Source organism: Sphingomonas sp. (assembly GCF_035714405.1).
In the GTDB taxonomy this organism is placed as follows: Bacteria; Pseudomonadota; Alphaproteobacteria; order Sphingomonadales; family Sphingomonadaceae; genus Sphingomonas.
Window position 1 is genome coordinate 165848 of the sequence record NZ_DASTMA010000011.1, and the last position, 54453, is coordinate 220300.

Here is a 54453-nt window from a genome sequence, read left to right on the forward strand (position 1 = left end):
CGATACCGTCGTCGGTGAAGTCGATGCCGACGCCTTCGGTGCCGAGCAGCGCGCGATACTGGGTGAGCAGCGACGCCTTGGTGTCGGACAGGATCGCGACGAAGTCGGCCTCGGTAAGCCCCTTCAGCTCGACGCGGATCGGCAGGCGGCCCTGCAGCTCGGGCAGCAGGTCGCTGGGCTTGGCGACGTGGAACGCGCCGGACGCGATGAAGAGGATGTGGTCGGTCTTCATCGGCCCGTATTTGGTCGCGACCGTGGTGCCCTCGATCAGCGGCAGCAGGTCGCGCTGAACGCCCTCGCGGCTGATCGAGCCGCCACCGCGCTGTTCGGACATGGCGATCTTGTCGATCTCGTCGAGGAAGACGATGCCGTTCGCCTCCGCGTCGGCCAACGCCACGCGGTTGACATCGTCGCTGTCGAGCCGCTTGTCGGCCTCCTCCTCGAGCAGCTTGTCCCAGGCGGCGCGGACGGTCAGCTTGCGACGCTTCAGGTTCTGGCCGCCGCCGAACGCCTTGCCCATCATCTCGCTGAGGTTGATCATGCCCATTTGCGGGGCGCCAGGGATCTCGAAGGGGAGCTGCGAGGCCGGCTCCAGCTCGATCTCGATCTCGGTCGCGTCGAGGTGACCGTCCCGAAAGCGCTGTTCGAACGCGGCGCGGGTCGCCTCGCTGGCGCCCTTGCCGGTCAGCGCGTCGAGCAGGCGGCCGAGTGCCGCGGCCTCCGCCTTGTCCTTGACCGCGGCGCGGCGGCGTTCGCGCTCGAGCCGGATCGCCTCTTCGACCAGGTCGCGCGCGATCTGTTCGACGTCGCGGCCGACATAGCCGACCTCGGTAAACTTGGTCGCCTCAACCTTCACGAACGGTGCGTCGGCGAGCTTTGCCAGGCGGCGGCTGATCTCGGTCTTGCCGCAGCCGGTCGGGCCGATCATAAGAATGTTCTTGGGCGTCACCTCGTCGCGAAGATCGGCGCTGAGCTGCTGACGGCGCCAGCGGTTGCGCAGCGCCACGGCGACGGCGCGCTTGGCGTCGGCCTGGCCGATGATGTGCGCGTCGAGCGCGGCGACGATCGCCTTGGGGGTAAGGGTGTTCTGCATCTTCTTCTCATCTCCCCTCCCGCTCGCGGGAGGGTTGGGGGAGGGCTTTCCGAGAGCGGTATGGAAGGAACATCCCCTCCCCTAGCCCCTCCCGCAAGCGGGAGGGGGATCAAGCAGTGTCGAGGGCTTCCACGGTGAGCCGGTCGTTGGTGTAGACGCAGACCTCGGCGGCGATCGCCATCGCCTTGCGCGCGATCGTCTCCGCGTCCTGTTCATAGTCGACGAGCGCGCGGGCGGCGGCGAGCGCGTAATTGCCACCCGAGCCGATCGCGGCGATGCCGCCTTCGGGTTCCAGCACGTCGCCGTTGCCGGTCAGGATCAGGCTGACGTCGCGGTCGGCGACGATCATCATCGCCTCCAGGTTGCGGAGGTATTTGTCGGTCCGCCAGTCCTTGGCGAGCTCGACCGCGGCGCGCATCAGGTGATTGCCGTGCTTCTCCAGCTTCGTCTCCAGCCGCTCGAACAGCGTGAAGGCGTCGGCCGTCGCGCCCGCAAAGCCGCCGATCACCTTGCCTTCGGCGCCTAGCGTGCGAACCTTGCGCGCGTTGGGCTTCATCACCGTCTGGCCCTGCGTCACCTGGCCATCGCCGGCGATGACCACTCGGCCGTTACGCCGGACGGAAACGATCGTGGTGCCGTGCCAGACCGGCGCGGCGTGGGGGTTCCCGCTCATGGAGCGGATATGGGGTGCCGGACGACGGGTGCAATTACTTACCCAGCACGACCTCCACCCGCCGGTTGCGCGCCCTGCCCGCTTCGTCGTCCTTGCCGTCGGGCGCCATGTTGGGGGCGACCGGCTTCAGCTCGCCGATGCCCTTGGTGGTCAGCTTCGTGCCGTCGACGGTGCGGACGGAGATCAGATAGTCGCGCACCGCCGTTGCGCGCGCCTCCGACAGACGTTGGTTGTAGGCGTCGTTGCCCTTGCTGTCGGTGTGCCCCTCGATCGCGACCGCGCCGGCATTCTGCGCCTTGATCAGGTCGGCGAGCTTGTCGAGCGTGGGCCGCGCATCGGCACGGATGGTCGCCTTGTTGAAGTCGAAGGTGACGTCGCCCGCGAGTGACACCAGCGTGCCGCGATCGGTTTCGGTCGCCTTGAGCTCGGACTTGAGCGTCTCGACCGGGGTCAGCGACGACGTCCCCGGTCCACCCGTGGCCGACAAGGAGCTCGCCGACCCGTTCTCCGCGGTCAGGCTGCTCGCCGAGCCCGCCACCGCGGCCAACCGGCTGCGCGGCAGGTCACCCGCGAAGCTCAGGCTGCTGAGTTTTTTTTTGAGCCGTCGTCCGACCAGGCGGCGCTGGTCACCGGGAGCGGGATCGAGATACCGGGATCGCCGCTATACTGGCTGTCGGACATGCCGTCATTGATGACCAACGCGACCTGGCCGGTCTCCGGCAGCGTGCCGAGGAACACCAGCTCGCCCTGCATGGTCGAGCCCTCCGTCACCTTCAGGTCCTTGTTCTCGAGCGGTGGCGAGAGGAAGAACTTCTGCCCGCCGGCGACCAGGAAGGTCTTCTGGTCGGACCAGTCGAGCCGGATATCGCGCTCCGCCCCGTTGACGACCTTGACCGTCAGCACCGTTTCGGTCGGCTTGGCCTGGATGGAGGTGATGTAGAGGATCGCGCCATTGGCGAACTGCTGCTGGATCTGCAGCGGTTGGGGCTTGCCGCCACCGAACAGACGGGCGGTGAGGCCCGGCCCCTCAGGCGTCAGGTCGGCGGCGTTGGCGTCCGCGACGGCCGCGGTATTGGCGCCGTCCTGAGCCCCACCCGAGCAGCCCGCCAACGCGAGTGCCACGCCGAGGATGATCGCCTGCCGCATTCCCTGACCCCTCCATCGTTATGGCCGCACAACGCATCCGCCGCCGGCTGGTTGCTCGAGATCAATCTTCAGCGCGCCTCACCGCTCCACGCCCTTCGCCTTGCCCCAGCTCCTTGCCACGGTGTAGCCGAGATAGCCGGTGCCGAAGAGCGCGTAGAGCGGTTCCGGGATGCCGTTGAGATACGCGGTCATGCCGGCCGCAATGTCCTTCGCCATGCCCGGCTGCGCGGCAGCGATCAGGCCCATCGGGATCGCCCAGAGCAGCAGCGCGTACATGACGTAGAGGAAGCCGGGGCGCGCGCGGCTGGTCCATGGGTCGGTCGATTGCGCTTCTGCGAGCAGCGCGGAAAGCTGTTGCTTGACCTCGTTGAGCGACTGGTCGCCCTGAAGCCGCAGCAGCTCCAGCTTGGCGGCGTCGCGGGCCTTGGGATCGGGAATGATCTTGTCGAGCAGCCCCGCGACGGGGCCGATGACGCCATTGATTATGCTCATGTTTTCCTCGGAAGTTTAGGGAAAGTTGAGGCTCGCGCACGGACGTCGCGGGCCGGAAGTTGAGGGGAAGTTGAGGCTTGCGCGCTAACCGATCCGGTTTGCCAGCCAACCGTAGAGGAAGGCTTCGGCGGCGGGGCGACGCTCGGCGAGGCTGAGATAGCGTTCGCCCTGCAACGCCTCGACCGCCTTCAGCAGCACCACCTCACCGCTGCGGCCGCGCCGCTGCAGGAAGGCGTCAAGCGCGGCGAGCGTCGCGGGGCCGATGGCGCCGTCGGGTACGATGTCAGGATAGTCGGACGCGCCGCGATTGAGGGCGTTGAGGGCACGCTGGAGGAAGCCGCAGGCGACCGGCGGCCCCATGTTGACGCCGGTGTCGAACAGCTCCGCCGCCAGCAGTGGCGCGCGTTCGGCGACGCGGTCGAACCAGGGCCGCAGCCAATAGGCACGACAATAGATCGCGACGGCGCGCGCGCGACTCAGCAGGCGCATGTCGCCGGTGTAGCCGTTGGCGCGGGCGACCGCGTCGGTGATTCCCCAGCGGGTGGCGCCGCCCGGGTCGGCGGGATGGTCGACGAAGCCGCCCTCGCGGTCGATGACGGCGTCGATGAGGTCGATAGGGTTCATCGGTCTTACTCCTGTGTTGGAGTGGATGATGAACCATATGGGTTTGATTGTAGGACAGCGGAAAGTTTGGGGGTGTGAGCAGAAGCCAGCCTGCCGGTGTTGGCTCACCTCCCTCTCCGGCGAAAGCCGAGGCACAGTTGCGGTATCCGACGACGCACGTTTCTCCTGGCCGGCGCGGCCGACTGGGCCCCGGCTTCCGCCGGGGAGGTCGTTCGCCTCGGCTGAAGCGGACCAAAAAGGTCGCGTCCCGGCCGCCCTCTTTGCCCCTCCCCTCCACCTCCCCCGGTGAATCAGCTATTTCGATCCACCGGAGCTCCCGCCGCCGCTGTTGCCGCCGCCGCCGCTCTTCGAGCCGCCCGAGCGGCCGCCGCCGCCCTTGCCCCCGGTGGTCTTGCTCTTCGCGCCCGATCCGGGATCGCCACCCTTCTCGGTGATCGCGCCCGGGTTACCGCCTGCACCTTTCTGCGCCATGTCGCATGCCTTTCGATGGGAGGCACAGGCAACGGGCCGACGCCCGATGCGGTTCCCGGCCGCCTTCGCACTTTTTGCCCGAGTTTTGAGAGTGCTTCGCAAGCGGAACAGGAGGGGCGGTCGCGTGGTTGCAGCACCAACAACAGGAGCTTCGATCATGACCACCCAGACCAACGACAAGCCCGAGTCCTACACCGGCACCGCCGTCGCGATCGGCGCCGGCGTCGGGCTCGCCACCGGGCTGCTCGCGAACTTCGTGCGCAAGGCGGTGGTGCAGGCGCCGACGGTGCTGGCGGGCAACTGGGACGAGGCGCTGGCGGCGGAGCACAAGGCGACGCTGGCGATCTTCGACCTGATCCAGGCGACCACGGAGAAGCAGGAAGGGCGACGCTCGTTCCTGCTGATGCAGTTGAAGCACGCGCTCGGCAAGCATGCGCTGCAGGAGGAGAACGCGGTCTATGCGATGATGCGCGACCAGGGCTCCAAGGAAGCGGCCGACCACCTCAACCACGATCACGGTTACGTGAAGCAGTACCTGTTCGACCTGACCGAGCTGGAGCGGAGCGACCCCGCCTGGCTGCCCAAGGTCATCGAGTTCCGGGCGATGATCGAGGAGCATATGCGCGAGGAGGAGAACGATCTGTTCCCGCGCATGAAGGCGATGCTGTCGGACGAGCAGAACAAGCACCTGACGGTGCAGATGCACAAGGAAGGGCTGAAGCTGGCTTGATGGGCCGCATGGTTGACCTCCCCTCCCTTCAAGGGAGGGGTCAGGGGTGGGTCCGGTCTGGGCGAGACGGGTGCGTCGGCGTCCGCGGCGCCATCGGTGCGAGCACGCCACCCATCCCCAGCCCCTCCCTTGCAGGGAGGAGAGTGTAATGCCCGCGCAACGCTGGCCTGCGCGCCTGTGGCTGGTTCGGCATGGCCAGAGCGCGGGCAATGTCGCGCGCGACGCGGCGGACGCGGTCGGGGCGCAGCGGATCGAGCTGTCCGGGCGTGATGTCGATGTGCCGCTATCGCCCTTCGGCGAGGAGCAGGCGCGCGGGCTCGGCCGCTGGTTCGCAGGTGACGCGGTGGAGGCGCGGCCGGAGGTGGTGCTCGTCTCCCCCTATCTGCGCGCTCGGCAGACCGCCGAGCTGTTCCGGGGTAGCGGCGGCTGCGCGGCCGACCTGCCGTTGTGCCTCGACGAGCGGCTGCGCGAGAAGGAGTTCGGCATCCTCGACGGGCTGACCACCGCCGGCATCCGCGCGCTGCAGGCGGAACAAGCGGAGTTCCGGCGGCTGCTCGGCAAATTCTACCACCGCCCACCCGGCGGCGAGAGCTGGTGCGACGTCATCTTCCGGCTGCGGTCGTGCATGGACACGATCGCGCTGCATCATGGCGGCAAGCGGGTGATGATCGTCGCGCATCAGGTCGTGGTGCTGTGCATGCGCTATGTCATCGAGGGCATGAGCGAGGACGAGATCCTGGCGATCGACAAGGCGGGCGACGTGGCGAACTGCTCGGTCACCGAATACGCGTTCGAGCCGTCCGAGACCGGTGACGGCAAGCTGTCCCTGGTCCGCTACAATGCCGTCGCCGCCGTCGAGGAGAGTGCGGCGCCGGTCACCTCCGCGCCTGACGCCGCCGTGGCGGCGCGCGGATGACGGAGCTCGACCCCGCCTGGCGCGCCGCGCATCCGGTCGCGCTGCCGACCGGCGACACCAGCAAGGACGGACGCGGGCGGCTGTTGATCGTCGGCGGCTCGCAGGGTGTGCCCGGCGCGCTGCTGCTGACCGGCGAGGCGGCGCTGCGGGTCGGCGCCGGCAAGGTCAAGCTGGCGACAATCGCCGGCGCCGCGACGGGGCTGGGCCTGCGCTTCCCGGAAGCCGCCGTCCTGGCGCTGCCGGAGGCGGACGGCGAGATCGCGGGCGGGGCGGTCGAGGTCTTGATGCCGCTGCTGGAGCGCATCGACGCGCTGGTGCTCGGTCCCGGTATCGTCGACGCGGGCGCGGCGGCCGGGCTGGTGCGCGGGCTGGCCGGGGCGGACGCGCCCGACTGTTCGCTGGTGCTCGATGCCGCGGCGGTGGCGTGCGCGGGACCGTTGTGTGAACTACTCGGCGGTTGGGGTGGCCGGATCGTTATGACGCCGCATCATGGCGAGATGGCGGCCCTGCTCGACTGCGACAAGGATGCGGTCGCGGCGGACCCGGTCAAGGTGGCGGTCGAGGTTGCGCGGCGTTTCCAGGCCGTCGTGGTGCTCAAGGACTCGGCGACGGTGATCGCCGCCCCCGACGGCGCCGTGCTGCACTATGCGGGCGGCGGCGTTGGGCTGGGCACCGGCGGATCGGGCGACGTGCTCGCCGGAGTGATCGGCGGGCTGCTCGCGCGCGGACTGCCGCCGTTGGTCGCGGCCGGCTGGGGGGTGTGGCTGCACGGCGAGGCGGGGCGCGCGCTGACGGGGCGGATCGGGCCGGTGGGGTTCCTGGCGCGGGAGCTGTTGCCGGAACTGCCGGGCCTCCTGCCCCGCTAGCGCTTCGTCACCGTCAGCCCGATGGCGGCGATCCGCTCCACCTCGCGATAGGGCGGGCGATCCAGCTCGTCGCCAAAGATGTCGGGATCGAGCAGGTGATAGTCCCAGTCGAACTTGGCCGGCATCTGCCGCGTGAGCGCATCGTGCAGGACGTCGCGGCCGCCGACGATCGACACGCCGGTGTGCAGGATCAGCCGACCGCCCGGCGCCAGCAGCCCCAGCGCCGCCAGCGACCAGTCGAGCGACAGCTGGCCGCCATACAGCTCGCCGCCGTTGCGATAGGCGCGTTGCTCCTCGTCCATCATGAAGGGCGGATGGGTGACGATCAGGTCGAACGGGCCGGTGACGCCGGCAGGGCTGTGCGCCTCGACCGCGCGATGGTCGATGCCGGCGTGCTCGGCATTGATCGAGGCGAGGAACAGCGCCTTGGGGTTGATGTCCGCCAGCGTCAGGCGGGCAGCCTCGACCTGCCGCGCGGCGGTAATGCCGCCGACGCCGGCGCCCGCGCCGTAATCCAGAATGCGCGCGCCGGGGCCGCGGCCATGCTCGCGCATGATGAGGTCGGCGAAGCGGTAGCTGTCGGGCCCGAGGAACACCGAATCCACATCGGTGGTGGGGTAGGCGGAATGGAGGAACAGCGCGCCATACACGCGCGAGACGCGCACGGTGGCGGCGACCAGTCCGTCCGATCGGCGGGTGAGCCGGTCGGATTCCTCCAGCAGGTCGATGACTGCGGTCGGGATGGCGTCGGGCGAGACCGGCAGGCTCCAGCCGAGCAGGTCGGTCAGCGTCTCGCCGGTCTGCCGGTCCGGGCGGGCGACGACCCGGGCATGGGTGCCGGGGGTCGGTGCGACGAAGTCGTAGCCTTCGCTATCGAGGAAGCGCAGCAGCTCCAGCAGCGCATCGCGTTCGGGATCGGTGTGAACGAGGCGGGCGGCGGACAAGGGCATCGAGGGCTCCGGCTATGAAGCCAGCCAAGCGCGTCAGCGGGGCGCGCCGTTCCCGGAAAACTCGGTAACGTGGATCAACGTCAGCGTGCGAACCAGATGACGTGGCGCGGCCCCTTGCCATTGCTGCGGGCGCGGACGGCGACCTCCTCGACCGCGAAACCCGCAAGCTTGAGGCGGCGGACGAAGGCGGCGTCGGCGCCTGCGGACCAGATCGCGAGCACGCCGCCCGGCCGCAGCGCCGCCCGCGCGGCGGCGAGCCCGGGCGCGGCGTAGAGGCGATCGTTGCCGGCGCGGGTCAGGCCGTCGGGACCATTGTCAACGTCGAGCAGGATCGCGTCCCAGTCCCCCGCCGCGATCGACGCGGCGACGTCGCCGATCACCACCTCGACCCTGGCGTCGTCGAGGCAGCCGGCGGTCAGTCCTGCCATCGGCCCCCTCGCCCAGGCGACGATCTCGGGCACCAACTCGGCGACCGTGAAGCGGGCTTGCGGGCCGAAGGCGGCGAGGGCCGCGCGCAGGGTGAAGCCCATGCCATAACCGCCGATCAGCACCCGCGCTGCCGGACGAGCCTGCAGCCGCTCGGCGGTGAGCGTCGCCAGCGCCTCCTCCGAGCCGCTCATCCGACTGCTCATCAGCTCGTTGCGGTCGAGCACGACCATGAAGTCGCCGCCCCGGCGGAACAGCCGCATCTCCGCGCCGCCCGGAATCGCGGCGGTGGCGATCAGTTCGCGCGGCGTCATGAGGAACCCATTCGACGGAGAGGAGGACGGCGCCGGATGATCGCGGCGCCGGTCGATCTCTTACCGCAAAGCGCCGGAACGGGTACTGCCCGCCGCCGAACCCGTTGCGGCGTAGGACACCCGCCACACCGTGTTTCCGACATCGTCCGCGATCAGCATCCTGCCCCTGTCATCCACCGCCACACCGACCGGTCGCCCACGCGCCTTGCCGTCCTTGAGAAAGCCGGTGACGAAATCCTGCGGGACACCGACGGGCCGGCCGCCGCGAAAGCCGATGAACACCACCTTGTAGCCGTGCGGATCGGTGCGGTTCCAGCTGCCATGCTCGCCGATGAAGGCGCCGCCGCGCAACGCCGGCGGAAAGCTCGAACCCGTGTAGAATGCCAGACCCAGTGGTGCGACATGAGAGCCGAGCGAATAATCCGGCGGGATCGCCTTGGCGACCAGGTCGGCGCGCTGCGGACGCACCCGCGGGTCGAGGTGCTGCCCGTAATAGCTGTACGGCCAGCCATAAAAGCCGCCGGGCCGCACCGACGTCATGTAATCCGGCACCAGGTCCGGCCCGAGCTCGTCGCGCTCGTTGATCACCGCCCAGAGTGTGTTCGTGCCGGGGTAGAAGGTGAGCCCGTTGGGATTGCGCAGGCCGCTTGCGAACAGTCTCGACCGGCCGGTGCGCGGATCGACCTCCAGGATCGCGGCGCGGTTGATCTCCGCATCGGCCCCCCGCTCCATCGCGTTGCTGTTCGACCCGACGCTGACGTAGAGGCGCGACCCGTCGGGGCTGGCCGTCAGGCTCTTGGTCCAATGGTGGTTGATCGCGCCCGCGGGCAGATCGGTAAGCTTGACGCCAGGCCCCCCGACCCGTGTCTGGCCGGGCGCGAACGGGTAGCGCACGATCGCATCGGTATTCGCGACATAGAGCGAACCATCGAGCACGGCGATGCCGAACGGCGCGTTGAGGCGGTCGACCAGCACCGCGCGACCATCGGGCCGGCCGTCCCGGTCGGCATCGCGGATCAGCGTGATGCGGTTGCTCGGCCCCGGCGCCTCGCCGCTCTTGGTCTGCGAGTGCGCGCGCGACATGAACCAGTCGCGTACCGGATCCTTTGGCCGCTGAACCGGCTCGCCGCCTTCCTTGCGCGACTCGACGATCAACACGTCGCCGTTGGGCAGCGCCAGCACGTTGCGCGGATTGGAAAGGCCGGTCGCTAGCGCCTCGATGCGAAAGCCCGCGGGCACGGTCGGCATCTCGCCGTTGGCCCAGCCGGTGGTCGGGAAGACGCCAACGTCGGCGATCAGCTGCTCGTGCGGTTCCGGAAGGAACGGACGCGCGCCATATTGCGTGTTCGGATCGACCCTGCTGCCCTCGCCGCAAGCGGCGAGCGGGAGCAGGGTAAGCGCAACGGCGAGCCTGCGATTCATGACGTTGCTCCGTTCCGGCGATGTTGGGCGGACTGCCAGAACCATCCCGCCAGCAAGCTGAGCACGACGGCGACCAGCGACAACGTCAGCCCCGTCGGCACGACCGCCGTCCAGCCGTCCCGCGCGTGAACGAAGGAGTTGAACACCTCGACGATCCAGGCGCTCAGCAAAAGGACGAAATGCGCGCTCAGCGCTCCTGTCCGTCCGCGTCGCGCTCGGACGAGTTCCGCGATCAGGAACACACCGACGATCCCGCCGCCGATCAATCCGGCCAGCAGCAACCAGGTCGAGAAATCCAGCCACATCATGTCGGCGCTGCCGATATAAGCCAGGTCGGTGATCAGCACGCCGACGAAGCAGACGATCGGGATGGGCAGCAAGGCGGGATAGACCGCGTGGCCGGCGACCGCGAGGAGGCCGGGACCGCTTCGGCCGATGGTTGAGGCCATGATCACGTCCTTTCGCTGCCGCGTGGGTTACGAGCGGATGCGGTGGGAGTTCCGGCCCGTGGTGGCTTTGCTCCCGCAGCGGCGGTGGACCTGATCTCGATCATGCAAAAAGCTCGGCAAAGGGGTTCATCGGCTCCTGACCGGTCGAAAGAGCTTGCTGATCGGAGTCAGCCTGACAGCGGGGCGAACTTATACCTGCGTTAACCGCGCGCCCGTAACACTCGGAGCGAAGCCATCACGGGCGAAGGTGCATGTCGACTATCCTGATCGCCGATGACGATGAATTGCTGGGGGCACTGGTCCAGTTCAAGCTGGAAGCCGCGGGGCACCGGGTGGTGATCGCGGCGAACGGCGCGCTGGCGCTGGACGCCGTCGCGCGCGAGCGGCCGGACCTGGTCGTGCTCGATGCGATGATGCCGGTGCTGACCGGCCACGAGGTGCTGGCCCGGCTGAAGGCGAACCTCGACAGCGCCGACCTGCCTGTCATCATGCTGACCGCGCGCCGAGGGCAGGAAGATGTCGTCGCGGCGTTGCGGGGTGGTGCCGCCGACTATCTTACCAAGCCGTTCATCCCCGAGGAGCTGCTGGTCCGGGTCGAGACCGCCCTCGCCCAGTCGCGTGCGGGCGAAACCGTTGCCCGGCACGCCTAGCGTCGTCGCGGCGCTGGCGTGGGTGCTGGCCCTGACCGCTCCGGCCAGGGCGCAGGTGCCGGTACAGGGTTGCGCGGCCGATCGGTATCAGTGTGCGTCGACCGCCTATCGCGCGGGCGAGCTTGCCGCCGCGCGGACCGCGGTGGACGTGCTACTCGTCGAACGCCCAGACGACGCGGACGCTCTGCTCCTGTCGGGGCTGATCGCGCTTCGCCAGAACGACCCGAAGCGCGCGCGTATGGCGCTCGACCGGGCTGCGATCGTGGCCCCTGCTTATGCCGACGTGTTCGTGGCGCGCGCGCGGCTCCACCTGCGGGAGGGACGCACACGCGACGCGCGACGCGATAGCGACCGTGCCCTGACGCTCCGCCGCGACCATCCCGATGCGCTCGCCCTGCGCGCGCAGCTGGCGGGCCTTGAAGGGTCTCGCCAACGACTTTGGACGATCGCTCTCGACCAAAGCGTCAGCCGGATCTCGCGGCGCACAGCCGACGCCTGGTACGAGACCCAGGCCACGCTCGCGCGCCGGTCCGGGCGGGGCAGCGTCGCGGTGGAGGTCGAACATGCCCGCCGTTTAGGGCGCAGCGACCTGCGCGTTCAGCTGCGCGCAGACCGCGCGATCGGCAGCGGGACGGTCTATGGCGCAGCAGTAGTGACCGCCGATCCGGACTTTCGCGAGAGCTGGGGGCTGCGCGCGGGCGGGCAACATGCCGCGACACCCCGGATCGACCTGCTGATCGACGGCCGCTTCTCCAACTATGGCGCGATCAACAGCGGCTCGGTCACGACAGGCCTGCGCGGATGGAGCGCCGACCGTGGCACCGCGATCAAGGTGGGCGTCATCCACTTCATCGACGAGGCGGGCACCTATCGCGTCGGCGGTGCGGCGGATGTGACCCGGCGCCTGTCATCGCGGCTGAGGGTACAGGGCGGGTATGCCCGTTATCCGGAGACCGAGGCCGGCGTGACGCGGCAGCTGGCAAGCGGCTTTGCGCTCGCAACCTATCAGGTGCGCGAGGCGCTCGACCTGCGCGTCGGCTTCGACCGCGAGACCCGGCGGGGGCTGTACCGCCGCGACAGCGTCAAGCTCGGCCTGTCGGCCGGGTTCTAGACGCGGATGGCCTTTGCCCAACTCCTGTTTGCAATCGCGACCACGGGCTCGCTGCTCTTGCTGGCGGCGCTGACCGGCGTGGTGATCCGACGCGGCTTCCAGGAGCGGCGTGTCGGGAGAATGGTGCGGCGCGCGGGAGAGTTCCGCAAGGCGGTGCTGCCGCTGATGGCTCGCCGCGACAGGGATGCCGCAGCCGCGCTGGCTGCCTGGCGCGGCGATCCGGTCGCGCTGGAGGTGGCGGGCCAGTTGCTTCAACTGCTGCGCGGCGCCGAGCGCGAACGGCTCCTGGACTTCGTCCGCGAACTCGACCTTCTCGATCTCGAACGCGAGCTGATCCGCCTGCGCGCGCGCAACATCGCGCGTCGGACCGCGACCGTCCGCAAGCTCGGCGGCTTTCCGCTGTCCGAGGTGATCGAGGCCCTCGCGCAATGCTTCCGTACCGACCCTGCGTTCGGGGTCCGGTTGGAGGCGGGGCTCGCATTGGTACGGCTGGGGGCGCTGCCCTCTGTGGACGAGGCGCTCGCCGCGCTGGACGACGACGGCTTCCGCTCGCCGGCCCACCGCATCATCTTCCGCGCGCTCGCAGGCGATCGTCCGGCCGAAGTCGTCGCGGCCTGGGATCGCCACGCCACCGGGGCGCCACGGTTCGCGCTCGCCGACGCGCTGGGTGACGTGTTCGATCCCAAGGCGGTTGCCGCGCTGCGCATGGCGATCATGGATGCCGATCCGCAGATGCGGTGCGAAGGGCTGCGCTCCGCCCGCCGGCTCGGCCATCCTACGCTGGCGCCGGCGGTGCTGGCGGCGCTCGCCGACCCGGAGTGGATCGTCCGCGTCCAGGCCGCGTCGGCGGTCGGCGTCATGCGACTGGAGGCGGCGCGGCCGCAGCTGGAGGCGTTGATGTCCGACGCGCAATGGTGGGTCCGTTATCGTGCGGGCGAGGCGCTGACCGCCTTGCAGCGTTCGGTCCCGGCCAAAGCGGCGGCGGCATGAACACGGACGACCTGCTGCGGCTGGACCAGCTGAGCGGGCTCGGCCCGGCGGCCATCCTGCTCGTTACCCTCGTCATCACGGTCGTGGTGGGCTCGCAGAACCTGATCTACCTACTGCAGCTGGCGACGAGTTCGTTCACTCTGTGGCGGCGGCCGGCGGCGACCGGCACGGCGCTGGACCTGTGGACGCGGCAGGCGGACTATTCTTATCCGGTGACGATCCTGGCGCCGGCGTTCAATGAGGAGCTGTCGATCTCCGACAGCGTCCGGTCGCTGCTGGCGCTCAACTATCCCGATTTCCGGCTGTTCATCATCAACGACGGCTCGACCGATAACACGATGGCGGTGCTGCACCGCGAGTTCGCGCTGGAACCGACCACGGTCGATGCCGACGTCGTCCTGCACGTCACCAAGACGCTCGGCATGTACCGGTCGCGGAGCAACCCCGGCCTGTTTGTCATCGACAAGGAGAACGGCCGCAAGGCGGATGCGATCAATTGCGGGCTCAGCTACGCGCAGACGCCGCTGGTCTGCGTCACCGACGCGGATTCGATGATCGAGCCCGACGGGCTGCTGCGCGCGGCCGAGCCGTTCATGACCGACGATGGCGCGCTGGTGGCGGTGGGCGGCGCGATCCGGATCGCCAACGGCAGCCAGGTCGCCAACGGGCAGGTGCTGACCGTCCGCATCCCGCGCGGCTGGATCCCGCGCTTCCAGACGATCGAGTATCTGCGCGCGTTCCTGGTCGCGCGGATCGCCGCCTCGGGCTGGTCGACGCTGACGCTGGTGTCCGGCGCGTTCGGGGTCTTCCGCCGCTCGACGCTGGTGGAGATCGGCGGCTATCGCCACGACACCGTCGGCGAGGACCTGGAGGTGATGGTGCGGCTCCATCGCTTCTGCCGCGACCAGAAGCGGCGCTATCGCGTCACCTTCGTCCCCGAGATCGTCTGCTGGACGGAGGCGCCGGCAACGATCGGCGGCCTGCGCAATCAGCGCGCGCGATGGGAACAGGGCGCGCTGGAGACGATCATCCGGCATCGCGGCATGATCGGCCGGCGGCGCTATGGCCGGATCGGGATGGTGGCGCTGCCGATGATGATCCTGGAGGACGTGATCTGCCCGCCGCTCGAGGTGCTGGGCTATATCCTGATCCCGACGCTGTACGCGCTCGGCCTGCTGGCGCCGGCCCTGGCGCTGAGTTTCCTCGCGTTGAGCGTGCTGTTCGGCATCTTCCTCAGCCTCGGCGCGCTGATCCACGAGGAGCTGCAGGTGCGGCGGACACCGAGTGCCAAGGGCCTGGCGACGCTGGCGGTGACCGCGATCGTCGAGAACCTGGGCTATCGCCAGTTGAACAGCGCGTTTCGGATCATCGGCATGTACCGCCACTTGCGCAAGCGCACCGGCTGGGCGGCGGTGCCGCGGGCGGGGTTCCAGGCGGGATAAGGGCTTCGTCGCGACTTCCAACGGGTCGCGCCGCGGCAAAGCCGCGTCGTCGGACGGGCGCTTCGCCCCGCCGGCCGCGCTCGCGCGACTTGGTCGCAGCTTGCGCTGCGGACATGCGCGCGACGCGTTGGTCGGGGCGACAGGATTCGAACCTGCGACCCCCACACCCCCAGTGTGATGCGCTACCAGGCTGCGCTACGCCCCGACCGGCCGGTTCCGCCTATGGGCGGAACCGGAGGCGGGCGTTTAGGCTTCGCTCCGACGCGATGCAAGCGCGTCGTCAGCCGCCGATCAGCGTCCGCCAGAACTCGCCGTTCCAGGCATCGACGCGGATGTTCTCCATCGTGAACGCGCGCAGCGCGCGGCCGAACTCGCGCTGGTGCGGTGCCGCGCCGTGCGCCGCCAGCGCGTCGGCCGAGGTCCAGCGCTCGGCGATGCGGACGAGATCGGGATCGCCGGCGTCAAAGGCGAAGCTGTAAGTCTCGCAACCCTCTTCCTGCATCACCGCCTCGGCATGGGCGGCGAGCAGCGGCGCGACCTTCGCGCCCTCGCCGATAGCGAATTTCATGTGACCCATGACGATGATCATGCCTTGTCCTCTCCTCGTTTGCGCCAACCCTATCGGCGGCGGCGATTGCGCGATAGCCCGGGCGATGCTAGCGGGCGGCGCTTGTACGCGGCAGGGCCGTTCGGCCCCTTTACCCGCCCTTTTCGCAGACGGAACCGATGTTCATCACCCCCGCACATGCCCAAACCGCCGCCGGCGCTTCGCAGGGAGGTGCCGCCGCATTCTTCGTGCAGATGGCGCCGCTGTTCCTGCTCTTCATCGCCGGCTGGTTCCTGTTGATCCGCCCGCAGCAGAAGCGCGCCCGCGCGCTGCAGGCGATGATCGCCGCCACCAAGAAGAACGACCAGGTCATCACCGCGGGCGGTATCGTCGGCAAGGTGACCAAGGTCGAGGATCGCTTCGTCGAGGTCGAGATTGCGCCCAATACGCGCATCAGGGTGGTCAAGGCGACGCTGGCGGAAGTGACCAGCAATACCGCCAAACCCGCCAACGACTGAGCCCAAGTCGATGCTCGATTTCCCGCGCTGGAAGGTCTGGCTGACCTGGCTGACGATAGCGTTCTGTGCACTCGCCGCGGTGCCGACCTTCGTGCCCGAAAGCGCCCGTGCGAACTGGCCGTCCTGGGTGCCGCAGCCGGTGGTTAACCTCGGCCTCGACCTCGCCGGTGGCAGCTATATCCTGCTGGAGGCGAAGACCGACGATCTGGAAGAGACCCGGTTGGAGGCGATGCGCGAGCAGGTCCGCGTCGCGATGCGCCGTTCGCCCGCGATCGGCGTCGGCGATATCTCCGTCCGCGACGGGCAGCTGTCGTTCATGGTCCGCGACGCGGCGCAGGTCGATGCGGCGCGCGAGCGGGTACTGCCGATGACCCAGGGCGCGGGGCTGACCGGGCAGCGCGACTGGGACATCTCCGTCATCGACTCCACGCGCTTCGTGCTGAAGCCGACCGCCGCCGGCACCAGCCAGGCATTCGAGACCGCGATGAACGACGCAACCGAGATCGTGCGCACCCGCGTCGACGAGCTCGGCACCCGCGAGCCGACGATCATCCGCCAGGGCTCGAACCGCATCTCGGTCGAGGTGCCGGGGCTAAAGGATCCGGAGGCACTGAAGGCGCTGCTCGGCCGCACCGCCAGGCTGGAGTTCAAGCTGGTCGACGTCGCCGCCGATCCGGTCGCGGTCGCGCGCGGCCAGGCGCCGGCGGGCAGCGAGATCCTGCGCTTCCGAGAGGGCAAGCAGCCGATCGCGCTGAAGCGCGGCGTCATCATCGCCGGCGACCAGCTGTCCGATGCGCGCCAGGCCTACGATCAGACCGATAACAGCCCGATCGTCACCATTACCTTCGACGGCGCCGGCAGCCGCCGCTTCGCGCGCGTGACGCAGGAGAATACCGGCAAGCCGTTCGCGATCATCGTCGATGACGAGGTGATCTCCGCCCCCAACATCAACGAACCGATCCTGGGCGGCACCGCGCAGATTTCGGGCGGATTTACGGTCAAATCGGCCAACGAACTGGCCATCGCGCTGCGCTCGGGCAAGCTGCCGGTGGCGTTGTCGGTGATCCAAGAATCCAGCGTGTCCGCCGAGCTGGGGCAGGATTCGATCAACAAGGGCGTGCTGGCGGGGATCGTCGGCAGCCTGGCGCTGATCGGGTTCATGATCCTGACCTATGCCCGGTTCGGCGTGTACACCACGGCGGCGCTGCTGGTGAATGCGGTCATGATCCTTGGCATCATGGCGCTGTTCGGCGCGACGCTGACGCTGCCCGGCATCGCCGGCTTCGTGCTGACGATCGGCGCGGCGGTCGACGCCAACGTGCTGATCAACGAACGCATCCGCGAGGAGCTGCGCCGGCCGCGCTCCGTCGTCCCCGCGATCGAGTTCGGCTACAAGGAAGCGTCCACCGCGATCTTCGACGCCAACATCACCAACGTCATCTCGGCGGCGATCATGTTCATCTTCGGCTCCGGTCCGATCCGCGGTTTCGCGGTGGTGCTGGCGATCGGCATCGTCACATCGGTGTTCACCGGCGTCACCTTCACCCGCCTGCTGGTGTCGCGCTGGCTGACGCGCAATCGTCCCAAGACGATCAACATCTGAGGCCCGAAGATGCGCCCGCTGAAACTCGTCCCCGACAACACCAACATCGCGTTCATGCGCTATCGCAACGTCGCGATGGGGTTGTCGCTGCTCCTCATCGCCGCGTCGATCGCAATGTGCTTCATCAAGGGCTTCAACCTCGGCATCGACTTTATCGGCGGTCAGATGGTGCGGACCAGCTTCGCGCAGCCGGTCCAGATCGAGGATCTGCGCGCCCGCATCGGCGCGCTGGGATTGGGCGAGCCGACCATCCAGCGCATCGGCGGCGGCAACGAGGTTTCGATCCGCACCCCCCTGCCCGAGGGCGGCGAGGCGGCGGCGGATCTGGCCGCCAGCCGTGTCCGCGCAGCCATCGAGCAAGGCTATCCCGGCGCCAAGGTCGGCGCGGTCGAGAGCGTGTCCGGCAAGGTCAGTCAGGAGCTGTTCCGCACCGGCGCGATCAGCCTGGCGCTCGCGATGTTCGCGATTACGCTCTACGTCTGGTTCCGATTCGAGTGGCATTTCGGCATCGGCGCGCTGTTCGCGCTGTTCCACGACGTGGCGCTGACGCTCGGCTTCTTCGCGCTGACGCAACTGGAGTTCGACCTCAACATCGTCGCCGCGATCCTGACCATCATCGGCTATTCGCTGAACGATACCATCGTCGTTTACGACCGCATCCGCGAGAACCTGCGCCGTTATCGCAAGATGGCGATCGAGCCGCTGCTCGACCTGTCGATCAACGAGACGCTGAGCCGCACCGTCGTCACCTCGCTGTCGATCGGCATCGTGCTGACCATCCTGCTGGTGCTGGGACCGGAGGTGATCTTCGGCTTCACCGCCGCGATGCTGCTCGGCATCGTCATCGGCACCTTTTCGTCGGTCTATGTCTCGGCCGCGATCTTGTTGTGGCTGCGCTTGAAGCCCGACAGCTTCGTCGCTGACAAGGCGAGAGAAGGCATCAAGGGCGCCGAGCGGGTCGCACCGCGTACGCCGTGAAGATGGAGCGCTCGGCCGCCGCGCCCGGGCCGATGGTGCAGGGCTTCGGGGCGAACGGTTTCCGGATCGACGGCGCGTATTTCCGTGCCGCCCTGCTGACGGTGACCACCGCCACCGCCTGGTCACCGCCGCCGCTGGAAGCCCTGACGACCGAGACGCTGACGCTGCTGCTGGCGGAGCGCCCGGAGTTCATCCTGCTCGGCACCGGCCCGACGCTGCGCCGTCCGCCGCTCCCGCTTATCGCGGCGTTAGATGCCGCCGGGATCGGGCTGGAGCCGATGGACAGCCGCGCCGCCGCGCGGGCGTGGGGCATATTGCGTGTCGAGGGGCGGCAGGTCGCGGCGGCACTCTACCCGCTGGACTAGCGCGCGGGCGCTGATACTCTGCCCCCAAAATCGGGAGAGATCGATGAAGCTGATTGTCGCCGCAGCCCTTGCTTCCGCCGCGCCCGCGGTGGCCCAGATGCCCGCAGCTCCGCCTGCCACACCGGCGCCCGCATCCCAGCCCGTATCGGCGGCCCCCGCCCCCGACTATGCGCAGGACGCGAATTGGCTGTGCCGCCCGGGTCGGGCGGACGCGTGTGCCGGCAACCTCGACGTCACCGTTGTGCAGGGCAACGGCCGCACCAAGGTCGAGAAGTTCCGCGCGGACAAGGCGCCGGCGTTCGACTGCTTCTATGTCTATCCGACCGTGTCCAACGATCCGACGCCCAATAGCGACATGAATGCAGGGCCGGAGGAGCGGCAGGTCGCGATTGCGCAGGCGGCCCGGTTTGCCGCGAAGTGCCGGGTCTTCGCGCCGCTGTACCGGCAGGTGACGTTGACCGCGCTGCGCCAGGTCATGACCGGCGGCACCCCGGCGGTCGACCGGGTGCTGCCGCTGCGTGACGTGTACGAGGCGTGGAACGACTATCTGAAGCGCGACAACAAGGGCCGTGGCGTCGTGCTGATCGGGCACAGCCAGGGTTCGGGCGTGCTCAAGGAGCTGCTCGCGCGCTACATCGAGGGCTATCCGATCCGGCGCAACATCGTCTCTGCCATGTTGATCGGGACCAACGTCGCGGTGCCTGCGGGCGGGGTGGTCGGCGGCGACCTGAAGCGGCTGCCGCTGTGCACCGCGCCGGGACAGTTCGGCTGCGTCGTCAGCTACGTCACGTTCCGCAGCGACTCGCCGCCGCCTCAGGGCAGCCGCTTCGGCAAGGTGGCCCAGCCGGGCATGATCGCGGCCTGCACCAACCCGGTGACGTTGCTCGGCGGCAAGGCGGTGCCCGATCCGATCTTCACCACCGCCGGCGCGGGCTCGTCCGGCGTCGCGCAGCCGAGCTGGACCAGCACCGGTGCGGTGACCACGCCCTTCGTCAAGGTGCCCGGACTGATCTCGACCGATTGCGTCAACGCCAACGGCTTCAGCTATCTGTCGGTGACGGTGAACGCCAACCCCGCCGACCCGCGCACCGACACCATCGCGGGCGACGTGGTGGCGAACGGCGCGATCCTGGAGGATTGGGGCCTGCACCTGGTCGACATGCCGGTAGCCATGGGCAATCTGGTCGAGCTGGCGGATGCGCAGGCCAAGGCGTGGCGCGGCGTCGGCCTACCGGTGAAGCCGCAGCGTTAGCGGCGTCGGGGTTGGCTGACCGTCAGCCAACTCCGTTCGCCCTGAGCCCTTCGACTGCCTGCCAAGGCAGGCGCTCAGGACAGGCTTCGGCGTGTCGCGCCGAAGTCGAAGGGCATGGCTACCAGGTGCTTCGACTGCGCTCAGCACGAACGGGGGTGCAAGTCAGACGCACCCTGATCTTGCCTTAGCCGCGCGCCACCAATCTCGCGAGATGCGTGCGCAGCTCGCGGGCGTTGCGCTCCCAGCTGAACGGGGCCGCCGCCGCGGCGACCGCCTCCGGCGCCGGGCGCTCGTCGAGCAGTTCTGCAATTGCCGCGGCAAAGGCGTGGGGCTCGCGCGCGACGATACGGCCGGCGGCGCGCGTGGTCACCAGCTCGCGCGCACCACCTGCGGCCGGAATGACGATGGGCGTGCCGCAGGCGAGCGCCTCCACCCAGGCGTTGGCCAGTCCCTCGCTGCTCGACGCCAGCGCCATCACGTCGGCGGCGGCGATCAGCGCGGGAAGTTCGGCATGGGGAACGCTGCCGAGCAGGCGGACGCGGTCGGCGACGCCCAGCCGCCGCGCCTGCGCGATCAGCGCCGCCCGGTCCGGTCCTTCGCCCGCGATCAACAGCGTGACGCCTGGCAGCGTCGCCACCGCCGCCACCACGATCTCATGACCCTTGCGCGGGATCAGCGCACCCATCGACAGCACGGTCGGTCCGCTCAGCCCGAAAGACACCTTGGCAGCGGCGCGATCGGTTGGGCGGAAGCGATCGGCGTCGATGCCGGTACGGTGGACGCTGATCCGCTCCCGGGACAGGCCGATCGCGACCATATCCGCCTTCATCGATTCCGACACGGCCAGCAGCCCGTCGGCGGCACGTCCGGCGGCACGCACCTGTGCGGCCGTGGCCGGGGCGTGCCCCCAATGGTGGATGTCGGCACCGCGCGCCTTGATTGACACCGGTACGCTATAACGCCGTCCGAGAGCGATGGCGGCCGGGCCGTCCGGAAAGAAGAAGGAGGCGTCGATCACGTCGAAGCTGAGCCGGTCCAGGAGCGGGGTGAGCGTGCGGGTCAGCAGGCCGGCATGGAAGCGGCCCTGCGTGGCGGGTAGCGCGAGGAAGCGCGGGCGATGGACATCGAGACCGCGCCACCCCTCCCGCTCGGGCAAGCCCGCGAGCGCAGCGTGGCGACCGCGCCGCAGCGGCCACGGCGGCAGGCCGACCGGGGCTATCACGGTCACCTCGGTATCCGGCTCCAGCGCGAGCCCGAGCGTCTGGCGTTCGACGAACACGCCGAAATTCGGCCGGGTCGCGTCGGGGAACAGCGTGGAAAGAGTGACGACGCGGAGCACGGTGTCCGCTTAGCTGGCAAAGGTTGCAACGCCCTCAATCCTCCCCGTTTAAGGGGCGGACGACTTGCCGGCAGAGGACGGGGCGCACCACGGGCGGCTGGCGCGCGGCCAGCTTTTCGCCGGTCCTGGCGAACGGGAAATCGCAGAACGGGCGCCGCGGCAAAGCCGCGTCGTCGAAGCTCGGCAGAGCCGAGCCCGGCCGCGCTTGCGCGTCTTGCGCGCAGCTTCGCTGGCGGCGTGCGCGCTGCGCGGTGGTGGGCGCGACAGGGATTGAACCTGTGACCCCACCCGTGTGAAGGGTGTGCTCTACCGCTGAGCTACGCGCCCGTGTCCGTCTCGGAGCATCGGAAGGCGGCCTCTTGGCAAAGGCCGCAGAGTGTGTCCAGCCTCTTGTGTAATCCGCAACGCGGCGCGGCGAAGCCGCGTCATCGGTCAATGCTACGCTACGCCGGCCGGGCTGGCGCGATGAGCGCGGATGTGGCCGCGCCCACGCTGCGCCTCAGTTCACATGATCCTTCAGCACCTTGCCCGCCTTGAACTTGGGCTGGCTGGAGGCCTTGATCGTCATCGGCTCGCCGGTGCGCGGGTTGCGGCCGGTCGACGCCTTGCGCTTCGACAGCGAGAAGGTGCCGAAGCCGACCAGCCGGACCTCGTCGCCCTTCTTGAGCGCGCCCGAGATGGTCTCGAACACCGCTTCGACCGCCTTGACAGCGTCGCCTTTGGTCAGTCCCGAATGATCGGCCACGGCGGCGATCAGCTCCTGCTTGTTCATGGTCCGACGATTCCCCGTAGATCGTTCGCCCACGCAAGAATCGCGGGCGCGTTGGTCAAGATAAAGGCGAGCGGCCTAATCTGAGTCAATCGAAATGGCCGCCCGCGCGTGCCGCTTTGCACGGGCGACCATGGATTAATGGTGAAGCTCGCCCGGCCCGGTGGTCGGGGCGCCCGCGACCACCGCCGGTGGCAACGCCGCAAGCTCGTCCGCCTCGGTCCACTCGATGGCGGTGACCGGCTCGGTCAGAGCCAGCGCCAGCACCTCGTCGACATGGCTGACCGGCACGATCTTCAGCCCGTCCTTGATGTTCTGGGGGATGTCGGCGAGGTCCTTCTCGTTCTCCTGCGGGATCAGCACCGTCTCGATGCCACCGCGCAGCGCCGCGAGCAGCTTCTCCTTCAGCCCGCCGATCGGCAGCACCCGGCCGCGCAGCGTCACCTCGCCCGTCATGGCCACCTCCCGCCGCACCGGCGTACCGGTCAGCGTCGAGACGATCGCGGTGACGATGCCAACGCCCGCCGAGGGCCCGTCCTTCGGCGTCGCGCCCTCGGGCAGGTGGATGTGGATGTCCTTGCGCTGGAACACGCTCGGCTTGATGCCATAGGTCGGCGCGCGCGCCTTGACGAAGGAGAAGGCGGTCTCGATCGATTCCTTCATGACGTCGCCCAGCGTACCGGTCAGCTTCGCCGCACCCTTGCCGGGCACGGTCACGCTCTCGATCGTCAGCAGCTCACCGCCGACCTCGGTCCACGCCAGTCCGGTAACCGCGCCGATCTGGTGCTCGGTCTCGCTCAGGCCATGCCGGTACTTCAGCACGCCCGCATAATCCGCCAGATTGTCGGGTGTGATCGTCACGCCTTGCGTTTTGCCCTCCAGGATCTGGCGCAGCGCCTTGCGCGCCAGCTTGGCGATCTCGCGCTCCAGCGTCCGCACCCCGGCCTCGCGCGTGTAGCGCTGGATCAGCGCGCGCAGGCCTTCGGTGGTCAGCGTAAACTCGCCCGGCTTCAGGCCGTGCAGTTCGATTTGCTTGGCGAGCAGGTGACGCTGCGCGATCTCGACCTTCTCGTCCTCGGTATAGCCCTCCAGCCGGATGATCTCCATCCGGTCGAGCAGCGGCTGCGGCAGGTTGAGCGTGTTGGCGGTGCACACGAACATGATGTCGGACAGATCGAGGTCGATCTCCAGATAATGATCGTTGAACTTGCCGTTCTGCTCCGGGTCGAGCACCTCCAGCAGCGCCGACGCCGGATCGCCGCGGAAATCCTGGCCCAGCTTGTCGATCTCGTCGAGCAGGAACAGCGGGTTGGCGCTGCCCGCCTTCTTGAGGTTGGTGACGATCTTGCCCGGCAGCGAGCCGATATACGTCCGCCGGTGGCCGCGAATCTCCGCCTCGTCGCGTACGCCGCCCAGCGACTGGCGCACGAACTCGCGGCCGGTCGCCTTGGCGATCGACTGGCCGAGTGAGGTCTTGCCGACGCCGGGGGGACCGACCAGGCACAGGATCGGGCCCTTCAGCCGGTTGGTGCGCGCCTGCACCGCCAGATATTCGACGATCCGGTCCTTGACCTTGTCGAGCGCATAATGGTCCTCGTCGAGCACTGCCTGCGCCGCGCCGATGTCCTTCTTCAGCTTCGACTTCTTGCCCCAGGGCAGGCCCAGCAGCACGTCGAGATAGTTGCGCACCACCGTCGCCTCGGCGCTCATCGGCGCCATCGTCTTCAGCTTCTTGAGCTCGGCGGTCGCCTTGGTGCGCGCCTCCTTCGACAGCTTGAGCGTGGCGATCTTCTGCGTCAGCTCGGCGATCTCATCGCCGTCCGACTCGTCGTCCGCATTGCCCAGCTCGCGCTGGATCGCCTTCAGCTGCTCGTTGAGGTAATATTCGCGCTGCGTCTTCTCCATCTGGCGCTTGACGCGGCTCTTGATCTTCTTCTCGACCTGCAGGACGCCGAGCTCGCCCTCCATCAGGGCGAACGCCATCTCCAGCCGCTTCTGCGGGTTGGTCTCGACCAGCAGCGCCTGCTTGTCGGCGACCTTGACCTGGATGTTGGCCATCACCGCATCGGCGAGCTTCGACGCGTCCTCGATCTCGCCCAGCTGCACGGCCGTCTCGGCGGGCATCTTGCGGTTGCCCTTAGCGTATGCCTCGAACTGGGAGACGACCGAGCGCATCAGCGCCTCGACCTCCTGGCCCTCGACCGCCTCATCTTCGACCGCGTCGATCGTGGCGGTCAGATAATCGCCGTCCTCGATCAGCTCGGCAATGCGCGCGCGCGCCCGACCCTCGACCAGCACGCGCACGGTGCCGTCGGGCAGCTTGAGCAGCTGCAGCACGGTAGCGGTGACGCCGACCTCGTGCAGGTCGGCGCGCGCGGGATCGTCCTCCGCCGCGTCGAGCTGCGCGACCAGGAAGATCTCCTTGTCGGCGCCCATCGCCGCTTCCAGCGCAGCGACGGATTTGTCGCGACCGACGAACAGCGGCACGATCATGTTGGGGAAAACAACGATGTCCCGCAGCGGCAGGACCGGGAAGCTCTGGCTCATGGATACTCCGGCGGGCTGGCCAAGGGGCCACCCCTTCGTTTCACTATATGGGGAGGATCGCCGATCCATCAATCGTCGCTTTGCCGGAGCCGCCGCAAAGCAGTACGAACCTGCATGGTTATTTCTGCTGTCCTACAACAAACGAATCGGATTAGCGGCCGGCTTCCATCAAGCAAGGAGCAGGCCCATGGCCCAAGAAGGCAAATCCATCATCGCGCCTGGAGGCGACCATATCGGCACGGTCGCCATGGCATTCGAGAATGCGGGCGGCACATCGGAAGTCGTCGATGCGGCGCATCCCCTGCCCGTCCGCCCGTCGATCGGCGGCGCGGGCTCGACCCCGCTCACCGGCACGGCCGCGGCGTCGGCGACAAACGGGCCATTCGTACCGGAGCTGGGCCGCGCGATCTGGGTGACGCTGTCGGGCAGCTGGAGCGGAACGGCGCAGCTGCTGCGCTCGGCCGATGGCGGCGCGACCAAGCTGCCGATCACCTATTCAGACGGGTCCGCCCGCGCCGCGTGGACCGGCGCCGTCAACGCGGCGGTGACCGAAGAGACCTGCGGCACCGCGACCTACTATCTCCAGTTCACCCGCAACGCCGGCACGCTCACCTATCGGGTGGAGCAATGAGCGCCGATTTCGACGCGCAGGGCCTCGCCCTGTCCGCGCGCGCATTCGCCACGAGCCGGCTCGGGCCGCAGCTGACCAACTTGAAGCCGGCAAATACACTCAAGTGGCGGCGGGGAAAGGCGCATGCCCGCGCCGGCACCCGCAACGCGCGCATCGCCTTTATCGGCGACAGCACGACCGGCGGCGTCGGCGCGATCGCCCCCTTCAACGTGCCGGAGTTGCTGGGTGCCAGGGCGAAAGCGCGCGGCTGGTCGGTTTATGCCGAGAACCTGTTCGGTTCACTCGATCAGGTAGACACGCGTTTGGTGCAGGGCGGTTGGGGCGGCTTGCTGAACACCGCCGGGGGCGCGATGCAGCATAGCAACGCGACGGGTGCGCCACTGGCGTTCACGCCGACCCAGGCCTTCGACACGATAGTGATCGCCTATCCGCGCAACGGCCCGCTCGGCTCCTTTGCCGTCAACGTCGACGGTGGCGCTTCGCTCGGCACGATCAACCAGTCCGGCAGCGCCGCGCTGATGACGACGACGTTCACGGTCTCGCTAGGCGTGCATACCGTCAATCTGACCTGGGCGGCCGGGCTCGCCTATGTGGCGTCGATCCGGACCTGCAACTCCGCCGCGAAAGGGCTGGAGATCGCGAACATGGGGATCAGCGGCGCCAAGGCGATTGACTGGATCTCTGAAGCGCAGCCTTGGGACACGCTGGCGGCGTTGAAGGCGTACGCGCCCGACCTGACGGTCATCAACCTGTGCATCAACGACATCATCAACGGGCCCACCCCGATCCCGAGCTTCACCACGTCAATGACGGCAATCGTCACGGCAGCGAAGCTGTCGGGCGACGTCGTGCTGGTGGTGCCGGAGCAGATCGGCGACTTCGCGCAGTTCCACGCCGCGATCCGGAGCCTGTCCGCCGGTCTCGACGTCGGGTTGTACGACCTCGCCGAGCGGTGGCTGGGCGTCGCCGCCGCGCCGGAGTGGATGAGCGACGGCATCCATCCGTCGGCCAGCGGCTATGCCGATATCGCCGAAGGGTTGGTACCCTTGCTGGGGGCGTGAGGCGGAGGGCGGATTCGAATCGCGCGTGGTCCGAATCCGCCCTGTGCCTACCGCAGGATCGCAGGCGGCAAGGAAGGCCGCCGCCACGATCTTAACCGCCGACCTCCTCCGGAGTGTCGACCGCCCGGGCCGGGTGGACTATAGGCGACCTTCGCCGCCGGTTACCGGGTACGAATCGCCCGATGGGCTGGAGCTATCGAAATCCTCGCCCGGATTGCCGCCGCCCGCCCCCGATCCGCTACCATGGACTTCGCCGGTAGCGGCGTCGATGTCCGGGCGACGGCCGGCGTCCGGCGGCAGGTCACGCCCATCCTCGATCACCCGGCTCGGGGCGCTCGCACCGGCCCGTTGCGCCGCAACCTCCTCGGCGACGCTATAGTCCTGCCCGGAATAGCCATCATCCCCATCGAACGGTTTCGTGCCGCGCGGGCGTTCGGGGTCGACGGGTTGATCGGACATGACGTCGAAACGGCGCGAGTGCCGAACCGTTCCGCATGACAGCGCGGCCTCGGCGGCATAGAGGCGCGCCGGTGCCCTGCCCCCTCCTCCTGCGCTGCACGTTAGTTGCGCCCCTGCTGGTCGCCGCGCCTGCCGCCGCGCAGGACGAGGACGAGCAGCTCTGGCTTCAGGTCAACACGGCTGTTCCGCTCGGCCGGGACGTGCGACTGACGCTGGAACAGATCGCGCGGGTCGGCGACCGCGCCGGCGGGCTGTTCCAGACCGAGTTCGGCGGCATCCTGGGCTACAAGGTCGCGTCCAACGTCGAGCTGGGCCTCGGCTATCGCAAGGTCGGCATGCATAAAGGCACAACCGCCGCGAATGAAGACCGGCTGCGTCAGCAGATCGTCGGCACGTTCGGCGCGGTGGTGACGCGGTTGCGGCTGGATGCACGCTTCCATCCGGGCGGGAACGAGATCGGGTTCCGCATCCGGCCGCTGGTCCGCTACAATCACCGGCTCGGGGCGGGACGGCCAGCGCTGTTCGTCAGCCATGAGAGTTTCTACCTGCCCAATACCACACGGTGGGGACAGCGGCGCGGCTATGAGCGGATGCGCAACATCATCGGTGTGGCGATGCCGCTGGGACGACAGGTCGCCGCCGATATCGGTTACCTCAACCAGTATCGGCTCGCGAGCGATGACGCGCGGGCGCAGGTCGATCACGCGCTCACCATCCAGCTGTCGATCAACCTCGGCGCGGGCGAGACCCCGCCCGCGGACGACTGAGCGAACAAAAGGGAGAAGCGAGTTGGCGGGACTGTATTTCGAGGAGTTCGCGGTCGGCATGCGCTTTCGGCACGAGGTGCGGCGCACGGTCCTGGAGATGGACAATATGCTGTTCTCCTCGCTCACCTTCAATCCGGCGCCGCTCCATATCGACCACGCCTATGCGGCGGGTACGGAGTTCGGCCGGCCGCTGATCAACTCGCTGTTCACGCTCGGGCTGGTGATCGGCCTGTCGGTGCAGGACACCACCTTCGGCACCACCGTCGCCAATCTGGGCATGACCGAGACGAGCTTCCCCAGGCCGGTGTTCGCGGGCGATACGATCCGCGCCGAGACGGTGGTGACCGAGCTGCGCCCGTCGAAGTCGCGGCCGGGCCAGGGCATCGTCACCTTTGAGCATCTCGGCCTCAACCAACGCGATGAGCTGATCTGCCGCACCCTGCGCGGCGCGCTGATGCTGTCGCGGCCGTGACCTGCTCGCGAACTGCATGGGCATTGACCGCGAGAGCGCCGGTATGTCACTGAGGATGCCGTCGCGGGTGTAGCTCAATGGTAGAGCAGAAGCTTCCCAAGCTTACGACGAGGGTTCGATTCCCTTCACCCGCTCCAGTGTTGCAGTGATTGACGAACCCTCGTTTGTGGTTCGATTCCTTTCGGCCGCTCCACATCGGCGCTGTGGCTTTTTGGTACCCGGCCCCAAAATACTTTGCTGCAATGCAGCTAATTAACCCTTCCGGCGTATTTTGAATCTTGCTATGTGAGGGCCGGCCTAATAAGCTCGGTCAAGTACAAAGGAATATGACCATGCGCGGATCGACCATCATTCAGATTGCTGCCGCCGCCGCCCTGGCCGCGACTCCTGCCATTGCCGGCGCCGCGCCGCTGCGTTCGGCCTCGTCCCTGCCGACGACGTCCACCGCCGATTATGCTTCGGCACAGCGCGCATCGACCCCGGTCGAGGGTGAGTCGGAGCTGTTCGGACTGGGGGTTCTCGCCGCGCTCGGGATCTTCACGACCATCGTGATCATCGTGATCGTAGCCAGCAGCGGTAACAATAGCCCGGGCTGATCGGACGGTTAGAACGTCTGACGCACAGGCTGCCATGGCTGTCGCGCGTGGGCCTTCGTGGCTCGAGACGTATTCTGATTTCAAACTTCCTGCTCTGCTTCTCGCCGTTTCCGTTCTGATCGGAGGCGGCGGGTCGCCGGCGCCTGCGATGGAGGCGCTGGTGGAGTTTGTCGCGCTTGCCATTTTGGGCTTGAGCGTGGCGGGTTCCTTCCGCCCGATGGCGATGATGCGGCACGACTCGCGCTGGTCGGTCCTGATACTTGCCGTTCTCGTATTTCCGGTGCTTCAACTCGTCCCCCTGCCCCCTGCCGTATGGACGCAGTTCCCGGGACGCGAGGCAGGAGCGGAGGCTCTCGCCGCGGTCGGTCGCGCCGACGCGTGGCAAAGCTGGTCCATCCTCCCCGACGGCGGCGTGGCCGCGCTGCTCGCGCTGATACCCGCTATCGTCATCGCCCTGCTGGTTGCCCGGATGCCGCTCGCGGGTCGGGTGCGCCTGGTGGCGTGGCTCGCGATCCTCGGCGGACTTTCGGCGCTGGTCGGTGTGCTGCAGTTCATCCGCGGCTTCGATCGCCCGCTCAGCCTGTGGGCGGACGTGCATCGCGGCTGGGGGATCGGCTTTTTCGCCAATCGCAACGCACAGGCCGATCTGATCGCCATCGCGTTGATCGCGGGCGTACTGCTGGCGCATCGGTATCGCGACCGTCTCGACCCGCTGGCCGCGCGCGCGGCCGTCGCGACCGCCCTGCTGCTCGGCCTCATCGCCGGGATCGCCACCGGCTCGCGGATGGGTATCGCGGTGCTGACCATCCCGGTGGCGCTGGCGATCGCGCTCTCCGGGCGGCGCGCGCCGGGACTCACGGCGGCGTTGGCCGGCGCCGCCGCGCTGCTTCTCCTCGGCGGCACCGCCCTGGATCGGGTCACCGATCGGGCGAGCGATCCAGGCAACCGGGTCGAGATTTGGGGCGATAGCTGGCAGGTCGCGCGCGACGTCGCGCCGATCGGCGCCGGCATGGGCAGCTTCGTGCCCCTTTACATGACGGCGGAGCGCCTGGAACACGTCCAGCGGACGATCGCCAACCGGGCCCACAACGATTATCTCGAACTCGCGATCGAGGGCGGTTTGCCGGCACTGGCGCTCCTCGCCGCAGTGCTGGCCTTCGTGGCCGTGCGCGCGTGGCGGGGGTGGCGTGATCCCGATCCCGACCGGCGTCTGCTGGCGCGTTTCGCCGGACTGGTCGCGCTTGTTTTCGCAGTTCACGCAACGGTGGATTATCCGCTGCGCACCCTGACGCTCCTGACAATCGCCGGTTTGGCGATGGGAGGGCTTGCGTTCGCGCCGTCCCGCCCACAGGAGGGCGAGCAAGTACAAGGCGCTGGGGGTTCACAGCATGCGTAGGTTTATCACGGCGACGTTGCTGCTGATGTTGGCGGCTTGCTCGTCGCCGCGCTCGAACCTGCCCGCAGGTCCCGCGGCTTATGACGTCATACCCGCGCCGACCGGCAATACGCTGACGGATTATCGCATCAACGCGCTGGATGAGCTCTCGATCACCGTCTTTCGCGAGCCGGAGCTGTCGATCGAGCGGCTGCGCGTCGACGCGGCCGGCATCGTTCAGTATCCGCTGATCGGTACCGTCCGCGCCGCCGGCCGGACGGCGGTGGAGCTGTCGTCGGAGATCACCGCCCGGCTCGACGCACGCTTCGTCCGCAATCCTCAGGTCACGGTGGCGGTGCTCTCGTCACAGGGGCAGCGCGTTACCGTGGAGGGGAGCGTCCGCGCACCCGGCGTGTACGAGATGGGCGGCAACGCCACGCTGCTCGAAGCACTGGCGCGGGCGCAAAGCCCGACCGACACCGCCAAGCTCGGCGAGGTAGTCGTCTTTCGCGTCGTCGAAGGCCAGCGCATGGGCGCGGTGTTCGATCTGCGACGCATCCGCGCTGGGTTGGATGCCGACCCACGCATCGTCGGGGGCGATACGGTGGTCGTCGGCTTCAATCAGGTTAAGGGTGCGTTCCGTGATTTCCTGAGCGCGGCGCCGCTGCTAACCCTCTTCCAAGTGTTTTGAGGAACTCGCCGTGAACGCCCCCATACCTCGCGGCTTCATCCCCGACCGCGCCGAAGATCCGGTGGCGCCCGTTTCGCAGATGACGCCCGTCGAGGCGGAAGGGCGCTCAGGGTTCGATCTGCACACTTTGATGGCGTTGCTGCGACGCAACCTGTTGCTGATCCTGGTCACGATCAGCGCCGCGATCGCGGTGGGACTGATCCTGACGCTGCTCAGCACCCCGAAATACGTCGCCACTTCGCGCATCCAGATCGAGCAGCAGGTCGAGCGCGTGCTCGCAACCGAGGACACCCAAGCGCCGCCGGCGCAGGATACCGAGCGTTTCCTCCAGACCCAGACGGACGTCCTGCGGAGCCGCTCGACGGCGATCGGCGTGGCGCAATCGCTTAAATTGTTCGGCAATGCCGCCTTTCACAACGCGATGGGCATCGGCCCGCCCCAAGGCACGGCGAACAACCCTTCGGAGCGCGAGACGGTAATCGGCCAGCTCCGCAAGAACATGGCGATCACGCTGCCGCGCAACTCCCGGATCGTGTCGCTTGCCTTCGAGGCGCAGGACCCGAACACCGCGGCATCGGTGGCCAATGCCTATGCGCAGGTGTTCATCACCAGCAACCTGCAGCGTAAATTCTCCAGTTCCGCCTATGCGCGTGACTTCCTGGCTGGCCAGCTGGTCGAGGCCAAGGCGCGGCTCGAAGGGTCGGAACGCGAGCTCAACGGCTATGCGCGCGCCGCCGGGCTGATCGCGACGCGGCCTTCGCTGAGCGCGAGCGGCACCAGCGGCACCGGCTCGCAGTCGGTCACCACCGCCAACCTCCAACAGCTGAACGACAGCTACAATACGGCCAAGGCGGCGCGGATCGAGGCGGAGCAGCGGTGGCGCAACGCGTCCTCGACGCCATTGATGAGCCTGCCCGACGTGCTCGGCACCGGCGCCATCCAGAACCTCTTGCAGCAACGCGCCGGCCTGACTGCCGAGGTCCGGCTGGCGCGTGAACGCTATCGGGGCGAATACCCGCTGGTGCAGGAGAAGACCGGTCAGCTGCAGGAGGTGAACGCCCAGATCCAGCAGCTTGCCGGCAACGTCCGGGATTCGATCCGCAACCGTTACGAGATCGCGCTTCAGCAGGAGCGGTCGCTGGCCGCCGAGGTCAGCGGATTGAAGGAGGAGACGCTGGGCGAGCAGGATCGCAGCGTCCGCTTCACCATCCTGGCGCGCGAAGTCGACACCAACCGCACCATGTATGACGGGCTGTTGCAGCGCTTCAAGGAACTGAGCGCGGCTGCGGGTATCGCCTCCAATAACATCTCTATCGTCGATTCCGCGGAGGCGCCGCTGGGGCCATCGTCGCCCAACCTGCCCTTCAACCTGGCGGTGTCGCTGCTGCTGGGCGCGGTCCTGGCGGGCGCGCTGGTGGTGGCGCGCGAGCAGATCGACGACGCGGTGCGCAGCCCGAGCGATCTGGAGCGCAAGCTAAACCTCGCCACCCTGGGCGTCGTGCCCCGGTTGCCCGCCGGCGCCAACGTCTCGGGCGAGCTGCACGCGCCCAAGACGCCGATCGCCGAGGCCTACAACGCGCTGCGCAGCAACCTGCTCTACTCGACCCCGCAAGGCTTGCCGCGTTCCATTCTCGTCACCAGTACGCAGGCGGGCGAGGGCAAGAGCACGACCAGCGTCGCGGTCGCGACCGGCTTTGCAAAGCTGGGCCGGCGGGTAGTGCTGGTCGACGGCGACTTGCGTCGTCCGTCGCTGCACCGGATCCTGGGCGGCGCCACCGAACATGGGCTGTCGGATCTGCTGATCGGTCAGGCGAGCGTCGCCGACGTTGCGAAACCGATCGAGGACGAGGGCTTCTGGCTAATCACCGCCGGACCGTTGCCGCCCAACCCCACCGACCTGCTGTCCGGCGGCCGCATGGCCGAGGTCTTGCGCGGGCTGGAGGAGAGCTTCGACCTGGTCGTGGTCGACGGTCCGCCGGTGCTGGGGCTCGCCGACGCGCCGATGCTGGCAGCGACCACGCGGGCGGTGCTGTTCGTGATCGAGGCCAATCGCGGCCTGCGCGGACGGACCAAGACTGCGCTGCGCCGGCTGCGCCTCAATAACGCCACTGTCCTCGGCGCGCTGCTGACCAAGTTCGAAGCCAAGAAGGCCGGCCTCGACCAATATTACGGCTATAACTATTACAGCTATGGCGAGGGCAAGGACGCCGCGTGAAGGCCGCCGCGCGCGTCGCGGGTTGGTGGGCGCTGATCGCGCTGGCGGCGCTGGCGTGCCTGTGGAGCACCGCCGATCTGCTGGCGCGGCAAGGCGCGCTCCTGGGCCTGCCGGCGCCGCTGCTGACCGGCGGCAGCGCGCTGACCGCGCGTGCCTGGCAGGCCTATCGCGGCGGTGACATGGCGGGGGCACAGGCGCTTGCGGACGAGGCCTTGGAACGCCGCCCGGTCGATGCGGCCACGCTGCGCGTCGCCGGGCTGACCGCGATCGCTGCCGGCGACGGTCGCCGCGGCGACGCGCTGATGCGGCTGGCGGGCGGGGCCGGCTGGCGCGACCTGCCGACGCAGCTTTACTGGGCCGAAGTTGCGATGAACGCCGGTGCCTGGGATGTCGCCGCCGAGCGGCTGGACGCGGTCGCGCGGATGATGCCGACCAATCCGCGCGGGCGGGCGCTGCTGTTGCGGATGGAGGCGCGACCCGCCGGCCGCGCGGCGCTGGCGCGGCGGCTCGCGATCCCGAATATCTGGGCGCCGGTCCATCTTACCGACATCGCGGGGCTGGATGCCGCCGCATTGGACGCGCGTGTCGCCATGCTGCAGGCGGCGCGGCAGGCCGGCGTCGCGTATGACGATGCCGTGCTTTACCGGCTGGAGGCGGCGCTGCTCGGGCGCGGGCGCTCCGATCTGGCGCTACGCCTGCGGCCCCGCCCGCGGGGCCAGTGGATCAATCCGTTCGAGCTGGCGTCGAGTGCCGGTCCCGGGCCCTTCGGCTGGGTGCTGGAGGCGGCCCCGGGCCTCGACGCCACGATCGAGCCGCGCGGCCGCGGCCGGGCGCTGCACGTCCTCGCCAGCGGACCCGGCCTGCTGCCGTTCGCCAGTCAGACGACCCTGCTGCCACCCGGCCGCGCCCGCTTCGCGGTCACCGTCCAGGGGGCCAAGTCGCCGATGCCGCTGGTCGCGACGATCGGCTGCTCGGACGGTTCGGCGGCGACCGTGGTGCAGGAAGCGCCGACACCGGACCGCTACGCCGCGCGGCTGACGGTGCCGGTCGGCTGCCGCACCCAGCGGCTCATCTTGTCGGTGACCGGCGAAGAGGCGCGGCGCGGCGCCGATCTGTGGCTTAGCGCGCCGACGCTGGCGCCGATCGCAACCGGCGCTCCTTGATCCACGCCGCCGGGTTGCCGCGATAGACCCCCTTCGCGCGCGCGTTCTCGAACAGCGCCGCGCGCGCCGCGACCACCGCGCCGTCGCCGACGCTGACCCCCGGCCCGACGAAAGCCTCGGCGGCGATCCAGCACCCCTCCCCGACCGTGATCGGCCGCACCACCAGCTGGAACTGCGGATCGGCGATGTCGTGGGTCGACGCGCACAGATAGGCGCCCTGCGACACCACCGACCGCGCGCCGATCGCGATCCGGCCCTGGTTGTAAAGCTGCACCCCAGGCCCGACTAGCGCGTCGGCACCGAGCGTCAGGTTGGGCGGATACCAGACGCGCACGCTGGCATGGACCCGGGCGCCGGGTGCGAGCCGCGCGCCGAACAGCCGCAGCACCAGCCGCCGCCAGCCGTGCAGCGGTGGCGGCGTCCATCGCGCCAGCACCAGCCACCCTACCCCCCACGCCACGCGGAACAGGCGGTTACCGAGCGAGAAGCTCGCCCCGGCGGCGGGCGCACCCTGCCCGGCCGCGTCGAGCACCTTCATACGGTGAAGCGCCGATAGGCATCGATCCACCGCGCCGCCACCGTGGCCGCGGAAAACGGCCCCGCCGCGAGCGCCAACGCCGCCGTCGAACGTTCGCGCCACGCATCGTCGCTCATCGCCAGGACCGCCGCCAGCGCCGCGCCGATCGAGGCCGGTTCGTGCCCGCACGCGATCGCCGCGCCCGCCTCGAAGCCCTCGGACAGGTTGCAGTCGGTCGTCATGATCGTCGGCGTCCCCGCCGCCCAGGCCTCCAGCACCACCATCGGCAACCCTTCGCTGAACGACGGCAGCACCAGCGCGCGCGCCTCGTCCAGCAGCTTCGCCTTGGCCGCGCCGTGCATCGCGCCGACGAAGCGCACCGAGGAATCGCCCGCCGCCGCGACCGTCGCCTCCAGCGCCGCCACATCCGCCGCCGCGCCCCAGCCCGCGATGGTCAGCCGCGCGTCGGTGGGGGCGAGACCGCGCCAAGCCGCGATCAGCGCTTCCAGGTTCTTTTTGGGATGGATGCGGCCGAGATAGACCAGATCGCGCGACGGCGCCCCGCGCGCCGGACCCGCCGCCGGCGCGGCGTTGGGGATGACCAGGCTGTCGGTCCGCCGCGCCTCGCTGGCGATGTCCCCCGCCTCCATCTTGGTCAGCGCATGCAGCGCCGCCGCCCGATGCCAGCTCGCGCGCTCATAGCCGAATCGGGCCAGCGCCTTCTTGCCCTGCCCGCGCGCGGTGATCCACGGGTCGAGCATGCCGTGCGGCGAGATGATATACGGCTTGTCCGTTGCCGTCGCCCAGCGTTCGCCGGCGCGCGACGGGTACATCCAGATGCCGTGGAGGTGGAGCAGGTCGAGCTCGGCCGCGACCAGCGCCGCCGTCATTCCCGGCGCCCAGCCGATTTGGCGCGGCCCACGCACCGCGAAATGATGCACCGGCGCATCCCCGAACCGCCCCCGGTCCCGTACGGCATGTTCATCGTCGAGCGCGAAGACGACCGCCTCGCCACCGCAGTCCCGGATCAATGCCGCCTGCTGCACCACCGCCTCGAACACCCCGCCACCGGCGCGCGACGCCGACGCGGTGAGCAGCCCGATGCGCAGCCCCGCCAGGGTCACCCGAGCGCCGGCTTCGGCATCACGGCGGTTTGCGGATCAGGGCGAAGCCTGCTCAGGCCCCACCAGATCAGCACCGGGATCAGTGGGAAAAAAGACGTCTTCGCTACCGTGACGATGGCGCCGTCGCGAAAACATTGCAGTGCGACGGGCATGAACAGCATGAACAACGCGACCTTGGGCCAATCCTGATTGGATGCGACGAACAGATTATAGACGCGACCATAGAACCACGCGAACGCGGCCGTCCACAAGACTACGCCGATCCAGCCGAGCGCCCGCCAGCCCTCACCCGGTATCGCCATAGACGCGCCGATCGAGTTGCCATAGCGCCAGATGAACAGCCGCTCGAAAGGAGCGCCTTGCGGCTTTCCCGGCCACAGCACACGCGGGACTGGTTCAGTGAATAGCTGAAAGTTGTTGAGAAAATAGTCGTAGGTGCCCGTCTTCGCCGGAACGGTATGAACCATGTATTCGAAGAACTCCATGTTGCCATAGTCCATGGACTCCAACGGGCGCTGGGAGAAATACTCGGTGTCCACCCGCTCGGCCTGCTGCCCGGAGGTGAGTTGGCGGATGAACTTGCCGCGGTCCTCGCCGATGACGGTAAACAGGGCGATCAACGGCACAGCGGCCACGAACAGGGACTTGGGGGGCCAACGGTGGCGATGCTCCCAAGCCCAAAGGCTTGCAGCTGAGAAGACGGCCATGACGAACGGCCAGCGCGTCCCGGTCCCCGCCCTCGCGACGATGAAGACCAGCAACGGCAACAGCGACCACCAGCGGAACCGCCCCGTCCAGGCGATCAGGACAGCGATCGGCCCGAGCATCAGACCTATATCTGTGAAATATCCGTTGCCGGTGGTGTTGATGGTGGCGCCGGTCTCCGCGTTGTTGATCATCGTACTGACGCCGATATCTCGGCTCCGAAACGTGGAAATAAAGGAGGCAAGAGCCGGCGGCAGGCAAATGATAAGCATGAACCAGAATGCCAGGTTGAAGCGCGGCGGGTTGGCACCCTCAGTCCTGCCTGCACGCGTCATCGGCAGATTGCCGACTCGTACACTCACAATGACGAATACAGCCAACGCGAGGTTGGCAGCGACGAGCACCGTCACCTTATCGCCCCAGGTCGGCTGGAATCCCAGCGCGGGGTACAATTTGTCATACTGCAGAATGTGCGCCAGCACCGGTCTGATCGCGAACAGGATACCGTGGAACAGGAGGTAGTGGGTCAAAGGATGATAGATCGAGGCAAGCTTGTGCCGGGACCACCAGACGACAATTGCCGCCCAGAACAGCACGCCGGCGAGGAGCAGAAACTCGTATAGGACAGGGCCGATCATCGCTGTGGCTTTACAGGGGGACGGCGATGCTGGGAGCCAAAATCGCCGTGCCATGCGGAATATGTGGGAAATTGATCCAGGCGTCCGCGTGGTACGGCGGCGTGTCGGCGATGCGACTGGCGCGGACGGCGAGTTCGCCTATCAAGGGGCTGAGTCACAGGATCGGCATGGTCGGTCGGCGGCGCATGGCCATGGCTTAGAGGAACCCGGCCGCGCCGCCCACGGTTTTCGTCCGCCATCTCCCGGTTCCGCCGCCGCGCGAATCCCGCTACGCACCGTCCGGGCGCCCGTAGCTCAGCTGGATAGAGCACGTGCCTTCTAAGCTCGTGGTCGCAGGTTCGAGTCCTGCCGGGCGCGCCAATTTCATGCGAGACGCTCTTTGGTTAAGCTATGTTTTAAGCTCACCACAGGGAGCGATCATCAAGAGCTCGCCAGTGGGCGTCGTGCGTTGACATACCAAAGACTACCGGCTCTGCTCGGATACGGGACAAGCCATCGGCAATCAGTCGACCGGCGGACCTCCTATGTTCTGGAGTTCGGGGCGACATGGCGGCACTTTTTCGCAGGGTGAGCAACAAGGCGCAACGCATGTTAGGTGTTCAGATTGAGCGCCGGACTTCGCCCTTGCAGGCAACTTGGAAGGCCCTTCTTTTAGCTAAGAGTTCCAGAGGTATAGAGAGCGACGAGGAGTCCTTCGTTGCGCTTTGCAAAGCCAACTTTGCACAGAGCCACTCGCAACTTTTTCAGGATATCTTCGTGTTATTCGAGTTGGGTAAGATACGCGAAGGGTACTTCGTGGAATTCGGCGCGACGGATGGCGATTACTTGAGCAACACTCATCTACTTGAGTATGAGTATGGGTGGCGGGGGATACTCGCTGAACCTGCTCGAGCATGGCACGAGAGTTTGCGTCGTAACCGCAACTGTGCAGTCGAGACACGCTGTGTCACGGCGAGTTCTAATGAGACAGTCACTTTCAATCAGACTGACTGGCTAGAGATTTCAACAATCGACAAATTGTCAGCGAGCGACATGCACGCCGCTCAAAGGGTCAACGGAAAGCGTTATCAGGTAGATACAATATCTCTCAATGATTTGCTTGCTGAGAATGATGCTCCTCCGGGCTTTGATTATCTTTCGGTTGACACTGAAGGGTCGGAACTAGATATCTTGTCTGCATTCGATCTTCAGCGATACCGCCCTTCAGTGATCACGGTTGAGCATAACTATACAAGCAATCGGAAAAGGATTTACGATCTGCTCACCGGTAATGGCTATGCACGAAAATTCGAACGACTCTCTTTGTTCGATGACTGGTACGTTCGCGCATGACGGCGCCTGCTTAGCGCAACGTCGCTGAGAGGGCGGCGGTGGACTCGCTCGGTTCGGTCAGCTTTGCCGCCGAAATCGGGTCGTGACGTAGACGAGGAGGTCGCTTGCGCCGTGGTGGATGCGATGCGCTGCTTCGCCAAGACCGTTCGCACCCGCTCCGAAGGCGATGTCCAAGTGGCTGAACATGATCCTGGCTCCGCAACTCGCTTACCCGGCGGACGCCGGTGGCCAGCCGGCCGCGCCGCGGAATGGCCCACGACGTCCGTCAGAGATGCTCTAGCCAAGCTGGAGCAACGCTAAAGCCCCTCGCCTCCGACCCAGTTGGCGTTCGCCAGCCGGCGCGCCAGGTCCCAGGCATGGCGGCGGAGATCGGGAACGGCGACGACCTCCCACAGCCCACCGCGCGTCATCGGGCCGATGCAGTAGAGGCTATCGTCCGCCGAGCCGTCGCGCGCCACCACGCGCGAGCGGGTGTCGACCTCCAGCCCCAGCCGCAGCGGGTCGGGCCGGATCGCGCCGCGTTCGCGCAGCACCCGCAACAGCGGCTCGGTGGTGCGGGTCAGGTCCCCCTGCGGTCCCGTGCAATTGACCACCCGCGCGGCGATCGTCGTCATCACCTGTTCGCCGCGGCGTGGTCGCCAGCTGAGGCGCAGCGCCGCGCCGTCCGCGACGCACCCCTGGACCTTGCCCGCGACGAAACGCAGCCGCCCGGCCGCGACCATCTGGTCGATGCGCGCGGCGACGGCGGGCGCCAGACGATGGCGATGCACGTCCCAGAACGGACGCAGATGCCGCAGGAAACGCGCGCGGACCACGGCGTCGCTGGCCGCCCACAGCCGCTGGGTGACGGGGCGATAGGCGTCCACCGCCGCCCGCCAGCCGACCTCCGCCGCGTCGGCACGCGTCGCCGCGACCAGGCGCGACAGCGGCTCGGCGGGCGGATTGGCGAGGCCCTTCGTCGGCGCCAGCCCGTCACGATGGCGACGCGGGCTGAGGCCGCGCCGCGACAGCGCGATGATCCGGCCCGCGAAGCCCGCAGCGTCGAGCTGCAGCGCCGCGTCGATCGCGGTCAGCCCGGTGCCGAGCAGGACCACCGTGTCGCCCTCGCCCACCCCTTCCGCCAGATCAGCGCGCCAGGGATCGCCCACATACCATCTGGGCGACAGCGCATCCGGGTCGATACCTGGCGGCGCGTGCGGTGGCAGGTTGCCGGTGGCGAGGACGACGGCGTCCGCCGCGATCGTGCTTCCGTCGGCGAGCAACACCGCTCGCTCGCTCCCGGTGCGCAGGTCGATAGCCTCGCCCGCGACCAAGGCGAGCCGGTCCTCCCGCCCCCGGCGCACCGTGGCCAACGTCTCGCGCAGATAGGCACCGTACAGCGTACGCGCTACGAAATCCTGGCCAGCGCCCTCGCCGCGCGCCGCGACCCAGCGGGCGAAATGCTCGGGCTCGTCGGGAAAGGCGCTCATGCCGGCGGCGCGGACGTTGAGCAGGTGGCTGGGATGCGCGGCGCTATAGGCGACGCCGCGGCCCAATTGCGAACGCCTGCGCTCAAGCAGCGTCGCACGCGGCCCGTCGTGGCGCAGCAGGTTGATCGCCAGCAGTGTGCCCGAAAAGCCGCCACCCACGATGACGAGGTGCTCGTCGGGGCTCATCGTAATGCTCGGTTGAAACTACGCCCGTTCGTCCTGAGGAGCTGCTGAGCGAAGCGGAAGCGGCGTCTCGAAGGACATGTTGGTTCGAGACGAGGCTTCGGCACGCTCAACCTCTCCTCACCACAAACGGGCGCAGGGCACATGCCCTCAGCCCACCTCCACCACCAGCTTTCCGATCGCACCGCGCGCTGCCATCTTGGCAATGGCGTCGCCGCCGCGCTCGAATGGGAAGGTCTCGGTGACGCGGGGCGCGATCCGGCCCTCGGCCCAGAGGCGGAAGAGGTGCTCGACATGCGCGTTGTTCGCCTGCGGGTCGCGCGCCGCGAACGCGCCCCAGAAGACGCCGCAGACGTCGCAGCTCTTGAGCAGCGTCAGGTTGAGCGGCAGCCTGGGGATGCCCGCGGGGAAGCCGACCACGAGGTAACGTCCCTCCCAGCCGATCGAGCGCAGCGCGGGCTCGGCATAGTCGCCGCCGACCGGATCATAGATCACGTCATAGCCGGCCTTGCCGCCCGCCACCTTGAACTGCTCGGCCAGGGCCTTCGATTGATCCTTGTCGAACGGCGCGCGCGCATAGACGATGGTCTCGTCGGCGCCCGCCTGTTTCGCAGCGGCGGCCTTCTCGTCGGACGACACGGCGGCGACGACGCGCGCGCCGAATGCCTTGCCCAATTCGACCGCCGCCAGGCCGACACCGCCGGCGGCGCCCAGTACCAGCAAGGTCTGCCCGGCCTTCAGGTGCCCGCGATCGAGCAGCGCGTGGATGGTCGTGCCATAGGTCAGGATCAGCGCCGCGCCCTCCGCGAAACTGCGCTCTTGGGGCAAGCGATACAGGCGCGAAGGGTCGACCGCGATCTTCTCGGCGAGTCCGCCATGGCCGATCGTGCCCATGATGCGGTCGCCCGCCTTCCAGTCGGTGACGCCTTCGCCGACGCTCTCGACCAGCCCCGCGATCTCGCCGCCGGGCGCGAACGGACGCGGCGGCTTGAACTGATACTTATCCTCGATGATGATGACGTCGGGATAGTTGATCGCGCACGCCTTGACCGCGATCACCACCTGGCCCGGCCCCGCCACGGGGTCGGGCAGGTCGGTCATCTCCAGCGTCTCAGGTCCGCCGATCGCCTTCGACAGCAACGCCCTCATCCGCACTCTCCCTGTTGAGCCAGGGGCGCTCGGCCGCGACCCCGATCTCGAAATTCGAAATCTGGGTATCCCTTGCCAGCGTCAGCCCGATCTCGTCCAGCCCCTCCATCAGGCAACGGCGGCGGAACGGGTCGAGCGCAAAGGTGAAGCGGTCCTGGAACGGGGTGGTGACCGTCATCGTCTCCAGGTCGACGGTGACCGGCTGATCCTGCGCGACCTCCAACAGCCGGTCGATCACTTCCTGCGGCAGCACCACCGGCACGATGCCGTTCTTGACCGCATTGCCCGAGAAGATGTCGGAAAAGGACGGCGCGATCACCGCCTGCACGCCCATGTCGGCGAGCGCCCAGGCGGCGTGCTCGCGGCTCGATCCGCAGCCGAAATTGTCGCCCGCGATCAGGATCGGCGCGCCGGCATAGCGCGGATCGTCGAACAAATTGCCCGGTTCGCTGCGCACCGTCTCGAACGCGCCGCGCCCCAGCCCCGCCCGGCTCACCGTCTTCAGCCAGTGCGCGGGGATGATGACGTCGGTGTCGACGTTCTTCGCGCCCCAGGGGTAGGCGGTGCCGTGGACGGTGGTGACGGGGGTCATAGCGCCTTGCTGGCGGGCACCGGGCGCGCCGAAACATAGTACGCCGCGACGCCGCTCAGCATCGCGCCGGCGATCAGCATGACCAGGACCTTCTTCATGGGTACGCTTCCTTACTCGGCGGCTTGGGGAAAGGCGGGCAGCTTGGTGATGTCGGCGGGCTCGTGCTGGATCACCACCGTCGCCTTCAGCGCCGCCGCCATCCTCTTGAAGCGGTGGAGCGACGCCAGCGTGTCGGCGCGGTTGGTGTTGAAGCGCGGGACGCCGTCGACCGCGTAATTCTCGGCAAAATGGCTGAGATCGCCGGTCAGGAGGACGTTGCCCTTGCCCTTTAGCCGCACCAGCAGCGAATGATGACCCGGGGTATGGCCGGGCGTATCGAGGATCACGACGCTGCCGTCGCCCCACACGTCCTTGTCGCCGCGCACCGGCTCGACCTTGCCGCCGCCTGAGACCCAGGCCGCAAGCGGGCTCGGGTCGACGCCCGGCGCGCGCTCGGTCGCGGTCAGCGCTGCCCAGTCGCCGGCGCCGATCAGCAGCGTCGCGCGCGCGAAGTCGCGCGCCTGCCCGGTATGGTCGCCATGATAGTGGCTGATGCCGACCCGACCGACCCTGGCCGGATCGACGTTCAGGCGGCGGAGTTGCTCCACCACCGTCTGCGGCATCAGCAGTCCGGCCTGCGGGTTGTCGCGCGCCGTCACCGCATAGCCGGTGTCCCACAGCAGGTATTCGTCGCCATGGCGGATCAGATAGCAGCTCGCGACCAGCGCCTTCTTGAACCCGTCCATCGCGTAGGTGTCGGAAAACGCTGCGAGGTCGCGCGGCTGGGCGGAGCGACCGCAGTCCAGGCGGGTCAGCGTTACCCGAACCGGCGCGGGCGCGGCCTGCTGCGCCACCGCGGCGCCACCGAGCGCGACGACCGCCAGCGCGATCAAAGTCTTCTTCATTCCCGTACCCCCATCAGATCTCGTACATCGGCGAGCCGCCCCGTCACCGCCGCCGCCGCCGCCATCGCCGGGCTGAGCAGGTGGGTGCGCGCGCCGGGCCCCTGCCGGCCGACGAAATTGCGGTTGCTGGTCGAGGCGCAGCGCTCCCCCGGCGGCACCTTGTCCGGGTTCATCGCCAGGCACATCGAGCAGCCGGGCTCACGCCATTCGAAGCCTGCTTTCAGGAAGATGCGGTCGAGCCCCTCCGCCTCCGCCTGCCGCTTGACCAGGCCAGAACCGGGGACGACCAGCGCCCGTACGCCATCGGCCACGCGGCGGCCGTCGGCGACCGAGGCGGCGGCGCGCAGGTCCTCGATGCGGCTGTTGGTGCAGCTGCCGATGAAGACGTGCTGGACGGGCACGTCCTGCATCCGCGTGCCGGGCGTCAGGCCCATGTAATCGAGCGATTTGCGCGCTGCGGCCTGTTTGGATGGATCGGCGAAACTCTCCGGCTCGGGCACGGAACCGGTAATCGCCACCACGTCCTCCGGGCTCGTGCCCCAGGTCAGCGCCGGCGCGATGTCGCTCGCATTAAGTGTCACGCGCCGGTCGTACGCCGCACCCGTGTCGGTCGGCAGCGTCCGCCACCAAGCGACGGCGCGATCCCATGCCTCGCCCGCAGGCGCCATCGGCCGCCCCCTCAAATACGAGAACGTGGTCTCGTCCGGCGCGACGAGCCCGGAGCGCGCACCCGCCTCGATCGACATGTTGGCTACCGTCAGCCGGCCCTCGATCGACAAGGCGCGGATCACCTCGCCGGTATATTCGATCACATGTCCGGTCCCGCCCGCCGCGCCGATGCGGCCGATGATGGCGAGGATCACGTCCTTGCCGGAAACGCCGAAGCCGAGCGTTCCATCGACGCGCACCTCCATGGTCTTGGCCTGCTGGAGCAGCAGCGTCTGCGTCGCGAGGACATGCTCGACCTCCGACGTGCCGATCCCGAAGGCGAGCGCGCCGAGTGCGCCATGCGCGCTGGTGTGGCTGTCGCCGCAGACCAGCGTCGTGCCCGGCAGCGTGAAGCCGAGCTCCGGCCCGACGACATGGACGATGCCCTGCTCGGGCGCGAGCGCGTCGATATAGGGAACCCCGAATTCGGCGACGTTGCCGCGCAGCGTCGCCAGCTGGGTGGCGCTCTCCGGATCGGCGATCGGCAGCTCGCGGCCCGCCGCGTCGCGGCGCGCGGTGGTCGGGAGGTTGTGGTCTGGGACCGCGAGGGTCAGCTCAGGCCGGCGCACAGGGCGTCCGGCGACGCGCAGCCCCTCGAATGCCTGCGGGCTCGTCACCTCATGGACGAGGTGCCGGTCGATATAGATCAGGCAGGTGCCGTCATCGCGCCGCTCGACGACATGGGCGTCCCAGATCTTCTCGTACAAGGTGCGCGGCGCGGTCATCGGTGCGCTGTTAACCGCTTTCGCGGCATCAGGCGAGCGGCTGGTCGAAGCGTACCCGCCAGAAGCGCGTGGCCGCGCCCTCGACCCCGAAGTCATTGTCGTTGACCAGCAGCAGCTCGGTCGGCGAGAGCAGAGTCACGCCCTCCACGTCGGCGCCGACCTCGGGGTGATCGTCGGTGTCGAGGATCAGCGTCTTGCTCAGCGCGGGTAGCGGCTCGCCGGCGGCGCTGCGCTCCTCCAGCGTCGGCTCCGCGGTGTTGACGGACTCGCCGCCGCTCAGCTCGATGCGGAAGAGCTTGGTCGATTGCGAGATGCGCTCCAGCACCAGGAACGCGTCGCCGCCAAGCGCGGTGACCTCGCTGACCTTGCGCTTGCCGCGGCCGGGCTTCGCGTCCGCGTCGCGCTTGAACGCCTCGACCCGCTCGAGTGGGTACAGCCATTCGCGCCCTACTTCCCCGGTTCGCGCGTCGAGCGACCATAGCCGCAGATGGTCCGCGCGCTTGCTCGTCCTGGTCTCGGGATTGGCAAGCGGGCTCTGGAACAGCAGCACCAGCCGCGTCTCGCCCCACGGCGCCAGTGCCTCGAAGCCGCGATTGAGGCGGCGCTTGGCGGCGATCGCCGGCAGCTTCTCGCGCACCGGATAGCTGGCGCCGGTATAGCCGTCGCCGCACCCCTGGGGCACCCATCGTTCGACGGCCTTTCCGTCCGCATCGACATGTAGCAGCGACGGGCCGTATTCGTCACCGATGACGAAGCCGCCATCCGCAAGTGCGACGACGCCCTCGCTGTCGATGCCGGAGGGATCTGGCTGGATGACGTTGCCGCCCATGTCCACCGCCGGCTCGGTCCGCGCATGCTCGCTGCCGGGCGGCGGCAGGCCGCTCAGCGTCCGCCCATCACCGCCTGCCAGCGGCAGGATGCGGATCAACTCGACGCGGTCGGCATGGACCTGCAGCTCGGCGAGCGCGGGGCCGGCGTCGAGGCGCGGCATCACCTTGGCGCCCTCCGCATCGGCATGCGCGCCAAGGGTGGTGACGCCATACTCCTCGATCGCGACCTCGACCTTCAGGTTCGGGCCGCGATCGCCGATCGCCCAGACGCGGCCGGGCGGATCGCCCTTGCGGTGGGTCAGCCCGGAGCCGAAGCCCCATACCATCTCCAGCCGCTTGATCGGCAGGTCGATGCCGCCGATCGGCTGCTCCTCCCAGGCGAGTTCCTCGATCGTATAGCTCATGGCATCGCCTCTTGCAGGAAGGCGACGCTCTCCGCCAGCACCGGCGCCTTGCCGCGAAAGGGCATGGACAGGGCCATGACGACATTCTCATGGCTGAGACCCGGATAGTCGCGGTGGCGCACGGGGGCGCCGACCGCCTCCAACCGGGCGGTCAGGTTGACGGCATTGTGCGCGCCGACCTGCACGTCCTCTCCGGCCGAGAGCAGCAGCAGCGGCGGCGCGTCGGCCCTTGCGAAGTTGATCGGCTGAGTCAGCAACGGGTCGCGCACACCCTGCATCGCGTCGATCGCGCGCTTCTTGCGGAAGGGGTAGAAGTCGTAAGGGCCGCACATCGGGATGCCGGCGCGGACGATGGCGGGGTCGACCCCTTCCGCCCGCAGCCAACGCCGGTCGAGCGCGAGCATCGCGACCGTGTGGGCGCCGGCGGAGTGACCCGCTAGCGCCACGCGGCCCGGATCGCCGCCGAACCGGGCGACATTGTCGCGTACCCACTTCATGGCCTGCGCGCCGTCCTGGACAAAGGCGGGGAAGCGGACGCCCGGCACCTTGCGATAGTCGGGCACCACAACCACGAACCCGGCGCGCGCGAATGCCCGCGCGGCGAAGTCATAGGCGCGCCGGTCGCCATGCACCCAGCCGCCGCCATGAAAGAAGACCAGCACGGGCCGCGGCTTGGCCGCTGGTCCGGCCGGGGCCCAGATGTTGAGCGTCTGCCCCGTCATCCCGAACGCCACGTCGTCAGCGACCAGCGTCACGCCCCTGCCCCCGCCGGCGATGCGATCGGTCCAGCTGAGCAGGCGCGGCGGCTCGGTCGTGTACACGATCGCGCCGAGCACCCCTGCAACAAACAGCAGGGCGAACAGTGCGCGCTTCATGCGGCGTGTGCGGTTCGCGCTGCCAGCAGTTCATCGCGGGTGAAGAGTGTCTTCGCGACCGTGTCGATATGTCGGCGGAACGGAACATCGCCGAATGCCTCGTAGCGGACCACGTCGACACTCACCGCGAGGCTACTGCGGTGCAATAACGACCAAATGCGCGCTAAGTCGCGGTCATCAAGGCTGCCATATAAGGCCAGGTCGATGTCCGAAGCGGCTGTGGCCCTGCCAAGCGCGCGGGAGCCGAATACCGCAGCGCGCTCGATTCGCTCGGCGAAGCGGGACAAGACGGAAAGCAGCGTCTCCCGCTGCTTTGCCGACAGGTCCAGCCCGTCAGAAACCGGCAAGGCGAGCGCGCTCCATCATCAGCATCTCGTGCAAGTCCTCGATCACGTTGATGAAACGCGTCTGAATGTCCTCGGTCACGCGCTCGAACGATTGCTGCCGGTAAACGTGCGACATCTCGTTGCGCGCGTCCAGCGCATCCATCCACGTCTCACCATCCTTTAGATAACCGGTGGCGAAGGCTACCTTGATGACGTCGGCCGCGGCCGATCGTTCGAGCGTGACTTTTCGAAAGACCAAATAGTCCTTCAAGGTTTTCCACGCGAGCTCGAACGTGAACTCGAACCGTTGGATCAGTCCTTCCTTGACGATCGAATGCACGTCGGGATCTTCGGAAACCATCTCGATGCCCTCGCGCAGCCTCATCAACGCCCCATCGAAATTACGGAAGCGCTGCACCAATCGCGGGGTTGTCGGGTCAGTCTCGTCGATCACATTGCCTCATACCGCGCCGTCGTCTTCGCCGCCACCTCGTCCGCGCTCACGCCGTCCGCCAGCTCGACCAGCCGAAACGGCGACTGGTGGTCGTCACGGCGGAATACCGCCAGGTCGGTGACGATCATGTCGACCACGTTCCTGCCCGTGAGCGGCAGGGTGCAGGCGGGGATGAACTTGGGGCTGCCGTCCTTGGCGTTATGCTCCATCACGACGATGATCTGCTTGACGCCCGCGACCAGGTCCATGGCGCCACCCATGCCCTTGATCATCTTGCCCGGGATCATCCAGTTGGCGATGTCGCCGCCCTCGCTGACCTCCATCGCGCCGAGCACGGTCAGGTCGATATGGCCGCCGCGGATCATCGCGAAGCTGTCGGCCGAGCTGAAATAAGCCGATTGGGGCAGCTCGCTGATGGTCTGCTTGCCGGCATTGATGAGGTCCGGGTCGATCTCGTCCTCGTACGGGAACGGGCCGATGCCGAGCATCCCGTTCTCCGATTGCAAGGTCACGGTCATCCCGGCCGGGATGTTGTTCGCGACCAGCGTCGGGATGCCGATGCCGAGGTTGACGTAATAGCCGTCGCGCAGCTCCTTGGCGGCGCGCGCGGCCATCTGGTTGCGGTCCCAGGGCATCAGGCGATCTTTCTCTGCGATAGGGTAGGCCACGCCAGCCAGGTGCCGGCCGCATAGGCGACGCCATAAACGAGCACGATCGCGGACGACCAGAAATCGAAGGGGCCGACCGCGCTCCTGGCGTGCGGATACAAGAGGACGATGGGCACGAGGATCAACGCCCTGGCAAGATAGATGCCGCTGATCAGCACCAGGGCGGTCCGCAGCAGCGGCAATCGACGGATGCTGCCCGCGCCGGCGAAGGCATAGGCGGCCCAGACGGCCAGGATCGCCGCGATGGACAAGGTCACCAGCGGCGGTATCCAAGAGCCTTGCTCGGCGCCGACCGCCATGTCCTCGCCCGCGCCGAAGAACCGGTACCAGGCCGGACCACCGATGATGACGCCCAGGTGCAACAGCGCCGCAAGCGCGCTGAGCCAGCCGCCGACCAACAGCCAGAGGCGACCCGGCCGCGTCATTTGGCTATGTGGCTCGTGAGGGTGAGAGGCGGCACCATCTCGATGGCTGCGGGTCGGCTCACAGCTCGCTGCCGGCCGCGGCGCCCGCGATCTCGCGCTGGCGCACGGTGCGGAACTCGATCTTCTTGTCGTACGGCGCGCCGACGATCATCCGCTTCACATAGATGCCCGGCAGGTGGATCGCATCGGGATCGAGTCTGCCGGTCGGCACCACCTCTTCGACCTCCGCCACGCAGACGCGACCGGCGGTCGCCATCGGCTGGTTGAAGTTGCGCGCGGTCTTGCGGAACTGGAGGTTGCCGCTCTCGTCGGCGCGCCAGCCCTTGATGATCGAAAGATCGGCGCGGATGCCGCGCTCGAGAATGAACTCCTCGCCATCGAAGGTCTTCACCTCCTTGCCCTCGGCGACCAGCGTACCCACGCCGGTCTTGGTATAGAAACCGGGGATGCCCGCGCCGCCGGCGCGGCAGCGCTCCGCCAGCGTCCCCTGCGGGCAGAACTCGACCTCCAGCTCGCCAGACAGATACTGGCGCTCGAACTCCTTGTTCTCGCCGACATAGCTGGAGATCATCTTGGCGACCTGACGTGAGCGCAGCAGCTTGCCGAGCCCCTCATTGTCGATCCCCGCGTTGTTCGACGCGATCGTCAGTCCGGTGACACCCGCCGCCTGGATCGCGTCGATCAGCCGCTCCGGGATGCCGCACAGCCCGAACCCACCCGCACAGATCGTCATGCCGTCATGGAGCAGGCCGTCGAGCGCGGCGGAAGCGTCGGGGAAGAGCTTGTTCATGGCGCGCGGCTTAAGGCGCGCGGGCGCGGAGGGTCAAGCGTCGGTCGGGCGCTCAGCTCTTGCGCGGCAGCCGGTACGGAACGAAGTCGCCCAGCACCACGAAACCGCGTTGCACGCCGGAGGTTCGGTCGACCAGGTTCACCGCGTCGACACGGCACAATTGCGAGCCATGCAGCCGGGTGACCAGCACATCGTCGTCGCGGAGCCGATCCGCGCCGAAACGCGGCTGGTTGACCCAAAGGGTGCGCCCGTCGCGATAGACGAGCGCGGTGCGATCGATGATCCGGGTCGACAGATTGCCGAATAGCGAGATGCAGCCGGTGGGCTTGCCCGCGACACGGCCGGCGAGCAGCCGATCGAGCTCGGCCGCAGGCGAGAGCCGCGGCGCAGCGGTGGCGGGTGCTGCCAAAGCGGCAACGGCGAGGAGAGAGGCGATGATCTTGCGCATCCCGCTATCCTTCCACAAACCGGCTGAACCGAAGCTGACCCGCTCAGCCGACATGCGCCAGCCGCAGTCCCGGTCGCGGCCAGCGCGCCTTCATCAGCCGGCCGGTGCCGGAGCAGCAGACATAGGCATCGCGCATGTCGGCGCCACCCCAGCAGATGTTGGTCGTGAAGATGTCGTCTGTCGCCACAAACTCGACCAGCTCGCCCGCCGGCGAGATGACGCTGATGCCGCACTCGCCGATCGTCGCCACGCAGATGTTGCCCCCCGCCTCGACGCCGAGAGAATCGAAGAACTTGTAACCGGCGGGGCGATAGAGCGGGATGCCCGGGCCGCCGGGGCCGGCCGCGTCGTCCACTTCGCCGGGAGCGGTGACGTTGAACGCCATCAGCCGACAGGTATAGGTCTCGGCTGCGTAGAGGCGCTTGCCGTCCGGGGACAAGCCGATGCCGTTGGGGTTCTCGGAGGGAAAGATCACCTCCTTCAGCAGCGACCCGTCCGCCTTGGCATAGAAGATGCCGGTGACGTCGCGCTCCCGCTCCCGCGTCTTGCCATGATCGCTGAACCAGAACCCGCCCGTACCGTCGAAGACGATGTCGTTGGGACCGCGCAGCACGCACCCGAAATCACCATCCTTGTAGAGGATCTCGACTGCGCCGGTAGCAAGATCGATGCGTTCGATCCGGCCGCCGCTATAATCGTCGGCCTGGCCGTGCGGGGTCAGATACCCGTTGCGCTCGATGTAGTTGAAGCCGCCATTGTTGCAGCAATACAGCTTGCCGTCCGGACCGATCGCCAGGCCGTTGGGTCCGCCGCCGGGCTCCGCCACCGTCTCGGTCGCGCCATCGGGACGGACACGGGTGATGCGGCCGGCGGCGATCTCCACCAGCACAACTGAGCCGTCCGCCATCGCGACCGGGCCTTCGGGGAAGCGCAGGCCGCTGGCGACGGTGGTCCATTCGATCATGCTCGCTCTCCCGGTTCTGTTGGAAGGCTAATGCAAAAGGCCGCCCCGGTCACCCGGGACGGCCTCCTGTCATCTCGATTCGTCAGCCGGTCAGATCTTGTCGCCGAGCGCGCCCTTGATCGAACCCTTGATGTCCTGACCCGTGCCCTTGAGCTGCTGGGCCTCGCCCTCCGCCTTCAGATCGGCGTCGTGATTGCTCTCGCCGACCGCTTCCTTGACGTTGCCGGCCAGCTTGTTGGCTGCGGCCGAAACCTTGTCCGTGAACTCGCCCATCGGAACCTCCTCGCATCGGGATTGATGCAAGTTAAACGGCCGATCCGCATGGAATGTTCCGGCTCAGATCAGCCCGGCCAACGGACTGGAAGGATCGGCATAGCGCCGCCGCCCCATCCGTCCGGCCCGATACGCCAGCCGCCCGGACTCGACGGCGAGGCGCATCGCGGACGCCATGACGATCGGGTCCTTCGCCTCGGCGATGGCGGTGTTCATCAGCACGCCGTCGCAGCCCAGCTCCATCGCGACCGCCGCGTCGGACGCCGTGCCGACGCCCGCATCGACCAGCACCGGCACGCCCGCGCCCTCGACGATCAGCCGGATCGTGACCTGGTTCTGGATGCCCAGCCCCGACCCGATCGGCGCGCCCAGCGGCATGATCGCCACCGCGCCCGCCTCTTCCAGCTGCTTCGCCGCGATCGGATCGTCGACGCAATAGACCATCGGCTTGAAGCCCTCTCTGACAAGAACTTCAGTGGCTTTGAGCGTTTCTCTCATATTGGGATACAAGGTCCGCGCCTCGCCCAGCACCTCCAGCTTGACCAGATCCCAGCCGCCCGCCTCGCGCGCCAGCCGCAGTGTGCGGATCGCGGAGTCGGCGTCGAAGCAGCCGGCGGTGTTGGGCAAGTAAGTGTAACGCTTGGGGTCGATGAAGTCGGTCAACATCGGCGCGTTGGGATCGCTGACGTTGACGCGGCGCACCGCGACGGTGACGATCTCCGCGCCCGACGCCTCCAGCGCGGCGGCGTTCTGCGCGAAGTCCTTGTACTTGCCGGTGCCGACGATCAGCCGCGAGCGGAAGGTGCGCCCGGCCACCGTCCAGCTGTCGTCGGTGATCGGCGCCATATGATCGCCACCGCCGACGAAGTGGACGATCTCCAGATCGTCGCCATCCTCCACGCACACCTGCGCCAGCGTCGAGCGCGGCACCACCTCCAAGTTGCGCTCGACCGCGACCTTCTCGGACACCAGCCCCATCTCCGTCGCGAGTTGCGCCAGCGTAAGCCCCGCGGCGACCCGCTTGTGCTCGCCATTGACGGTGATGGAGACGGTGCCGTCGGTGTGTGGCATCAGTATCCCGGTCTCAGCCGGCGAGGTACTTGGCCACGGCGAGCCCGGCACCAAAGAAAGCCGAAGCAGCACCCAAGGCAGCAAAGATCATAGTCAAGGGCGCAAGCCGGGTATCCTGTCGCACCTTCTCGACATCGGCCTGGGTCTTGATCATCTCCATCTTCCACTTGCCGATCTCGACCTGCATGCGGTCGATGCGGGCGACCTGCTCGCGGATATCGAGTGTGAACTCGTGCGGATCGGGGATGGTGGCCATGACTGGCCTGCCACTATAAGCGCTACAGCGCATATTGCGAGGCCCCGATGTCCGATATCGTCTATGTCCTGAATGGCCCCAACCTCAACCTGCTCGGCACCCGAGAGCCGGAGATCTATGGCGCCGACACGCTCGACGACATTGCGGGGCGGCTGGAGGATCGGGCGCGCGAGCTGGGGTTGGAGATCGACCTGCGCCAGTCGAACCATGAGGGACACCTGGTCGACTGGCTGCACGAGGCGCAGGCGCAGGATGCCCGCGCGGTCATCCTCAATGCGGGCGGATTCACTCACACGTCCATCGCGATCCACGATGCGATCAAGGCGGTGCGCACGCCGGTGATCGAGGTGCATTTGTCAAACCCGCATGCCCGCGAATCCTTCCGCCACGTCAGCCTGATCGGCCAGGCGGCGCGCGGCACGATCGCTGGGTTCGGCGCGCTGTCGTACCTGCTCGCGCTTGAAGCCGCGGCCCGCTTCTGACAGGACGCAGCCATGGCCGACCGCATGGATATCGACCTGATCCGCCAGCTCGCCGAGCTGCTCGATCAGACCAGCCTGACCGAGATCGAGGTCGAGGACGAGGGCGTCCGCATCCGCGTGGCGCGCACCGCCGCGACCGTCGCCGCGACCGGCCCGACCGTGGTGCACCACGCCGCCCCGCTCGCGGCACCCCAGCCGAGCGCGCCCGTCGTGGCGGAGGTCGGCGCGTCGGCGCCCGCCAGCACCGCCAGCGCAGTGCTCTCGCCGATGGTCGGCACCGTCTATCTCTCCGCCGAGCCGGGCGCGAAGCCGTTCGCCGCCGTCGGGCAGAAGGTCGCGGCCGGCGACACGCTGGTCATCATCGAGGCGATGAAGGTGATGAACCCGATCGTCGCGCCGTCCGGCGGCACCGTCACCCAGGTGCTGATCGAGAACGGCCAGCCTGTGGAGTTCGACCAACCGCTGATCGTGGTCGAGTAGGCGTGCCCAAGATCAAGAAGCTGCTGATCGCCAATCGCGGCGAGATCGCGCTGCGCATCCATCGCGCCTGCCACGAGATGGGGATCAAGACCGTGGCGGTGCACTCCACCGCCGATGCCGACGCGATGCACGTTCGGCTTGCCGACGAGGCGATCTGCATCGGGCCGCCGTCGGCGACCGACAGCTATCTCAACATCCCCAACATCATCTCCGCGGCCGAGATCAGCGGCGCCGACGCGATCCACCCCGGCTACGGCTTCCTGTCCGAGAATGCGCGCTTCGCCGAGATCGTCGAGCTGCACGGCATCATCTTCGTCGGGCCCAAGCCCGAGCACATCCGCACCATGGGCGACAAGGTGGAAGCGAAGCGCACCGCCGGCGCGCTCGGCCTGCCGCTGGTGCCGGGCTCCGACGGCGCAGTCAGCGAGCTCGCCGACGCGGAGGCGATCGCCGCGCGCATCGGCTATCCGGTCATCATCAAGGCGGCGTCGGGCGGCGGCGGGCGGGGCATGAAGGTCTGCAACAGCCCCGACCAGCTCGACACGCTGATGAGCCAGGCCGGCAGCGAGGCGAAGGCGGCGTTCGGCGACGCCACCGTCTATATCGAAAAGTACCTGGGCAACCCGCGTCACATCGAGTTCCAGGTGTTCGGCGACGGGAAGGGCAACGCCATCCACTTGGGCGAGCGCGACTGCTCGCTCCAGCGTCGCCACCAAAAGGTGCTGGAGGAGGCGCCCTCCCCCGTTATCACGCCCGAGGAGCGCGACCGCATGGGCGGCATCGTGGCCAGGGCGATGGCCGACATGAGCTATCGCGGTGCCGGCACCATCGAGTTCCTGTGGGAAGCGGGCGAGTTCTACTTCATCGAGATGAACACCCGGCTGCAGGTCGAGCATCCGGTGACCGAGATGATCACCGGCCTCGACCTCGTCCGCGAGCAGATCCGGGTAGCCGAAGGCGAGTCGCTGTCGTGCCGCCAGGAGGAGGTCGAGTTCCGCGGCCACGCGATCGAATGCCGCATAAACGCCGAGAACCCGCGCACCTTCGCGCCTTCACCCGGGCTGGTGAAGCAGTTCCATGCGCCCGGCGGGATGCACGTCCGCGTCGATTCAGGGCTGTACGCGGGCTATCGTGTGCCGCCCTATTACGACTCGATGATCGCCAAGCTGATCGTCTACGGCACCACCCGCGAACGCTGCATCGCGCGCCTCCGCCGCGCGCTGGAGGAGTTCGTGATCGAGGGGCCGACGACGACCATCCCGCTGCATCGCGCATTGATCGAGGACGGCGAGTTCAAGGAAGGCGCGTACACGATCAAGTGGCTGGAGGACTGGCTCGCGCGCGAGCCGGGGTGAGACCGTTGGCGTTGACGACACCCCTCATCTTCGCCGGCGAAGGCCAGGGCCCTGTTGCCGCGAACCCGCGTCGGGAACACTGACCTCTCCTACCGAGAAGCCCGAGGCTGGGCCCCCGGCTTTCGCCGGGGAGGATGCGGAGAGGGCCGCTGC

The 54453-nt window shown here is 68.0% G+C and carries 61 protein-coding genes and 4 tRNA genes (1 of these 65 running past the window's edge); 27 read left to right on the top strand and 38 right to left on the bottom strand.

Going from position 1 to position 54453, the window contains the following annotated elements; all coding sequences use genetic code 11:
• From hslU to VFQ64_RS03990, 7 genes are all read right to left on the bottom strand, one after another.
• Nucleotides 1–1093, bottom strand: partial view of an ATP-dependent protease ATPase subunit HslU gene (gene hslU / locus VFQ64_RS03960; protein ID WP_325101993.1) — the 5' portion only. 212 nt of this gene lie to the left of the window's left edge; the window shows 1093 of its 1305 coding nt (coding positions 1–1093); its start codon is at nt 1091–1093; the stop codon falls past the left edge of the window.
• Nucleotides 1094–1202: 109 nt separating this feature from the next.
• Nucleotides 1203–1766, bottom strand: coding sequence for an ATP-dependent protease subunit HslV (hslV, locus tag VFQ64_RS03965; RefSeq protein ID WP_325101994.1), 564 nt, complete (start codon nt 1764–1766; stop codon nt 1203–1205).
• 34 nt (nt 1767–1800) lie between these two features.
• Nucleotides 1801–2304, bottom strand: coding sequence for an OmpA family protein (locus tag VFQ64_RS03970; RefSeq protein WP_325101995.1), 504 nt, complete (start codon nt 2302–2304; stop codon nt 1801–1803).
• Between the two features lie 38 nt (nt 2305–2342).
• Entirely contained in the window at nt 2343–2912 is a 570-nt protein-coding gene (locus VFQ64_RS03975) for a hypothetical protein (RefSeq protein ID WP_325101996.1), read from the bottom strand.
• A gap of 78 nt (nt 2913–2990) precedes the next feature.
• Nucleotides 2991–3404: a holin family protein gene (locus tag VFQ64_RS03980; protein ID WP_325101997.1), complete on the bottom strand. Its 414-nt coding sequence runs from the start codon at nt 3402–3404 to the stop codon at nt 2991–2993.
• An 84-nt stretch (nt 3405–3488) separates the two neighbouring features.
• Nucleotides 3489–4028 (bottom strand): glycoside hydrolase family 108 protein, encoded by a 540-nt coding sequence (locus VFQ64_RS03985; RefSeq protein ID WP_325101998.1) that lies wholly within the window; start codon nt 4026–4028, stop codon nt 3489–3491.
• Nucleotides 4029–4322: 294 nt separating this feature from the next.
• Nucleotides 4323–4499, bottom strand: coding sequence for a hypothetical protein (locus VFQ64_RS03990; protein ID WP_325101999.1), 177 nt, complete (start codon nt 4497–4499; stop codon nt 4323–4325).
• Between the two features lie 157 nt (nt 4500–4656).
• On the opposite strand from VFQ64_RS03990, the gene VFQ64_RS03995 reads away from it, so the two are divergent.
• The 3 genes from VFQ64_RS03995 (at nt 4657) to VFQ64_RS04005 (ending at nt 7011) form a co-directional block, all read left to right on the top strand.
• Entirely contained in the window at nt 4657–5229 is a 573-nt protein-coding gene (locus VFQ64_RS03995; protein WP_325102000.1) for a hemerythrin domain-containing protein, read from the top strand.
• Nucleotides 5230–5377: 148 nt separating this feature from the next.
• Nucleotides 5378–6145, top strand: coding sequence for a histidine phosphatase family protein (locus tag VFQ64_RS04000; protein ID WP_325102001.1), 768 nt, complete (start codon nt 5378–5380; stop codon nt 6143–6145).
• On the top strand, nt 6142–7011 hold the full coding sequence (locus VFQ64_RS04005) for an NAD(P)H-hydrate dehydratase (RefSeq protein WP_325102002.1): 870 nt from the start codon (nt 6142–6144) through the stop codon (nt 7009–7011). Before VFQ64_RS04000 ends, VFQ64_RS04005 begins: the two co-directional genes overlap by 4 nt.
• On the opposite strand, the gene VFQ64_RS04010 is transcribed toward VFQ64_RS04005, so the two are convergent.
• From VFQ64_RS04010 to VFQ64_RS04025, 4 genes are all read right to left on the bottom strand, one after another.
• Nucleotides 7008–7961, bottom strand: coding sequence for a methyltransferase (locus VFQ64_RS04010; RefSeq protein WP_325102003.1), 954 nt, complete (start codon nt 7959–7961; stop codon nt 7008–7010). The genes VFQ64_RS04005 and VFQ64_RS04010 overlap by 4 nt on opposite strands.
• Before the next feature lie 80 nt (nt 7962–8041).
• On the bottom strand, nt 8042–8701 hold the full coding sequence (locus tag VFQ64_RS04015) for a spermidine synthase (protein WP_325102004.1): 660 nt from the start codon (nt 8699–8701) through the stop codon (nt 8042–8044).
• Nucleotides 8702–8761: 60 nt separating this feature from the next.
• Nucleotides 8762–10123 (bottom strand): sorbosone dehydrogenase family protein, encoded by a 1362-nt coding sequence (locus VFQ64_RS04020; protein ID WP_325102005.1) that lies wholly within the window; start codon nt 10121–10123, stop codon nt 8762–8764.
• Nucleotides 10120–10572 (bottom strand): DUF2231 domain-containing protein, encoded by a 453-nt coding sequence (locus VFQ64_RS04025; RefSeq protein WP_325102006.1) that lies wholly within the window; start codon nt 10570–10572, stop codon nt 10120–10122. The genes VFQ64_RS04020 and VFQ64_RS04025 overlap by 4 nt, the downstream gene beginning before the upstream one ends.
• Nucleotides 10573–10823: 251 nt before the next feature.
• Here VFQ64_RS04025 and VFQ64_RS04030 point away from each other — a divergent pair, with 251 nt between their 5' ends.
• Genes VFQ64_RS04030 through VFQ64_RS04045 form a run of 4 tightly spaced genes read left to right on the top strand, consistent with a single transcriptional unit; the run spans nt 10824 to nt 14765 of the window.
• Nucleotides 10824–11222, top strand: a complete 399-nt coding sequence (locus VFQ64_RS04030; RefSeq protein WP_325102007.1) for a response regulator — start codon at nt 10824–10826, stop codon at nt 11220–11222.
• On the top strand, nt 11206–12333 hold the full coding sequence (locus VFQ64_RS04035; protein ID WP_325102008.1) for a YaiO family outer membrane beta-barrel protein: 1128 nt from the start codon (nt 11206–11208) through the stop codon (nt 12331–12333). Before VFQ64_RS04030 ends, VFQ64_RS04035 begins: the two co-directional genes overlap by 17 nt.
• Before the next feature lie 6 nt (nt 12334–12339).
• Nucleotides 12340–13323, top strand: coding sequence for a HEAT repeat domain-containing protein (locus VFQ64_RS04040; protein WP_325102009.1), 984 nt, complete (start codon nt 12340–12342; stop codon nt 13321–13323).
• Nucleotides 13320–14765 carry a glycosyltransferase family 2 protein gene (locus tag VFQ64_RS04045; protein WP_325102010.1) on the top strand — a complete coding sequence of 482 codons (1446 nt, stop codon included), beginning with the start codon at nt 13320–13322 and terminating at the stop codon, nt 14763–14765. The genes VFQ64_RS04040 and VFQ64_RS04045 overlap by 4 nt, the downstream gene beginning before the upstream one ends.
• 128 nt (nt 14766–14893) lie before the next feature.
• Here the strand turns inward: VFQ64_RS04045 and VFQ64_RS04050 are convergent.
• A tRNA-Pro gene (locus tag VFQ64_RS04050) sits at nt 14894–14970 on the bottom strand.
• Between the two features lie 75 nt (nt 14971–15045).
• On the bottom strand, nt 15046–15354 hold the full coding sequence (locus VFQ64_RS04055; protein ID WP_325102011.1) for a putative quinol monooxygenase: 309 nt from the start codon (nt 15352–15354) through the stop codon (nt 15046–15048).
• Nucleotides 15355–15491: 137 nt separating this feature from the next.
• Here VFQ64_RS04055 and yajC point away from each other — a divergent pair, with 137 nt between their 5' ends.
• Genes yajC through VFQ64_RS04080 form a run of 5 tightly spaced genes read left to right on the top strand, consistent with a single transcriptional unit; the run spans nt 15492 to nt 20028 of the window.
• Complete coding sequence (gene yajC, locus VFQ64_RS04060) at nt 15492–15830, top strand: preprotein translocase subunit YajC (RefSeq protein ID WP_325102012.1); 339 nt, start codon at nt 15492–15494, stop codon at nt 15828–15830.
• Between the two features lie 10 nt (nt 15831–15840).
• On the top strand, nt 15841–17433 hold the full coding sequence (gene secD / locus VFQ64_RS04065) for a protein translocase subunit SecD (RefSeq protein WP_325102013.1): 1593 nt from the start codon (nt 15841–15843) through the stop codon (nt 17431–17433).
• Between the two features lie 9 nt (nt 17434–17442).
• Entirely contained in the window at nt 17443–18411 is a 969-nt protein-coding gene (gene secF / locus VFQ64_RS04070; protein WP_325102014.1) for a protein translocase subunit SecF, read from the top strand.
• A 2-nt stretch (nt 18412–18413) separates the two neighbouring features.
• Nucleotides 18414–18776 carry an Mth938-like domain-containing protein gene (locus tag VFQ64_RS04075; RefSeq protein ID WP_325102015.1) on the top strand — a complete coding sequence of 121 codons (363 nt, stop codon included), beginning with the start codon at nt 18414–18416 and terminating at the stop codon, nt 18774–18776.
• A 43-nt stretch (nt 18777–18819) separates the two neighbouring features.
• Nucleotides 18820–20028: a DUF3089 domain-containing protein gene (locus VFQ64_RS04080; protein ID WP_325102016.1), complete on the top strand. Its 1209-nt coding sequence runs from the start codon at nt 18820–18822 to the stop codon at nt 20026–20028.
• Nucleotides 20029–20212: 184 nt separating this feature from the next.
• Here VFQ64_RS04080 and VFQ64_RS04085 read toward each other — a convergent pair whose 3' ends face one another.
• The 4 genes from VFQ64_RS04085 to lon all read right to left on the bottom strand — a co-directional run bounded on the left by VFQ64_RS04085 (nt 20213) and on the right by lon (nt 24683).
• Nucleotides 20213–21367, bottom strand: a complete 1155-nt coding sequence (locus tag VFQ64_RS04085) for a glycosyltransferase (RefSeq protein WP_325102017.1) — start codon at nt 21365–21367, stop codon at nt 20213–20215.
• Between the two features lie 252 nt (nt 21368–21619).
• A tRNA-Val gene (locus tag VFQ64_RS04090) sits at nt 21620–21694 on the bottom strand.
• A 172-nt stretch (nt 21695–21866) separates the two neighbouring features.
• Nucleotides 21867–22139, bottom strand: a complete 273-nt coding sequence (locus VFQ64_RS04095; protein ID WP_325102018.1) for an HU family DNA-binding protein — start codon at nt 22137–22139, stop codon at nt 21867–21869.
• Nucleotides 22140–22274: 135 nt separating this feature from the next.
• Nucleotides 22275–24683, bottom strand: coding sequence for an endopeptidase La (lon, locus tag VFQ64_RS04100; RefSeq protein ID WP_325102019.1), 2409 nt, complete (start codon nt 24681–24683; stop codon nt 22275–22277).
• A 187-nt stretch (nt 24684–24870) separates the two neighbouring features.
• Between lon and VFQ64_RS04105 the strand changes: the two genes are divergently transcribed.
• Both VFQ64_RS04105 and VFQ64_RS04110 read left to right on the top strand, forming a co-directional pair.
• Complete coding sequence (locus VFQ64_RS04105) at nt 24871–25314, top strand: hypothetical protein (RefSeq protein WP_325102020.1); 444 nt, start codon at nt 24871–24873, stop codon at nt 25312–25314.
• Nucleotides 25311–26375, top strand: a complete 1065-nt coding sequence (locus VFQ64_RS04110) for an SGNH/GDSL hydrolase family protein (RefSeq protein ID WP_325102021.1) — start codon at nt 25311–25313, stop codon at nt 26373–26375. The genes VFQ64_RS04105 and VFQ64_RS04110 overlap by 4 nt, the downstream gene beginning before the upstream one ends.
• A gap of 138 nt (nt 26376–26513) precedes the next feature.
• On the opposite strand, the gene VFQ64_RS04115 is transcribed toward VFQ64_RS04110, so the two are convergent.
• On the bottom strand, nt 26514–26834 hold the full coding sequence (locus VFQ64_RS04115) for a hypothetical protein (RefSeq protein ID WP_325102022.1): 321 nt from the start codon (nt 26832–26834) through the stop codon (nt 26514–26516).
• A gap of 71 nt (nt 26835–26905) precedes the next feature.
• Between VFQ64_RS04115 and VFQ64_RS04120 the strand changes: the two genes are divergently transcribed.
• The 8 genes from VFQ64_RS04120 (at nt 26906) to VFQ64_RS04155 (ending at nt 34113) form a co-directional block, all read left to right on the top strand.
• Complete coding sequence (locus VFQ64_RS04120) at nt 26906–27601, top strand: DUF2490 domain-containing protein (RefSeq protein ID WP_325102023.1); 696 nt, start codon at nt 26906–26908, stop codon at nt 27599–27601.
• Nucleotides 27602–27623: 22 nt separating this feature from the next.
• Nucleotides 27624–28073, top strand: a complete 450-nt coding sequence (locus tag VFQ64_RS04125) for a MaoC family dehydratase (protein WP_325102024.1) — start codon at nt 27624–27626, stop codon at nt 28071–28073.
• A 63-nt stretch (nt 28074–28136) separates the two neighbouring features.
• Nucleotides 28137–28210: transfer RNA gene (locus VFQ64_RS04130), tRNA-Gly, on the top strand.
• 195 nt (nt 28211–28405) lie between these two features.
• Nucleotides 28406–28669 (top strand): hypothetical protein, encoded by a 264-nt coding sequence (locus VFQ64_RS04135; protein WP_325102025.1) that lies wholly within the window; start codon nt 28406–28408, stop codon nt 28667–28669.
• Nucleotides 28670–28949: 280 nt separating this feature from the next.
• The gene (locus VFQ64_RS04140) at nt 28950–30065 is read left to right on the top strand and encodes an O-antigen ligase family protein (protein WP_325102026.1); all 1116 of its coding nucleotides are present in this window, start codon (nt 28950–28952) and stop codon (nt 30063–30065) included.
• Nucleotides 30058–30735 (top strand): polysaccharide biosynthesis/export family protein, encoded by a 678-nt coding sequence (locus VFQ64_RS04145; protein WP_325102027.1) that lies wholly within the window; start codon nt 30058–30060, stop codon nt 30733–30735. The genes VFQ64_RS04140 and VFQ64_RS04145 overlap by 8 nt, the downstream gene beginning before the upstream one ends.
• Nucleotides 30736–30745: 10 nt before the next feature.
• Nucleotides 30746–32950, top strand: a complete 2205-nt coding sequence (locus tag VFQ64_RS04150) for a GumC family protein (protein ID WP_325102028.1) — start codon at nt 30746–30748, stop codon at nt 32948–32950.
• Nucleotides 32947–34113: a hypothetical protein gene (locus tag VFQ64_RS04155; RefSeq protein WP_325102029.1), complete on the top strand. Its 1167-nt coding sequence runs from the start codon at nt 32947–32949 to the stop codon at nt 34111–34113. Before VFQ64_RS04150 ends, VFQ64_RS04155 begins: the two co-directional genes overlap by 4 nt.
• On the opposite strand, the gene VFQ64_RS04160 is transcribed toward VFQ64_RS04155, so the two are convergent.
• The 3 genes from VFQ64_RS04160 to VFQ64_RS04170 are packed head-to-tail and all read right to left on the bottom strand — an operon-like array spanning nt 34070 to nt 37097.
• Nucleotides 34070–34651, bottom strand: a complete 582-nt coding sequence (locus VFQ64_RS04160; RefSeq protein WP_325102030.1) for a DapH/DapD/GlmU-related protein — start codon at nt 34649–34651, stop codon at nt 34070–34072. The genes VFQ64_RS04155 and VFQ64_RS04160 overlap by 44 nt on opposite strands.
• Complete coding sequence (locus tag VFQ64_RS04165; protein ID WP_325102031.1) at nt 34648–35754, bottom strand: glycosyltransferase; 1107 nt, start codon at nt 35752–35754, stop codon at nt 34648–34650. The genes VFQ64_RS04160 and VFQ64_RS04165 overlap by 4 nt, the downstream gene beginning before the upstream one ends.
• Entirely contained in the window at nt 35751–37097 is a 1347-nt protein-coding gene (locus VFQ64_RS04170) for an O-antigen polymerase (protein ID WP_325102032.1), read from the bottom strand. Before VFQ64_RS04170 ends, VFQ64_RS04165 begins: the two co-directional genes overlap by 4 nt.
• A gap of 283 nt (nt 37098–37380) precedes the next feature.
• On the opposite strand from VFQ64_RS04170, the gene VFQ64_RS04175 reads away from it, so the two are divergent.
• Nucleotides 37381–37457 (top strand) — tRNA-Arg (locus VFQ64_RS04175).
• A 186-nt stretch (nt 37458–37643) separates the two neighbouring features.
• Nucleotides 37644–38429, top strand: coding sequence for an FkbM family methyltransferase (locus VFQ64_RS04180; protein WP_325102033.1), 786 nt, complete (start codon nt 37644–37646; stop codon nt 38427–38429).
• Nucleotides 38430–38725: 296 nt separating this feature from the next.
• Here the strand turns inward: VFQ64_RS04180 and VFQ64_RS04185 are convergent, their stop codons facing one another.
• From VFQ64_RS04185 to VFQ64_RS04265, 17 genes are all read right to left on the bottom strand, one after another.
• Entirely contained in the window at nt 38726–40084 is a 1359-nt protein-coding gene (locus VFQ64_RS04185) for an FAD/NAD(P)-binding protein (RefSeq protein WP_325102034.1), read from the bottom strand.
• Nucleotides 40085–40231: 147 nt separating this feature from the next.
• Nucleotides 40232–41230: an NADPH:quinone oxidoreductase family protein gene (locus VFQ64_RS04190; protein WP_325102035.1), complete on the bottom strand. Its 999-nt coding sequence runs from the start codon at nt 41228–41230 to the stop codon at nt 40232–40234.
• On the bottom strand, nt 41193–41822 hold the full coding sequence (leuD, locus tag VFQ64_RS04195; protein WP_325102036.1) for a 3-isopropylmalate dehydratase small subunit: 630 nt from the start codon (nt 41820–41822) through the stop codon (nt 41193–41195). The genes VFQ64_RS04190 and leuD overlap by 38 nt, the downstream gene beginning before the upstream one ends.
• Nucleotides 41823–41932: 110 nt before the next feature.
• On the bottom strand, nt 41933–42766 hold the full coding sequence (locus VFQ64_RS04200; RefSeq protein WP_325102037.1) for an N-acyl homoserine lactonase family protein: 834 nt from the start codon (nt 42764–42766) through the stop codon (nt 41933–41935).
• Entirely contained in the window at nt 42763–44199 is a 1437-nt protein-coding gene (gene leuC / locus VFQ64_RS04205; protein ID WP_325102038.1) for a 3-isopropylmalate dehydratase large subunit, read from the bottom strand. The genes VFQ64_RS04200 and leuC overlap by 4 nt, the downstream gene beginning before the upstream one ends.
• A 28-nt stretch (nt 44200–44227) precedes the next feature.
• Nucleotides 44228–45433, bottom strand: a complete 1206-nt coding sequence (locus tag VFQ64_RS04210; RefSeq protein WP_325102039.1) for an esterase-like activity of phytase family protein — start codon at nt 45431–45433, stop codon at nt 44228–44230.
• Nucleotides 45430–46308 (bottom strand): alpha/beta hydrolase, encoded by an 879-nt coding sequence (locus VFQ64_RS04215; RefSeq protein ID WP_325102040.1) that lies wholly within the window; start codon nt 46306–46308, stop codon nt 45430–45432. Before VFQ64_RS04215 ends, VFQ64_RS04210 begins: the two co-directional genes overlap by 4 nt.
• A complete protein-coding gene (locus tag VFQ64_RS04220) occupies nt 46305–46655 on the bottom strand; it encodes a nucleotidyltransferase domain-containing protein (RefSeq protein ID WP_325102041.1) in 351 nt (116 codons plus the stop codon). Before VFQ64_RS04220 ends, VFQ64_RS04215 begins: the two co-directional genes overlap by 4 nt.
• Complete coding sequence (locus tag VFQ64_RS04225) at nt 46642–47088, bottom strand: nucleotidyltransferase substrate binding protein (RefSeq protein WP_325102042.1); 447 nt, start codon at nt 47086–47088, stop codon at nt 46642–46644. The genes VFQ64_RS04220 and VFQ64_RS04225 overlap by 14 nt, the downstream gene beginning before the upstream one ends.
• Entirely contained in the window at nt 47085–47723 is a 639-nt protein-coding gene (locus VFQ64_RS04230) for a CoA transferase subunit B (RefSeq protein ID WP_325102043.1), read from the bottom strand. Before VFQ64_RS04230 ends, VFQ64_RS04225 begins: the two co-directional genes overlap by 4 nt.
• Nucleotides 47723–48181: a hypothetical protein gene (locus VFQ64_RS04235; protein WP_325102044.1), complete on the bottom strand. Its 459-nt coding sequence runs from the start codon at nt 48179–48181 to the stop codon at nt 47723–47725. Before VFQ64_RS04235 ends, VFQ64_RS04230 begins: the two co-directional genes overlap by 1 nt.
• Nucleotides 48182–48239: 58 nt before the next feature.
• Entirely contained in the window at nt 48240–48971 is a 732-nt protein-coding gene (locus VFQ64_RS04240) for a CoA transferase subunit A (protein WP_325102045.1), read from the bottom strand.
• A gap of 52 nt (nt 48972–49023) precedes the next feature.
• Nucleotides 49024–49419 carry a hypothetical protein gene (locus tag VFQ64_RS04245; RefSeq protein WP_325102046.1) on the bottom strand — a complete coding sequence of 132 codons (396 nt, stop codon included), beginning with the start codon at nt 49417–49419 and terminating at the stop codon, nt 49024–49026.
• 43 nt (nt 49420–49462) lie between these two features.
• Nucleotides 49463–50383, bottom strand: coding sequence for an SMP-30/gluconolactonase/LRE family protein (locus VFQ64_RS04250; protein WP_325102047.1), 921 nt, complete (start codon nt 50381–50383; stop codon nt 49463–49465).
• Between the two features lie 90 nt (nt 50384–50473).
• Nucleotides 50474–50656 carry a CsbD family protein gene (locus tag VFQ64_RS04255; RefSeq protein ID WP_325102048.1) on the bottom strand — a complete coding sequence of 61 codons (183 nt, stop codon included), beginning with the start codon at nt 50654–50656 and terminating at the stop codon, nt 50474–50476.
• Nucleotides 50657–50719: 63 nt separating this feature from the next.
• Nucleotides 50720–51727 (bottom strand): sulfur carrier protein ThiS, encoded by a 1008-nt coding sequence (gene thiS / locus VFQ64_RS04260; RefSeq protein WP_325102049.1) that lies wholly within the window; start codon nt 51725–51727, stop codon nt 50720–50722.
• A 13-nt stretch (nt 51728–51740) separates the two neighbouring features.
• Nucleotides 51741–51983 (bottom strand): hypothetical protein, encoded by a 243-nt coding sequence (locus tag VFQ64_RS04265; protein WP_325102050.1) that lies wholly within the window; start codon nt 51981–51983, stop codon nt 51741–51743.
• Nucleotides 51984–52030: 47 nt separating this feature from the next.
• On the opposite strand from VFQ64_RS04265, the gene aroQ reads away from it, so the two are divergent.
• From aroQ to accC, 3 genes are read left to right on the top strand one after another with little or no spacing between them, the layout of a single operon-like run.
• Nucleotides 52031–52465, top strand: a complete 435-nt coding sequence (aroQ, locus tag VFQ64_RS04270; RefSeq protein WP_325102051.1) for a type II 3-dehydroquinate dehydratase — start codon at nt 52031–52033, stop codon at nt 52463–52465.
• Nucleotides 52466–52477: 12 nt separating this feature from the next.
• The gene (gene accB, locus VFQ64_RS04275) at nt 52478–52945 is read left to right on the top strand and encodes an acetyl-CoA carboxylase biotin carboxyl carrier protein (RefSeq protein ID WP_325102052.1); all 468 of its coding nucleotides are present in this window, start codon (nt 52478–52480) and stop codon (nt 52943–52945) included.
• A 2-nt stretch (nt 52946–52947) separates the two neighbouring features.
• Nucleotides 52948–54300 (top strand): acetyl-CoA carboxylase biotin carboxylase subunit, encoded by a 1353-nt coding sequence (gene accC, locus VFQ64_RS04280; protein WP_325102053.1) that lies wholly within the window; start codon nt 52948–52950, stop codon nt 54298–54300.
• The last annotated feature ends 153 nt before the right edge of the window (nt 54301–54453 follow it).

Bases quoted from the DNA above. Each gene is read 5' to 3' on its own strand.
- VFQ64_RS04250 (WP_325102047.1), bottom strand. From the start codon at position 50,383: ATGATCGAATGGACCACCGTCGCCAGCGGCCTGCGCTTCCCCGAAGGC.
- VFQ64_RS04215 (WP_325102040.1), bottom strand. From the start codon at position 46,308: ATGAAGCGCGCACTGTTCGCCCTGCTGTTTGTTGCAGGGGTGCTCGGC.
- VFQ64_RS04105 (WP_325102020.1), top strand. From the start codon at position 24,871: ATGGCCCAAGAAGGCAAATCCATCATCGCGCCTGGAGGCGACCATATC.
- VFQ64_RS04245 (WP_325102046.1), bottom strand. From the start codon at position 49,419: ATGCGCAAGATCATCGCCTCTCTCCTCGCCGTTGCCGCTTTGGCAGCA.
- VFQ64_RS04265 (WP_325102050.1), bottom strand. From the start codon at position 51,983: ATGGCCACCATCCCCGATCCGCACGAGTTCACACTCGATATCCGCGAG.
- VFQ64_RS04020 (WP_325102005.1), bottom strand. From the start codon at position 10,123: ATGAATCGCAGGCTCGCCGTTGCGCTTACCCTGCTCCCGCTCGCCGCT.
- secD (WP_325102013.1), top strand. From the start codon at position 15,841: ATGCTCGATTTCCCGCGCTGGAAGGTCTGGCTGACCTGGCTGACGATA.
- hslV (WP_325101994.1), bottom strand. From the start codon at position 1,766: ATGAGCGGGAACCCCCACGCCGCGCCGGTCTGGCACGGCACCACGATC.
- VFQ64_RS04055 (WP_325102011.1), bottom strand. From the start codon at position 15,354: ATGATCATCGTCATGGGTCACATGAAATTCGCTATCGGCGAGGGCGCG.
- lon (WP_325102019.1), bottom strand. From the start codon at position 24,683: ATGAGCCAGAGCTTCCCGGTCCTGCCGCTGCGGGACATCGTTGTTTTC.
- VFQ64_RS03990 (WP_325101999.1), bottom strand. From the start codon at position 4,499: ATGGCGCAGAAAGGTGCAGGCGGTAACCCGGGCGCGATCACCGAGAAG.
- VFQ64_RS04145 (WP_325102027.1), top strand. From the start codon at position 30,058: ATGCGTAGGTTTATCACGGCGACGTTGCTGCTGATGTTGGCGGCTTGC.
- VFQ64_RS04010 (WP_325102003.1), bottom strand. From the start codon at position 7,961: ATGCCCTTGTCCGCCGCCCGCCTCGTTCACACCGATCCCGAACGCGAT.
- VFQ64_RS04045 (WP_325102010.1), top strand. From the start codon at position 13,320: ATGAACACGGACGACCTGCTGCGGCTGGACCAGCTGAGCGGGCTCGGC.
- VFQ64_RS04200 (WP_325102037.1), bottom strand. From the start codon at position 42,766: ATGAAGAAGACTTTGATCGCGCTGGCGGTCGTCGCGCTCGGTGGCGCC.
- VFQ64_RS04240 (WP_325102045.1), bottom strand. From the start codon at position 48,971: ATGAACAAGCTCTTCCCCGACGCTTCCGCCGCGCTCGACGGCCTGCTC.
- VFQ64_RS03975 (WP_325101996.1), bottom strand. From the start codon at position 2,912: ATGCGGCAGGCGATCATCCTCGGCGTGGCACTCGCGTTGGCGGGCTGC.
- accB (WP_325102052.1), top strand. From the start codon at position 52,478: ATGGCCGACCGCATGGATATCGACCTGATCCGCCAGCTCGCCGAGCTG.
- VFQ64_RS04255 (WP_325102048.1), bottom strand. From the start codon at position 50,656: ATGGGCGAGTTCACGGACAAGGTTTCGGCCGCAGCCAACAAGCTGGCC.
- VFQ64_RS04095 (WP_325102018.1), bottom strand. From the start codon at position 22,139: ATGAACAAGCAGGAGCTGATCGCCGCCGTGGCCGATCATTCGGGACTG.
- VFQ64_RS03995 (WP_325102000.1), top strand. From the start codon at position 4,657: ATGACCACCCAGACCAACGACAAGCCCGAGTCCTACACCGGCACCGCC.
- aroQ (WP_325102051.1), top strand. From the start codon at position 52,031: ATGTCCGATATCGTCTATGTCCTGAATGGCCCCAACCTCAACCTGCTC.
- VFQ64_RS04185 (WP_325102034.1), bottom strand. From the start codon at position 40,084: ATGAGCCCCGACGAGCACCTCGTCATCGTGGGTGGCGGCTTTTCGGGC.
- VFQ64_RS04030 (WP_325102007.1), top strand. From the start codon at position 10,824: ATGTCGACTATCCTGATCGCCGATGACGATGAATTGCTGGGGGCACTG.
- yajC (WP_325102012.1), top strand. From the start codon at position 15,492: ATGTTCATCACCCCCGCACATGCCCAAACCGCCGCCGGCGCTTCGCAG.
- VFQ64_RS04210 (WP_325102039.1), bottom strand. From the start codon at position 45,433: ATGAGCTATACGATCGAGGAACTCGCCTGGGAGGAGCAGCCGATCGGC.
- thiS (WP_325102049.1), bottom strand. From the start codon at position 51,727: ATGCCACACACCGACGGCACCGTCTCCATCACCGTCAATGGCGAGCAC.
- VFQ64_RS04005 (WP_325102002.1), top strand. From the start codon at position 6,142: ATGACGGAGCTCGACCCCGCCTGGCGCGCCGCGCATCCGGTCGCGCTG.
- leuD (WP_325102036.1), bottom strand. From the start codon at position 41,822: ATGACCCCCGTCACCACCGTCCACGGCACCGCCTACCCCTGGGGCGCG.
- VFQ64_RS04110 (WP_325102021.1), top strand. From the start codon at position 25,311: ATGAGCGCCGATTTCGACGCGCAGGGCCTCGCCCTGTCCGCGCGCGCA.
- VFQ64_RS04160 (WP_325102030.1), bottom strand. From the start codon at position 34,651: ATGAAGGTGCTCGACGCGGCCGGGCAGGGTGCGCCCGCCGCCGGGGCG.
- VFQ64_RS04080 (WP_325102016.1), top strand. From the start codon at position 18,820: ATGAAGCTGATTGTCGCCGCAGCCCTTGCTTCCGCCGCGCCCGCGGTG.
- VFQ64_RS04115 (WP_325102022.1), bottom strand. From the start codon at position 26,834: ATGTCCGATCAACCCGTCGACCCCGAACGCCCGCGCGGCACGAAACCG.
- secF (WP_325102014.1), top strand. From the start codon at position 17,443: ATGCGCCCGCTGAAACTCGTCCCCGACAACACCAACATCGCGTTCATG.
- VFQ64_RS04180 (WP_325102033.1), top strand. From the start codon at position 37,644: ATGGCGGCACTTTTTCGCAGGGTGAGCAACAAGGCGCAACGCATGTTA.
- VFQ64_RS03985 (WP_325101998.1), bottom strand. From the start codon at position 4,028: ATGAACCCTATCGACCTCATCGACGCCGTCATCGACCGCGAGGGCGGC.
- VFQ64_RS04135 (WP_325102025.1), top strand. From the start codon at position 28,406: ATGCGCGGATCGACCATCATTCAGATTGCTGCCGCCGCCGCCCTGGCC.
- VFQ64_RS04040 (WP_325102009.1), top strand. From the start codon at position 12,340: ATGGCCTTTGCCCAACTCCTGTTTGCAATCGCGACCACGGGCTCGCTG.
- VFQ64_RS03980 (WP_325101997.1), bottom strand. From the start codon at position 3,404: ATGAGCATAATCAATGGCGTCATCGGCCCCGTCGCGGGGCTGCTCGAC.
- VFQ64_RS04230 (WP_325102043.1), bottom strand. From the start codon at position 47,723: ATGCCCTGGGACCGCAACCAGATGGCCGCGCGCGCCGCCAAGGAGCTG.
- VFQ64_RS04170 (WP_325102032.1), bottom strand. From the start codon at position 37,097: ATGATCGGCCCTGTCCTATACGAGTTTCTGCTCCTCGCCGGCGTGCTG.
- leuC (WP_325102038.1), bottom strand. From the start codon at position 44,199: ATGACCGCGCCGCGCACCTTGTACGAGAAGATCTGGGACGCCCATGTC.
- VFQ64_RS04235 (WP_325102044.1), bottom strand. From the start codon at position 48,181: ATGACGCGGCCGGGTCGCCTCTGGCTGTTGGTCGGCGGCTGGCTCAGC.
- VFQ64_RS04015 (WP_325102004.1), bottom strand. From the start codon at position 8,701: ATGACGCCGCGCGAACTGATCGCCACCGCCGCGATTCCGGGCGGCGCG.
- VFQ64_RS04075 (WP_325102015.1), top strand. From the start codon at position 18,414: ATGGAGCGCTCGGCCGCCGCGCCCGGGCCGATGGTGCAGGGCTTCGGG.
- VFQ64_RS04000 (WP_325102001.1), top strand. From the start codon at position 5,378: ATGCCCGCGCAACGCTGGCCTGCGCGCCTGTGGCTGGTTCGGCATGGC.
- VFQ64_RS04025 (WP_325102006.1), bottom strand. From the start codon at position 10,572: ATGGCCTCAACCATCGGCCGAAGCGGTCCCGGCCTCCTCGCGGTCGCC.
- VFQ64_RS04190 (WP_325102035.1), bottom strand. From the start codon at position 41,230: ATGAGGGCGTTGCTGTCGAAGGCGATCGGCGGACCTGAGACGCTGGAG.